The sequence below is a fragment of the Dermabacter sp. HMSC08H10 genome (assembly GCF_001807585.1).
GTDB classification, from domain to species: Bacteria; Actinomycetota; Actinomycetes; order Actinomycetales; family Dermabacteraceae; genus Dermabacter; species Dermabacter hominis.
The window spans coordinates 57,672-115,342 of sequence record NZ_KV789415.1 but is presented as its reverse complement, the minus strand read 5'-3'; the positions used below and the strand labels follow the sequence as shown (position 1 = coordinate 115,342).

General features: G+C 60.7%; 47 protein-coding genes, 2 tRNA genes and 2 pseudogenes (2 of these 51 cut by a window edge). 30 read left to right on the top strand and 21 right to left on the bottom strand.

Annotated elements, in window-relative coordinates; all coding sequences use genetic code 11:
- Both HMPREF3176_RS00975 and HMPREF3176_RS00970 read left to right on the top strand, forming a co-directional pair.
- Window positions 1-646, top strand: partial view of a MalY/PatB family protein gene (locus HMPREF3176_RS00975; protein ID WP_070457475.1) — the 3' portion only. It extends 539 nt beyond the left edge of the window; the window shows 646 of its 1,185 coding nt (coding positions 540-1,185); its start codon lies beyond the left edge, outside the window; it ends in the stop codon at window positions 644-646.
- A 9-nt stretch (window positions 647-655) separates the two neighbouring features.
- On the top strand, window positions 656-1,597 hold the full coding sequence (locus HMPREF3176_RS00970) for an aldo/keto reductase (RefSeq protein ID WP_070457473.1): 942 nt from the start codon (window positions 656-658) through the stop codon (window positions 1,595-1,597).
- A gap of 77 nt (window positions 1,598-1,674) precedes the next feature.
- Here the strand turns inward: HMPREF3176_RS00970 and HMPREF3176_RS00965 are convergent, their stop codons facing one another.
- From HMPREF3176_RS00965 to HMPREF3176_RS00955, 3 genes are read right to left on the bottom strand one after another with little or no spacing between them, the layout of a single operon-like run.
- A complete protein-coding gene (locus HMPREF3176_RS00965) occupies window positions 1,675-2,799 on the bottom strand; it encodes an SPFH domain-containing protein (protein ID WP_070457471.1) in 1,125 nt (374 codons plus the stop codon).
- A 29-nt stretch (window positions 2,800-2,828) separates the two neighbouring features.
- Window positions 2,829-3,341, bottom strand: coding sequence for a glutathione peroxidase (locus tag HMPREF3176_RS00960; protein ID WP_070457469.1), 513 nt, complete (start codon window positions 3,339-3,341; stop codon window positions 2,829-2,831).
- Between the two features lie 59 nt (window positions 3,342-3,400).
- A complete protein-coding gene (locus tag HMPREF3176_RS00955) occupies window positions 3,401-4,345 on the bottom strand; it encodes a PfkB family carbohydrate kinase (RefSeq protein WP_070435730.1) in 945 nt (314 codons plus the stop codon).
- Between HMPREF3176_RS00955 and HMPREF3176_RS00950 the strand changes: the two genes are divergently transcribed.
- Complete coding sequence (locus HMPREF3176_RS00950) at window positions 4,344-5,219, top strand: HAD family hydrolase (protein WP_070457468.1); 876 nt, start codon at window positions 4,344-4,346, stop codon at window positions 5,217-5,219. The genes HMPREF3176_RS00955 and HMPREF3176_RS00950 overlap by 2 nt on opposite strands.
- Entirely contained in the window at window positions 5,216-6,148 is a 933-nt protein-coding gene (locus HMPREF3176_RS00945) for a sulfurtransferase (RefSeq protein WP_083286153.1), read from the top strand. The genes HMPREF3176_RS00950 and HMPREF3176_RS00945 overlap by 4 nt, the downstream gene beginning before the upstream one ends.
- A gap of 23 nt (window positions 6,149-6,171) precedes the next feature.
- On the opposite strand, the gene HMPREF3176_RS00940 is transcribed toward HMPREF3176_RS00945, so the two are convergent.
- The 3 genes from HMPREF3176_RS00940 to mtnN all read right to left on the bottom strand — a co-directional run bounded on the left by HMPREF3176_RS00940 (window position 6,172) and on the right by mtnN (window position 9,400).
- Window positions 6,172-6,360 (bottom strand): hypothetical protein, encoded by a 189-nt coding sequence (locus tag HMPREF3176_RS00940; RefSeq protein ID WP_016663396.1) that lies wholly within the window; start codon window positions 6,358-6,360, stop codon window positions 6,172-6,174.
- A gap of 116 nt (window positions 6,361-6,476) precedes the next feature.
- Window positions 6,477-8,297 carry a BCCT family transporter gene (locus HMPREF3176_RS00935; RefSeq protein ID WP_070457466.1) on the bottom strand — a complete coding sequence of 607 codons (1,821 nt, stop codon included), beginning with the start codon at window positions 8,295-8,297 and terminating at the stop codon, window positions 6,477-6,479.
- Window positions 8,298-8,614: 317 nt separating this feature from the next.
- On the bottom strand, window positions 8,615-9,400 hold the full coding sequence (gene mtnN / locus HMPREF3176_RS00930; protein WP_070457464.1) for a 5'-methylthioadenosine/S-adenosylhomocysteine nucleosidase: 786 nt from the start codon (window positions 9,398-9,400) through the stop codon (window positions 8,615-8,617).
- 72 nt (window positions 9,401-9,472) lie between these two features.
- On the opposite strand from mtnN, the gene HMPREF3176_RS00925 reads away from it, so the two are divergent.
- Window positions 9,473-10,399 (top strand): alpha/beta hydrolase fold domain-containing protein, encoded by a 927-nt coding sequence (locus HMPREF3176_RS00925; protein WP_016663393.1) that lies wholly within the window; start codon window positions 9,473-9,475, stop codon window positions 10,397-10,399.
- Between the two features lie 24 nt (window positions 10,400-10,423).
- Here the strand turns inward: HMPREF3176_RS00925 and argS are convergent, their stop codons facing one another.
- The 6 genes from argS to HMPREF3176_RS00895 form a co-directional block, all read right to left on the bottom strand.
- Window positions 10,424-12,181 (bottom strand): arginine--tRNA ligase, encoded by a 1,758-nt coding sequence (gene argS / locus HMPREF3176_RS00920; RefSeq protein WP_016663392.1) that lies wholly within the window; start codon window positions 12,179-12,181, stop codon window positions 10,424-10,426.
- A 192-nt stretch (window positions 12,182-12,373) separates the two neighbouring features.
- Window positions 12,374-14,650, bottom strand: coding sequence for an exo-alpha-sialidase (locus HMPREF3176_RS00915; protein ID WP_051120600.1), 2,277 nt, complete (start codon window positions 14,648-14,650; stop codon window positions 12,374-12,376).
- A 30-nt stretch (window positions 14,651-14,680) separates the two neighbouring features.
- Complete coding sequence (locus HMPREF3176_RS00910) at window positions 14,681-15,595, bottom strand: DUF4862 family protein (protein ID WP_016663390.1); 915 nt, start codon at window positions 15,593-15,595, stop codon at window positions 14,681-14,683.
- On the bottom strand, window positions 15,592-16,287 hold the full coding sequence (locus tag HMPREF3176_RS00905; protein WP_016663389.1) for an N-acetylmannosamine-6-phosphate 2-epimerase: 696 nt from the start codon (window positions 16,285-16,287) through the stop codon (window positions 15,592-15,594). Before HMPREF3176_RS00905 ends, HMPREF3176_RS00910 begins: the two co-directional genes overlap by 4 nt.
- Before the next feature lie 3 nt (window positions 16,288-16,290).
- On the bottom strand, window positions 16,291-17,271 hold the full coding sequence (locus HMPREF3176_RS00900; RefSeq protein ID WP_070457463.1) for an ROK family protein: 981 nt from the start codon (window positions 17,269-17,271) through the stop codon (window positions 16,291-16,293).
- A gap of 6 nt (window positions 17,272-17,277) precedes the next feature.
- Window positions 17,278-18,204 (bottom strand): dihydrodipicolinate synthase family protein, encoded by a 927-nt coding sequence (locus HMPREF3176_RS00895; protein WP_070457461.1) that lies wholly within the window; start codon window positions 18,202-18,204, stop codon window positions 17,278-17,280.
- A gap of 209 nt (window positions 18,205-18,413) precedes the next feature.
- Here HMPREF3176_RS00895 and HMPREF3176_RS00890 point away from each other — a divergent pair, with 209 nt between their 5' ends.
- The gene (locus HMPREF3176_RS00890) at window positions 18,414-20,651 is read left to right on the top strand and encodes a sialidase family protein (RefSeq protein WP_070457459.1); all 2,238 of its coding nucleotides are present in this window, start codon (window positions 18,414-18,416) and stop codon (window positions 20,649-20,651) included.
- A gap of 54 nt (window positions 20,652-20,705) precedes the next feature.
- Here the strand turns inward: HMPREF3176_RS00890 and HMPREF3176_RS00885 are convergent, their stop codons facing one another.
- The 4 genes from HMPREF3176_RS00885 to HMPREF3176_RS00870 form a co-directional block, all read right to left on the bottom strand.
- Window positions 20,706-21,545 (bottom strand): ABC transporter ATP-binding protein, encoded by an 840-nt coding sequence (locus HMPREF3176_RS00885; RefSeq protein ID WP_034371056.1) that lies wholly within the window; start codon window positions 21,543-21,545, stop codon window positions 20,706-20,708.
- A complete protein-coding gene (locus HMPREF3176_RS00880; protein ID WP_070457457.1) occupies window positions 21,542-23,590 on the bottom strand; it encodes a dipeptide/oligopeptide/nickel ABC transporter permease/ATP-binding protein in 2,049 nt (682 codons plus the stop codon). Before HMPREF3176_RS00880 ends, HMPREF3176_RS00885 begins: the two co-directional genes overlap by 4 nt.
- Window positions 23,590-24,555: an ABC transporter permease gene (locus HMPREF3176_RS00875; protein ID WP_016663383.1), complete on the bottom strand. Its 966-nt coding sequence runs from the start codon at window positions 24,553-24,555 to the stop codon at window positions 23,590-23,592. Before HMPREF3176_RS00875 ends, HMPREF3176_RS00880 begins: the two co-directional genes overlap by 1 nt.
- Before the next feature lie 99 nt (window positions 24,556-24,654).
- On the bottom strand, window positions 24,655-26,274 hold the full coding sequence (locus HMPREF3176_RS00870) for an ABC transporter substrate-binding protein (protein WP_070457455.1): 1,620 nt from the start codon (window positions 26,272-26,274) through the stop codon (window positions 24,655-24,657).
- 153 nt (window positions 26,275-26,427) lie between these two features.
- On the opposite strand from HMPREF3176_RS00870, the gene HMPREF3176_RS00865 reads away from it, so the two are divergent.
- On the top strand, window positions 26,428-27,171 hold the full coding sequence (locus HMPREF3176_RS00865) for a FadR/GntR family transcriptional regulator (protein WP_070457453.1): 744 nt from the start codon (window positions 26,428-26,430) through the stop codon (window positions 27,169-27,171).
- Here HMPREF3176_RS00865 and HMPREF3176_RS00860 read toward each other — a convergent pair.
- Window positions 27,168-28,814, bottom strand: coding sequence for an ABC transporter substrate-binding protein (locus tag HMPREF3176_RS00860; RefSeq protein WP_070457451.1), 1,647 nt, complete (start codon window positions 28,812-28,814; stop codon window positions 27,168-27,170). The two genes, HMPREF3176_RS00865 and HMPREF3176_RS00860, sit on opposite strands and share 4 nt — an antisense overlap.
- Window positions 28,815-28,987: 173 nt before the next feature.
- Between HMPREF3176_RS00860 and HMPREF3176_RS00855 the strand changes: the two genes are divergently transcribed.
- The 6 genes from HMPREF3176_RS00855 (at window position 28,988) to HMPREF3176_RS00830 (ending at window position 34,770) form a co-directional block, all read left to right on the top strand.
- Window positions 28,988-29,476 carry a flavin reductase family protein gene (locus HMPREF3176_RS00855; RefSeq protein ID WP_070457449.1) on the top strand — a complete coding sequence of 163 codons (489 nt, stop codon included), beginning with the start codon at window positions 28,988-28,990 and terminating at the stop codon, window positions 29,474-29,476.
- Window positions 29,477-29,630: 154 nt separating this feature from the next.
- Window positions 29,631-31,376, top strand: a complete 1,746-nt coding sequence (locus HMPREF3176_RS00850) for a DUF7937 domain-containing protein (RefSeq protein WP_070457447.1) — start codon at window positions 29,631-29,633, stop codon at window positions 31,374-31,376.
- 33 nt (window positions 31,377-31,409) lie between these two features.
- Window positions 31,410-32,729 carry a uracil-xanthine permease family protein gene (locus tag HMPREF3176_RS00845; protein WP_070457445.1) on the top strand — a complete coding sequence of 440 codons (1,320 nt, stop codon included), beginning with the start codon at window positions 31,410-31,412 and terminating at the stop codon, window positions 32,727-32,729.
- Window positions 32,726-32,977 (top strand): hypothetical protein, encoded by a 252-nt coding sequence (locus HMPREF3176_RS00840; protein ID WP_055090240.1) that lies wholly within the window; start codon window positions 32,726-32,728, stop codon window positions 32,975-32,977. The genes HMPREF3176_RS00845 and HMPREF3176_RS00840 overlap by 4 nt, the downstream gene beginning before the upstream one ends.
- A 9-nt stretch (window positions 32,978-32,986) precedes the next feature.
- Window positions 32,987-33,811, top strand: coding sequence for a DUF5926 family protein (locus tag HMPREF3176_RS00835; protein ID WP_070457443.1), 825 nt, complete (start codon window positions 32,987-32,989; stop codon window positions 33,809-33,811).
- Complete coding sequence (locus HMPREF3176_RS00830) at window positions 33,808-34,770, top strand: glycosyltransferase (RefSeq protein WP_070457441.1); 963 nt, start codon at window positions 33,808-33,810, stop codon at window positions 34,768-34,770. Before HMPREF3176_RS00835 ends, HMPREF3176_RS00830 begins: the two co-directional genes overlap by 4 nt.
- Here HMPREF3176_RS00830 and HMPREF3176_RS00825 read toward each other — a convergent pair.
- Complete coding sequence (locus HMPREF3176_RS00825) at window positions 34,715-36,751, bottom strand: hypothetical protein (protein WP_070457439.1); 2,037 nt, start codon at window positions 36,749-36,751, stop codon at window positions 34,715-34,717. The genes HMPREF3176_RS00830 and HMPREF3176_RS00825 overlap by 56 nt on opposite strands.
- Here HMPREF3176_RS00825 and pheA point away from each other — a divergent pair.
- Together pheA and HMPREF3176_RS10655 are read left to right on the top strand one after the other, a co-directional pair.
- Window positions 36,707-37,621: pseudogene (pheA, locus tag HMPREF3176_RS00820) on the top strand (prephenate dehydratase); the annotation flags it as partial. The gene HMPREF3176_RS00825 and the pseudogene pheA overlap by 45 nt on opposite strands.
- Window positions 37,595-37,732: pseudogene (locus tag HMPREF3176_RS10655) on the top strand (prephenate dehydratase); the annotation flags it as partial. The pseudogenes pheA and HMPREF3176_RS10655, both read left to right, overlap by 27 nt.
- Here HMPREF3176_RS10655 and HMPREF3176_RS00815 read toward each other — a convergent pair.
- Entirely contained in the window at window positions 37,681-38,691 is a 1,011-nt protein-coding gene (locus HMPREF3176_RS00815) for a diacylglycerol/lipid kinase family protein (RefSeq protein WP_070435743.1), read from the bottom strand. The pseudogene HMPREF3176_RS10655 and the gene HMPREF3176_RS00815 sit on opposite strands and share 52 nt — an antisense overlap.
- 44 nt (window positions 38,692-38,735) lie before the next feature.
- Here HMPREF3176_RS00815 and serS point away from each other — a divergent pair, with 44 nt between their 5' ends.
- The 12 genes from serS (at window position 38,736) to HMPREF3176_RS09940 (ending at window position 51,946) form a co-directional block, all read left to right on the top strand.
- Window positions 38,736-39,995 carry a serine--tRNA ligase gene (serS, locus tag HMPREF3176_RS00810; RefSeq protein ID WP_070435744.1) on the top strand — a complete coding sequence of 420 codons (1,260 nt, stop codon included), beginning with the start codon at window positions 38,736-38,738 and terminating at the stop codon, window positions 39,993-39,995.
- Complete coding sequence (locus HMPREF3176_RS00805; protein ID WP_016663369.1) at window positions 39,992-40,870, top strand: HAD-IIB family hydrolase; 879 nt, start codon at window positions 39,992-39,994, stop codon at window positions 40,868-40,870. The genes serS and HMPREF3176_RS00805 overlap by 4 nt, the downstream gene beginning before the upstream one ends.
- A gap of 59 nt (window positions 40,871-40,929) precedes the next feature.
- Window positions 40,930-41,017: transfer RNA gene (locus tag HMPREF3176_RS00800), tRNA-Ser, on the top strand.
- 133 nt (window positions 41,018-41,150) lie between these two features.
- On the top strand, window positions 41,151-41,630 hold the full coding sequence (locus HMPREF3176_RS00795) for a peroxiredoxin (protein ID WP_070457438.1): 480 nt from the start codon (window positions 41,151-41,153) through the stop codon (window positions 41,628-41,630).
- Between the two features lie 158 nt (window positions 41,631-41,788).
- A complete protein-coding gene (locus tag HMPREF3176_RS00790; protein WP_016663367.1) occupies window positions 41,789-42,445 on the top strand; it encodes a hypothetical protein in 657 nt (218 codons plus the stop codon).
- 267 nt (window positions 42,446-42,712) lie between these two features.
- On the top strand, window positions 42,713-43,444 hold the full coding sequence (locus HMPREF3176_RS10170; protein ID WP_141740619.1) for a hypothetical protein: 732 nt from the start codon (window positions 42,713-42,715) through the stop codon (window positions 43,442-43,444).
- A gap of 431 nt (window positions 43,445-43,875) precedes the next feature.
- Complete coding sequence (locus HMPREF3176_RS00780; protein WP_141740620.1) at window positions 43,876-44,253, top strand: hypothetical protein; 378 nt, start codon at window positions 43,876-43,878, stop codon at window positions 44,251-44,253.
- A gap of 102 nt (window positions 44,254-44,355) precedes the next feature.
- Window positions 44,356-45,087, top strand: coding sequence for a hypothetical protein (locus HMPREF3176_RS00775; protein ID WP_034371002.1), 732 nt, complete (start codon window positions 44,356-44,358; stop codon window positions 45,085-45,087).
- A gap of 337 nt (window positions 45,088-45,424) precedes the next feature.
- On the top strand, window positions 45,425-46,759 hold the full coding sequence (locus HMPREF3176_RS09945) for a tyrosine-type recombinase/integrase (RefSeq protein ID WP_141742311.1): 1,335 nt from the start codon (window positions 45,425-45,427) through the stop codon (window positions 46,757-46,759).
- Between the two features lie 1,480 nt (window positions 46,760-48,239).
- Window positions 48,240-48,848, top strand: coding sequence for a hypothetical protein (locus HMPREF3176_RS10165; RefSeq protein ID WP_141742310.1), 609 nt, complete (start codon window positions 48,240-48,242; stop codon window positions 48,846-48,848).
- A gap of 282 nt (window positions 48,849-49,130) precedes the next feature.
- On the top strand, window positions 49,131-50,303 hold the full coding sequence (locus HMPREF3176_RS10160) for a hypothetical protein (RefSeq protein ID WP_141742309.1): 1,173 nt from the start codon (window positions 49,131-49,133) through the stop codon (window positions 50,301-50,303).
- Between the two features lie 23 nt (window positions 50,304-50,326).
- The gene (locus HMPREF3176_RS09940; protein WP_083286150.1) at window positions 50,327-51,946 is read left to right on the top strand and encodes an FtsK/SpoIIIE domain-containing protein; all 1,620 of its coding nucleotides are present in this window, start codon (window positions 50,327-50,329) and stop codon (window positions 51,944-51,946) included.
- Between the two features lie 227 nt (window positions 51,947-52,173).
- On the opposite strand, the gene HMPREF3176_RS00765 is transcribed toward HMPREF3176_RS09940, so the two are convergent.
- Window positions 52,174-52,782 (bottom strand): recombinase family protein, encoded by a 609-nt coding sequence (locus HMPREF3176_RS00765; RefSeq protein WP_070457434.1) that lies wholly within the window; start codon window positions 52,780-52,782, stop codon window positions 52,174-52,176.
- Window positions 52,783-53,724: 942 nt separating this feature from the next.
- On the opposite strand from HMPREF3176_RS00765, the gene HMPREF3176_RS00760 reads away from it, so the two are divergent.
- From HMPREF3176_RS00760 to ppc, 3 genes are all read left to right on the top strand, one after another.
- The gene (locus tag HMPREF3176_RS00760) at window positions 53,725-54,045 is read left to right on the top strand and encodes a hypothetical protein (protein ID WP_141742307.1); all 321 of its coding nucleotides are present in this window, start codon (window positions 53,725-53,727) and stop codon (window positions 54,043-54,045) included.
- An 89-nt stretch (window positions 54,046-54,134) separates the two neighbouring features.
- Window positions 54,135-54,224 (top strand) — tRNA-Ser (locus HMPREF3176_RS00755).
- Window positions 54,225-54,543: 319 nt separating this feature from the next.
- Window positions 54,544-57,345, top strand: coding sequence for a phosphoenolpyruvate carboxylase (ppc, locus tag HMPREF3176_RS00750; protein ID WP_070457582.1), 2,802 nt, complete (start codon window positions 54,544-54,546; stop codon window positions 57,343-57,345).
- 91 nt (window positions 57,346-57,436) lie between these two features.
- On the opposite strand, the gene HMPREF3176_RS00745 is transcribed toward ppc, so the two are convergent.
- Window positions 57,437-57,671 carry the final stretch of a formate/nitrite transporter family protein gene (locus tag HMPREF3176_RS00745; protein WP_070457430.1) on the bottom strand. 671 nt of this gene lie beyond the right edge of the window, so only the last 235 of its 906 coding nucleotides appear in the window; the start codon falls outside the window, past its right edge; it ends in the stop codon at window positions 57,437-57,439.

Sequence of the window (57,671 nt, the reverse complement as noted above, 5' to 3'; positions counted from 1 at the left end):
GACCGGCCGCGTGTGGACTCACACGGAGCTCGAAGAGATCGCGCATCTTGCTCGCGCCAATGACGTGACGGTCATTGCCGATGAGATTCACGCGGATATCGTGCACGAGGGGTTCGAGCACATCCCCTTCGCAGCCATGAGCGAGGATGCGACGTCGCGGACGATCACACTGTCGTCGGCGTCCAAGAGTTTCAATCTTGCCGGCGTGCAAACGAGCTGGGCGATAATCGAAAATGCCGAGCTGCGCGCCGCCTACGAGCGCGAACTCGAGGCGTGGGGCTTCCACTTTGCGAACTGCCTCGGGTATCGCGCGGTCGAGATCGCCTACACGGAGGCGAGTGCGTGGCTTGAGGGGCTGCTCGAACTGATCGCCCGCAATGACAAGGTGAGCAGGGAGTTCTTCGCTGAGCGATTTCCGGAGGTGGCGATCGCGCCGCTCGAGGGAACGTTCCTGCAGTGGATCGATTTTCGCCCGCTTGGGCTCGACGAACGTGAGCTCACGCGCCTTCACGACCGTGAAGCGCACGTGTTCTTTGAGCATGGGCGAAACTTCGGCGCGCCCGGTTTCGAGCGCCTCAACCTCGGTACGCCTACGCGAGTGCTAGAAGAGGCGCTCGTCCGTTTGGCCGAGGCGCACGGTCGCTAGGCTGGGGACATGTCCACAGCAGAACACTCACGCATTCCGTCATTCGCCTACCCTTTGCGGTCCATTGGACGCCTCACCGTGACGCCGCTTGGTCTTGGCGCCATGCCGCTCTCGTTCGAGGAGAAAGCCGACGATACCGAGAACGCGCGCGCCACGGTTGCCGCTGCTCTCGATGCGGGCATCACCCTCGTCGACACCGCTGACATCTACGCGCCCGCATGGAACAAGGTCGGCCATAACGAGCGGCAGGTGGCCGACGCCCTCGAGGCCTACGCCGAGGCGCATCCGGACTTTGACCGGGCGGGCATCACGGTTGCGACCAAGGGTGGCATCACGCGCGCCGAAGGTGAGAAGTGGGGCCGCGACAGTTCCGTCGGCCACTTCCGCACCGCGGTGGTGCGCTCGAAAAAGAATCTTCGAGTCGACGCTATCGACCTGTACTACTTGCACCGCCCCGACCGCACGCGCCTGTACTCGGAGGCGATCGAGACCCTCGCCGAGCTCAAGGACGAGGGGCACGTGAAGAATATCGGCATTTCGAACGCGAGCGTCGAGGAGATTGAGATTGCCCTCGACGTGCTCGGTGAGGGCAACCTCGCGGTCGTGCAAAACGAGTTTTCGCCGCGCTTCAACCACACGAGCTGGGACGAGCTGCAGTTGTGCGGCGAGCACGGCATTACGTTCGTGCCGTGGTCTCCGCTAGGCGGCACAGGCGGGGGAGCCTTCGAGGTGGGTGAGCGCTTCCCCGTGATCGCCGAGATCGCTCGCGCACGCGGTGTGAGCCCCCAGCAGGTCGTTCTCGCCTGGGAGATGTCACTCGGCGACCATGTGCTGCCGATTCCCGGCGCTTCGAGGCCCGCATCCGTTGCGGATTCGGCGATGGCGATGAGCCTTGCGCTCGAGTCCGGCGAGAAGGATGCCCTCAACAAGGAACTGCTGCCGAAGCGCTAAAGCGAGGTGCTGCACACGTCAAAAACGGCGGGCCCGGAATGATCCGGGTCCGCCGTTTTTAACGGATTGAGGAGCGCTTAGAAGTCCGGGCCGGCATCGCCCATGTGCTCGCGAGTGCTGCTCGCGGCTTCCTCAGCCCTGCGGCGCGCTTCTTCCCTTGCGCGGCGGGCGCGCTCCTTCGCCTCGTTGCGAAGACGCTCGATGTTCTCTTGCGAATTGCCATCGCCGTCAACGGGCACCGCGGACGCCACGGGAGTGGAATCGCCGTTGATCGTGTCGTTGGCAACCTGCGCCTGGAGGAGCGCCGAGCGGATCTCTTCGCCCATCGCCCCCACGGAGGCGGGATTCGAGGGGAGGAACAGCACGTTCGAGCGACCGTTGCGGGCGACGTCCTGCATCGTGTCGAAGTACTGGGTCATGAGCAGAAGCTGCTCGGCAGTGTTCTCGATGCCAACCTGCTTGAGCATTTCGTACTGCTCAGCGATACCCATCGCGATCGCGCGGCGCTGCGCGGCAACGCCTTCACCCTGCAGGCGCTTGGATTCGGCCTCCGCCTCAGCCTGCGTGACGCGCTTGATCTTGTCGGCTTCGGCGAGCGACTGCGCGGCGACGCGGTCGCGCTGCGCGGCGTTGATCGAGTTCATCGAGTCGCGCACGCGCTGATCCGGAGAGATGTCCTGAACGAGCGTGTTGACGATGTGGAAACCAAATTCCTGCATGCGAGTCGAAAGGGTCGCCTCGACACTGCGAGCAATGTCGTCCTTCGACTCAAACGCCGCGTCAAGATCGAGGCCCGACAGTGCTGAACGCACCGTGTCAAACACGTAGCTGCGGATCTGCGCTTCGGGGTTTGAGAGGCGGTAGTAGGCGTCCTGGACCGATTCCTCGCGGATCACGTACTGCACGGCTACGGGGACCGTCACGAAAACGTTGTCTTTCGTTTTCGACTCGATATTGACCTCGAGCTGGCGAATGCGCAGCGAGATCGGCTTCGTGAGCGTGTCCATGAAGGGAATCTTTGTGTTGAGACCAGGCTTCGCGACGCGCAGGAACTTACCGAAACGCTCCACGATGACGTTTTCCTGCGTCTTCACGGTAAAGAGGATCGAGGAACGCAGACCGCCGAACAGCAGAGCGAGCACCACGAGGATGATGACGATGACGACGATGGCGCTGACGCCAAGGCCGAGAAGGGCTTCCATGAGAGTCCTTTCTGAATGGGTGGGAGTTGTTAGGCCGCGAGGGCCTTGGTGATAGATGTGGCGATGCGCGCGGGAGGGATGGGCGGCGCAAAGCGACGGATGACGTGTCCATCCCGGCCCACGAGGAACTTCGTGAAGTTCCACGCGATGCGGCCGCCGAGCATGCCGCCGCGCTGGTCTTCGAGCCACGTGAAGAGGGGATCAGCGCCCTTGCCGTTCACCTCGACCTTCGCAAACACGGGAAAGCTTGTGCGAAAGCGCGTCTCGCAAAAGTCGATGATCTCGTCCATTGAACCGGGCTCCTGGTTGCCGAACTGGTTGCAGGGGAATGCGAGAACGCTGAATCCCTGTTCCTCGAAGCGGTCCTGAAGCTCCTGGAGACCTTCGTACTGGGGCGTGAAACCGCATTCACTCGCGGTATTCACCACGAGCGTCACCTTGCCGGCGAACTCGGCGAGGTCGCGCGGTTCGCCGTTTGCGCCTTCGACCGTGAAGTCGAACAAGGTCGCGGGAGCGGACTGCTCGGTGCGGGCAGAGTTCACGGAAGGTCCTTAAACGGGGGCGTGATTGTGACGTGCGATACCAGGATAGCGTGAAGCCCTCAGCGTGCCTCAAGGGACGTCGCGGGATTCGTTGCGAGAAACGCGTCAATCTCCTCGCGCGTGGGGGCCGTGATCGGTCCCTTGCGCGTCACCTTGAGGGCGGCTCCGGCATTGGCGCGGCGCGCGGCATCGAGCCAGGACAGGCCAAGCGCCCGCTCGCCGAGCACAATCCCCGTGTGGGTGTCGCCGGCGCCATTCGTATCGACCGCTTTTTGCGGGTACCCGGGCACGTAGTCGAGGTGGCCGCGCTCGAAAAGATAGCAACCGTCGGACCCATCCCTCACGATCACGACCGCGCCCGTGCCGAGGAGCCGGCCGAGGGCGGGCAGGGTCCCCGCGACGTCGTCGATCCCTGTGATCTCGCGAGCCTCATCCGCATTCGATGTCCACACGTCAGTGCGCGCGAGCACACGGTCGCGAAGGTCGCGCGGGAACGAGGCAAACGGCGCGCCAGGGTCGAGAACGAGGAGGGCACCCGGTGTGAGGGCGTCGAGGAACGCGAGAAGCGGGTCGCGCGTGGGCTCAAACAAGCTGTACCCGCTCACGCACACGAGGTCGCCCTTGGACGGCTCAAGCAGAGCGAGCGACTCGGCGGTGATGTCACGTTCAGCGCCGTAGCACGTCACGAACGTGCGTTCAGCGGACGGCTCCACGAACACGTAGCAGCTGCCCGTATCTTTGCCCTCGACCACGGGGCTCGACAGGCCAATCCCGTTCTCGCGCAGCACCACGCGAATGAGATCGCCGTTCGGCCCCTCACCGTGGGCTCCACCGTGCACGGCCGTCGCGCCCACGCGGGCCGCAGCGAGAGAAATGGTCACGGCGCCGCCTGCATAGGATCTCGGGACGCCAACCGCATTCACGTTGGAGCCCGTGCTCGGAAGCGCGGGCACCTCGATCATGACGTCAACGAGAGCCTGGGCGGTATGAAGAACTCGGGGCATGTCTCGAGTGTACGGGCACTACGATGAGGCAATGCTCCCTCTTGCGCCGCCCGCCCCCGCCCTCATCGCCGCCGACATCGACGGCACATTCGTGGACGACGGAGGAAACATCCCCGCCCGCAACCTCACGGCGATCGCGCGCGCTCACGCCTCAGGGCTCGACTTTTGCCTCGTCACGGCCCGGCCGCCGCGGTGGCTTGCGCGGTTTCGCGGCCTCAGCGCCGGCGCAATCTACGCCGCCAATGGCGCCTACATTCTTGACGCCGCGACGGGGGAGATCCTCGAGGACCGCGGTTTTTCAACAGACGAGGTCCGTTTTCTCGCCCGCAGGCTCGCCCCGATCCCCGGCCTCGCCCTCTCTGCCGAAACGGCGACCGGGTTCGTGCGCGAACGGGAGTTTCCCTCAGCGCCGGCAGCGGGGGAGAGGGACCGCGATTCCGACGCCAGCTTCACCCCGCTGCACGAAATCTCCTGCGGCGCAGGCAAGATCCTCGCGGTATCGAGCGCCCTTTCGGCGGAGGACTTCTATCGGGAGGTGCGCGCCCGCATCGAGGGACTCGCGGAACTGCACATCTCCACATCCGATGGCCTTGCCGAGCTCAGCCCCCTCGGCATCTCGAAAGCCGCAGCTCTCGACCACGCCTGCCGCACGCGCGACATCGCTCATGCACAGATCTGGGCCGTGGGCGACATGCCAAACGACCTGCCGATGCTGAGCGCGGCGGGCGTCGGAATTGCCGTGCGCAACGCCCACCCCGACGTGCTCGCCCACGCCGACGCAATCGCCCCCGCCAACACGGACGCCGCAGTCGCCCACGTGATCGACACCGCCCTGAAAGCCCGCGCCCTCGCCCGCACTACGCTGGGAGCATGAGCGACATTGACTGGCACGACCTTCCCCCATTCGTGAGCGCAGCCGCCCTCCTCGAGCGCACGGGAGGCCGCGCACCCCGAAGGGGAAGCGACGGCATTGGGAGCCTCGAACCCGGCACCGGCGACCTGGTGATCGCCGACGTTCGATGGAGCGTCGCCCAAGGCTCGCTGCGCGAGCACTACCTCCAGGCTCACATCCCCGGTGCCATCTTCGTGGATCTCGAACTCGACCTCACCGGTGCCGGCGCACCGGAACGCGGGCGGCACCCCTTCCCCGACGACGACGAACTCTCCGAAAAGCTCGGCGCCCTCGGCATCAACTTCGAGGACACGGTCATCTGCTACGGGGCGGACGACCCCATGGGCGCCGCACGCCTCGCGCTCATGCTGCGCTTCGTGGGTGTGAACGCCGCAGTCCTCGACGGAGGCCTCGAGGCCTACGTGCGGGCAGCCGGCGAGGATGCGCTCGAAAGCGGAGACGTACAGCGTGAGCCGAGCGACTTTCCGTGGCAGCCATACGTGCGGCTCGTGAGCGACGACGAAGTCCAACACGCGATCCCCACGAAAGGCGCGCTCCTGATCGATGCACGCCCACCCGAACGCTATCGCGGCGAATCCGAAATCCTCGACCCGCGGCCCGGGCATATCCCGACCGCGAAAAACGTGCCGTTTACCTCGCTACTGGAATCTGACGGCACCCTGCGTTCACGCGCCGATGTTCGCGCCGCATTTGAAGCAGTGGGAGCCACGACCGAACGAATCACCTTCAACTACTGCGGCTCGGGAGTGAGCGCGGCGTTCAACACGCTCGCGATGGACTACGCCGGATTCGCCCACGTCTACCTCTACGCAGGCTCATACTCTGAGTGGTCTCGCAATCCCGAACGTGCGGTGGAAACGGGAGAAGGGGACGTGTCCGACGCTAGCTGAGCAGCCGTCGGAACCAGGCACCTTTAAGCTGCAGCCGCGCTCTCGTCTGTGGGGGCTGTGCGCTCCTTCAATGCGGCGCGCAGGAGTTCCTCGACGAACTCCGAGAGGGTCATCGATTCGTCGATGGACGCGTGCTTAATCTGCGTGATGAGTTCGATCGGCAGCTGCACGTTGAATTGGCGTTTGGAATACGCCGCGCTTGAGGTAGTCATGACTTAAACCTAACTACCTAGGAGAGCGAAAAGAGGGCCTAAGGGCCCAAGGGAGAGCGAAAGGGGCGGAGCGCGAAGCCGCAATGGGCTCAGCGCCACGCCCCTTCTGTGACGGATCAGTCCTTGTGGCGTTGTGTGAACTGATCGAGGAAACCGCGCTTGCGGGCGCCCTCGGTGGGGGCTGCCTCACTCGCGTCGATTGCCGGGAGTTCAAGCTGGCCCGTTTCCGTGGCCACGCGCTCGTAAACCCTGTCGGCGACCTCATCCGTGACGTGCTCGGTCACGTGTTCCGTGACGTGCTCGACGAGCTCGCGCCGGCGAATCTGCAGCTCGAGACGCTCGATCATGCGGACCTCGTGGCGCAAGGCGCGGAACATCGAGACGACCATCGCGATCATGACGACCGACCACGGAAGCGCAGCGATCAGCGCAAGCGCCTGAAGGCCGCTCATGCCGGATGCGTCGCCCGAGCCCGTGTAGGCCGCAATGCCGATGAGTGCCGCGGGGATCGCACCGCTCGTGACAGCCCAGAAAATACGGGTGCCTCGGGGCGGTTCCGGATCGCCGCGGTGCGCGATCATGTCGACCACGAACGCGCCGGAGTCCGCCGAGGTGACGAAGAAGATCGTCACGAGAAGAATCGCGAGACCCGAAAGGAGGCTGCTCGCGGGCATCGTCTCGAAGACCTGGAAGAGTGCGAGGTCCTTGTCGATACCGCCTTCGGCGTTGAGGAAGTCGACGCCTTCGAACACGCTCTTGTAGATGGCCGTGCCCCCCATGACCGTGAACCACAGAATCGTCACGAGGGTCGGAACGAGCATGACACCCATGATGAACTCTCGAACGGTGCGGCCACGCGAAATACGCGCGATGAACACGCCCACGAACGGCGACCAGGAGATCCACCAACCCCAGTAGAACGTCGTCCAGCCATTGAGCCAGGACGCACCCTCATCGCCATAGAACGGCAGAGTCTGAAGGCTCAACGAGATGAAGTTTTGAAGGTAATTGCCAATTCCCGACACGAAGTCACGAAGCAGGAACAGGGTTGGCCCCAGGATCAGCATGATGACGAGGAGCACGCCCGCGAGAATCAGGTTCGTGTTCGAGAGGAACTTGATGCCCTTCTCGAGGCCCGAGGCGACCGAGAGGGTCGCGAGACCCGTGATGACGATGACCATGACGAAGCGCAGCCACGGGTTATCGGGCAGCAAACCGAGGTGCACGAGCCCCGCGGAAATCTGGTTCACGCCGAAGCCGAGCGAGGTTGCGACTCCGAAGAGGGTGCCGATAACGGCGATCGTGTCAATGACGTTGCCGATCCACGTATCGGTGTGGCGGCCAAGGATAGGCTCGAGCGCCCAGCGCACGGAGAGCGGGCGGCCGCGACGGTGCGTTGCGTACGCAACGGCGAGGCCTACGACGACGTAGATGCCCCACGCGTGCAGGCCCCAGTGAAGGAACACCTGCGCCATAGCCTTAGGCGCGCGGGCCGCATCGGGAAGCTCCGCGATGTTCGGCGGCGGGTTTGATGCGAAGAAGGTGAGAGGCTCAGCGGCCCCCCAGAATACGAGGCCGATGCCCATGCCGGCCGCGAACAACATCGCGAACCACGACATGAGGCTGTACTGCGGTTCTTCGTCGTCTTTGCCGAGCTTGATCGAGCCGAGCCGAGAGAACGCGAGTACAGCTGCCGCGGCGACGAAGAACGTGGCCGCGAGAATGTAGTACCACCCGACGCTCGCGACGATCGTCGAGTTGATGGTGCTCACGACGGTGTTGAACTGATCGGGCAGAAGCACGGAGAAGAGCACCGCGACGATGATGATCGCGGCCGAGGGGTAAAAGACACCCTTCGCCATGCCGTAGTGCCGCGGCCCTTTCTCGCCGGGCGGGGTTTCGGGGCGCGTGGGTTTTGTGGCCGTTGCGCTCGTCAAGGCCAACCTCCTTCAATGTGGGTAAAAGGCAATAAAAAACAGCCCCTAGGGCTGTCCTTGCCTCCCTACCGTACATGAAAAGCGGTTTTGGAAGCGCCCTTCGGTGAACGTCCTCACCACGAAGCCTGGTCGGCCGGGCTCCTCACGTTCGGCCGATCTCGCGAGTGGGGAAAGTGGTGAAACACGGCGTTAGGAGTCGGTTTTTGCGCGTGAGGTGGCGGTTTTTCACCACTTTCAGATAGGGGGAAGGGGAAAGGAGACAGGGGGAGGGGAAGCAGGGGGAGAGAAAGGGAAGGGGAAGGGGAGGGAGGGGTGGCCTACCGCAGGGCAGGCAGCGCCTGCGCGAGGGCCTGGGCCGACGCCTGCGCAGCCACCTCGAGGCCAATATGAAACTCCTCGTTCGCCCGCGGTGAGCACAGATCGCTGACCGCGCGTAGCGCGAGGAACGGCACCTGCATCAGGTGCGCGACATGCGCAAACGCACACGATTCCATGTCGGCGGTGATGGCGCCCGGGAACTTCGCGCGCATGCCGTCAGCGATGTCTGCCGTGACAAAGGCATCGCCTGAAAGCATGAGGCCCGCACGAGCAGGAAGGCCCGCCGCCTCGACAGCCTCGAGGGCGCGGCGTGCACGCGTCTCGCACTCCTCCCTGCCGAACTGTGCGGGAGCACCCGGCACCTGGCCAGTCTCGTAACCGAAAGCCGTGGCCTCCGCGATCGAATACGCATAGGAAGAGCCAATCGCGACCGTGCCCACGGTGATGTCCTCAGCGAGGCCACCGCAACTGCCCACATTTACGATGAGGCGCGGCGAAAACTCGCCCACGGCCCACGCGAGCACGGCGCTCGCGGCTGCCGTGCCGACGCCCGTCGTCACAAGCGCGATAGGAGCCTGGCAACCGTCGGACCCCTGCGCTCCGGAGCCCGCACACTCGAGTGTGCCCACCGATGCGCTTACCTCGCCGGACGCGCCCGCACCGCGTCCCTTCCCGCCGCCCGCAAATGGGTGAGCGACCGCGCGAAGGTTTGTGCAGAGGGACGAAACGGCGGCAGCCTCGTCAGCCATCGCCGCGACAACGAGAACATCAACGTGAGAAGTCATGGAGCCAGTATCTCGTAAGGTCGAAACACTAGCCTTAAGGTGATTCGCGCATCGAGCCAGGAGGATCCCACCATGGGTCGCATCAAGCACTACGCCGCCATCGCGGGCCGCACACTCACGCGCACCCCGCTTCCCAACTTCGTGTACGAAATTGGGTTCGGCAAGGTGCGAATTGCCAAGCCACCCGCACCCGTGCAGAAACGGCACGCGATCGACATCGAACTGATCAACCGCACGCGAACCGTGTGGCTCGACAAGCACAAGGCCGATCGCGGCATCATCGTGTACCTCCACGGCGGCAGCTACATGGCGGGACCGTTCGTCGGCGACTGGGAGTGGCTCAGCAAGCAGGTCGACGAGCGCGAGTGCGCGGGGCTCCTCATCGACTACCGCTATGGCCCCGACTACATGCACCCCACGGCCCTCGAGGACACCTTCGAAGTTATCAAGGCACTCGCCGCCGAGGGCCTCATCACCCAGGGCAACTGGGCGGTCGCCGGTCACCAGAGTGGTGCGGGGCTCGCACTGTCGCTTGCCTCGCTCGTGAACACGAGGGTCGACGGTGGCCTCGCAAACGCGAAGGCTAAGCCCGCCGGCATCGTGCTCATGAACCCCCTGCTCGATCTCGAATTCACCAATCTCGAACTGAGCGAAACGAACCAGCACGACCCCGTGCACGAGCGCCGCATCATGCAGCTCGCTGCAAAGAAGTATGCGGGGCGCACCCCGCTCGATGATCCGGCGCTCTCGCCGCTCAATGGGGACCTCCAAGGACTGCCGCCCGTGCACTTGAGCGTTGGCACGAAGGACCTTTTCCTCACCGATTCGCGGATCGTCACGCACCAGTTCGAGCGCGAAGAAGTCGAACTCACCTACCGTGAGATCCCCGGGAAAATCAGCGTCAACCCCCGGCTGCGCCGCGGCGCCGACATGGCCCGACTCCTCGAGGAGCAGCGAGAGTTCCTCGAGGCAAACCTCGCCGAGACGCCCGGGAAGTAGATCCCCGAGCGGCCTCGGCCACGATCACATCTGCGCGGGAGCCTGCACGCCGAGCAGGTCGAGGCCGGCGACGAGCGTGCGCTCGGTGAGCTTCGCAAGGGCGAGGCGGCCAAGCCGCACGTCGTCGCTCGCGTCCTTGAGGATTGGCGACTTCTCGTAGAAGCTCATGAACGCCTGCGCGAGATCGAAGAGGTACGCCGCGAGTTTGTGCGGGACGTACTGGCTGCCCACCTCGGCAACCGTCGGCGCGAACTGCAGGAGCTGAAGCGCGAGGGCCCGCTCGGGATCATCGACCACGCGCGGGGCCGCCGCCTCCACCTGCTCGGCGGAAATGCCCTGCTCGGAAGCCTTGCGCTGGATCGAGCGGATGCGCGCCACGGCGTACTGGAGGTACGGCGCCGTGTTGCCCTGGAGGGCGAGCATACGGTCGAGATCGAACACGTAATCCGAATCGTGCGCGGTCGAAAGATCCGCGTACTTGATGCTGCCGATGCCAATCTGGCGTGCGATTGTCGCCCGCTCATCCTCGGGCAGGTCCGGGCGAAGCTCGTCGATCACGGAGCGAGCCTTCACGACGCCCTCCTCGAGGAGCGCCATGAGGCGCAGCGAGGAACCAGAGCGTGTGCGGAGGATCTTGCCATCCTCGCCGAGAACCGAACCGATCTTCACGTGCTCCGCATCGACGGTTTCGGGGAGCCAACCGGCCTCGCGCGCAGTCGTGAACACCATCTGGAAGTGAAGCTCCTGCGAGGAGCCCACGACGTACGCGATCCGGTCTGCTCCGAGGTCATTCACGCGGTGGCGAATAGCCGCAAAATCGGTCGTCGCGTAACCGTAGCCGCCGTCGGACTTACGAATGATGAGCGGAAGGGGCTGCTCGTCGCGGCCCGTGAATCCAGCCGGGAATACGCACAGAGCGCCATCCGAGACACGCGCGATCCCTGCCTTCTCGAGGTCATCGCACACGCCCGCGAGCGCGTAGTTGTAGGTCGATTCGCCCGCGAGGTCCTCATCGGTGAGGGTCACGTCGAGCATGTCGTAGATGCGGTGGAAGTACTGCTTCGAGAGACCAACGAGCTTCGTCCACATCGTAAGCGTCGCCTCGTCGCCCGACTGCAGGGTCGCGACTCGTGCACGCGCGCGCTTCGCGAAATCGGTCTGCTCCGTATCTGCATCGAATTTCGCGCGTGCCGCCTGGTAGAACGCGTTCGGGTCGGTCTCGAGAAGTTTCGCCTCTTCCGAATCCTCGCCCACTTCAAGCAGGTGTTCAATGAGCATGCCGAACGGCGTGCCCCAGTCGCCGATGTGGTTCTGGCGCACAACCTTGTGGCCTTCGAACTCGAGCACGCGCGCGAGAGCATCGCCCACGACGGTTGTGCGCAGGTGCCCCACGTGCATTTCCTTCGCCACGTTCGGCGCCGAGTAGTCGATCACGATCGTCTCGGCCTTATCAGGGCGGCCCACGCCGAGACGGTCATCGCCGTGCAGGTCGCCAGCTTGTGCCGCGACCCATTCGGTCTTGAGCGTGATGTTGAGGAAGCCGGGGCCGGCAATCTCGGGCGTCTCGGCAATATCGTCGAGCTGCACCTTCTCAAGGATCTGCTGGGCGAGGTCGCGTGGCTTCGCGCCAAGTTTCTTCGCGAGTCCCATCGCCGCGTTGCACTGGAAGTCCGAGAACTTCCCCGGCCTGATGATCGGGTCGGCGGTGCGGTACTCCTCGCCGAAAGCCTCGGCGAAGGCATCCTGAAAACGGGTCGTGAGGGCAAGTTCGGGTGCAGTCATACCCCAAGCCTACGGCGTCAAGCGGAGCCAGGTCATGCCGGAAGGGGTCTCGGAAGGGACGGTTTCGTCACGCAGGCGGCGCGTGGGCCCTTGAGAAGGCTCCGACGGTTGCTCACACAACTGAGGCGGCTCCGCCTTGTCGGCGGAGCCGCCCGTTTCTTTTGCGTGGCAATGTGGATCGAGATGGCGAGATTAGTGCTTTCCGCGCTCGCGTGCTCCGAACGTCAGCGCAATTCCTGCGGCGAGGACTGCCGTCGCGGTGCTGGCGATGAGCAGTGCTGACGTACCCGTGCGCGGAAGGGTGCGGGAGGGCATTGAGCTCTGCCCCGTGTTTGCGCCTACCGCCCGCGGTGTTCTTGCTGCCTGGTCGTGTGCCTGCTGGGGCTCGAAGCTCTCCGAACTCGCACGACCCGGGTCATTCTCGGAGATTGCGGGGGCATCCTCGCTCGGCACTCTCGGTTCGTTTGGTTCAGTCGGGTCACCTTGCTCAACCGGGTCAGGTTGTTCGCCGGTCGGGGTGTCCGACGGTTCCTCGCCCGCATTGTCGCCCGACTCTTCGGCTGGCGGTTCTGCGGGCTTTTCGTCGGGAGCTACGAGCCAGACTTTCTCGCCGGTGACGGTGATCGTGACGGGATCGAGACCCCTGCGCGTGAGTTCCCACGTGCTTTCGGGAATGAAATAGCCACGTTCGAGATCCTGCTCAGTGACCGTGTAGCGGGGTGTGGAACACGTGTACCCATCACCGGGTTTGAGATCGCGCCAGCGACAGTTGCCGGGGCCCTCCGGCACGAGCGGAGAGAGGTTGCTGGAGACTGGCGTCACGGTTTCGGTGACGTTTGCCGTCGAATCGACGCGGAATGTGTAGGGGACCTCGTCACCCACTTTGTAGGGATTTTTCACGAGGTCGCGTTCAGGCTCGCCAGGCGTTCCCACGATCGTGGCGCCGAGAGTATCGGGTGCAGTGTTGATGACGTTGAGATCGAGATCCCCGCGAACGGTGATGTCGGCGGCCGCGACGCGTACGTCGCCGTGCACTTCGCCCTTCGGAGCCCATGCGGGAGCCGAAACCTTGAGAGTGACCGTCGTGCTCTCACCCGGCTTGAGCGCCGGGGTTTCCACGGTAGGTGCGCTCCAGCCCTTTGGAAGGTCGACAGTCGCCGTGCCAGAGGCAAGATCTCGAGTGTCGTCATTGCGCAGAGTGAATGTGACCTCGCTCGTGTTTCCCGCACCGATATCGGCAGCTGCCTCGCCAAAGGCCGCGCAGAAGGGGTTCAGGAACTCCCTCGTGAACGCACCGTAGCGCTGCTCGTTCTTCGCGGACTCGTAGAACACACCGAAAGAACCATCTTCGAGCGCGACGAGATCCGAGTACGACGTGTCCCCAGCATTGAACGTGGTGACCGTCGGCCAAGTCTTGCCCGAGTCGCACGAGTAGCGGATGCTGCCGTTCGTGCGGCCGCTCGAGGAGTTGGCGTTCGAGAAGAGCAGTTCCTGTGCCGCGCGTGACTCAGGAGCGGCCGCGGGGTTCATGCGGATGATCGACGCGTTGTTGCGCGGATCAGTGAGAGTGTGGTCGAGCGACGGTTCGCTCCACGTCTCGCCGCCGTCCTTCGAATAGGCGACCCAGCGCGCGGTATACGTGTCATGAGCACGCGAGTTCATCATGAGCGTGCCATCAGCGAGCTCCACAACCTTGTTTTCGTCCATCTTCGTTCCCACGGGCGTGCCCATGTGCCACGTGGCGCCATGATCATCGGAGTACACCGAGTAGGCGCGCACGGTTCCATCGGTGAAGGCGCCTGCGTATTGCTGCACGAGACGGCCCTTGTGAGTACCGTTCTTGATTTGAATACCGTGGCCGCTTGTCGCAAACGTCGCGCGCACGCCCTCAGGCTTGACCGTTTCGGTGAGGGAGCGAAGCTCCCACGTCTCGCCATTGTCCTTCGACACGGCCACCGAAGCACTCATGACCTTGCGATCAGCATCATCATTGCCCTCGTGGCTATTCCAAAAACCCGTGTCCTTCGAGTGCACGAAGAACGTGAAAAGATTTCCCGTTTCCTCGTCGTACACGAAGCTAGGGTCCGAGTAGCCGTGGATCGGCTTCTCAACCTTGCCTGCGGCGATCACGGTTTGGGGCCCGAAAGTTTTTCCACCATCGGTCGAACGCCTCATGAGGATCGAATTTGGTCCGGGTGCATCGGTGCCCGTCGGTCGGCCGTCGTAAGCAGCAAGGACATCGCCGTTCTTGAGCTGGATGACGGCAGGGATGCGGTAGTTGCCGAACCCACCTTCACCGCCCATAGCGATGCGTTGCGATGTGAAACTCGATTCGGACGCGGGAGCGTCGGCCGCTCCTGGCGAGTCAGAAGGCGCCGCGAGCGCCGACATTGGTACGCCGAGCGCAAGTGCCACCGTTGCGCCAAAGGCGAGCCCTCTCGCTCGAAGGGAAAGGGGGGAATTCATCATTGGACTCCTTTTCGTGAGGCGTCGTGCGGGCTATCCCGCGCGGCTGAAGGCGGAACGCATCGGCTCCGCGACGCGTGCAAGCACGCGAGACCTCTCGTGAGCCGTGAGCCCTCGAGGGGTCTGGATCTTGACGCCTGCATAAAGCAGGTTGCCTACGGCAGCGGACATGCACGAGGTGAGTGCGTCGTCCGTCAACAGTGACGAAGGCTCATGGTCGACGTGGGGCAGGTGAGTGTCGGCCCACTGAGCGCCGTACATCGGGGTGCCGGCGCCCGCGCCCGAGGCCATGAACGCCCGCAAAACCCCCGCTCGCGAGGCATAGCGCACGTGTTCGAGTGGTGTTTGAGGATCGCGGGTTTCGAGCGCCGAACGACCCCAGTTGAGCGCGATGCCCACCCCAGTCTCCTTCGCGACGCGCACTTCCTCCTCGAGAGGAAGGAAGCGCTTTTCGCCCGGGAACGGCGAGCCAGCGGCATCGCAGTGCTCGATCACGAACTCGGGGTCGCCCTCGATCCGCTCTCTCATGAGCGTCTCAAGTGAGTGAGCAAAGGCGCTCGAATCTGCGTGATCAGTGGGAGCGGAGTGAATCTCGATCGCCATGACAGCGACCTCGAGTTCGCGTGAGGCCCGCACAATCTCCCTTACAAAGTCGAGCGCCGCCTCCCGACCGTCGGTATCTCGAGAGGCGAGGCCGAAGGAAGGGGCTTTCGCGAGGCGCTGCATCGTCCCAGGAATTGCCGTGATGACGTGCTGCGTGAACGGTGCACCCTTGACGAGCGCGAGATTGGGCAGCGAAGAGCGGTAGGGGAGCTCGAGACCATCAAATCCCTTGGGCTGTGCGAGCGCCGAGTAAAGCTCACGCGTATCCTGTTCGGCTCGCTCACCCGTGAGTGCAGGCTCAAGCGCGGCGTAAGCCCCCGCGATCCACACCGGCGCGGCATTCATGCTCGCTCACCGGCTCCGCGCACGGCGGCATCGAACCACGTCGTGATCGACGTCGGGTGCGTAATTGCGGTCCCCACCACGACTGCGAATGCTCCCGCCTCGCGACATGCCGCCGCATGGGCTTGACTGTGTACGCGCCCTTCGGCAACGACGGCGCGCCCGGGCAACTTCTCCACGAGGCTCGCGAGCAACTCGAGATCGGGACCGTCGGTCTTCTCGCGCGCTCCCGTATATCCCGCGAGGGTCGTGCCGATGATGTCGACGCCCGCCTCGGCTGCTGCAAGAGCGGACTCCTCGCTATCGCAATCAGCCATGATCGGTGCCTTGCTTCGTTCACGAATCCGCGCGACAGTTTCGGCAAAAGTGAGCCCATCGGGACGCTCACGAAGCGTCCCATCGAGCGCGAGAATGTCCGCACCCGCATCGAGAACTGCCTCGCAATGCTTGAGTGTTGGCGTGATAAACACGCCCTCGTTTCCGTCCTTCCAAATGCCGATCACGGGAACGTTGTTCACGGCAGCCTTCACCTGCCGAATATCGTCGAGACCCTGCGCACGAACGGCGCTTGCTCCGCCCTGTTCAACGGCCGCGGCAATCTGCGCCATCGTGCGCGGATCGCGCATGGGCTCGCCCGGGTAGGCCTGACACGAGACGATAAGGGAGCCCTCGAGGGCTTTGACGATGGGGTGCATGGTTCAGCCTTCCGTGGCGGTTTCAGTCAGTGCGAAATGTGCGGCACCAAGGAGCGCCGCGTGGTTGCCCGCGCTTGCGGGCACGATGGGAGTATTTCCGACGGCATCCATGGCACTCTCGCGCACACCTTTGCGAAGCGCAGCCCACCACCCGTCACCGGCGGCGCCGCTCGCGGAAGCGACGCCTCCCGTGATTGCGACGACGTGGGGGTCGACGACATTGAGTTGGTCGCCTATTGCGCGGCCGGTGAGACGGCCCGCGTCGATGAGTGTTTCGAGAGCGATTGTCGAACCGTCGTTCGCGAGATCCGCGACTTCGCGTGTGGAAGCTGCGGGGATTCCGCGCCTCGTGAGCTCGGCCGCGATGCCGGGACCAGACGCAAACCCTTCGAGGTGTCCGCGCCTCCCACATGTGCACACGAGTTTTTCGACACCGGGAATCCCCGCGGTACGCACGTGCCCGATGTGGCCAGCGGCGCCACGCGCACCCGTAAGGACTTCCCCGTGGGTGACGAAGGCGCCACCGATGCCCGTGCCAACGGCCACGAGAAGTAGCGAATCGCGGTCCTTGCCTGCGCCGAACATGGCTTCTCCGAGGCCGTGCGCGTGAACGTCGTTGAGGACGCTGGCCTGAACGCCAAATTCGGCTTGGAATGCGCTGGCGAGGTTCGTTCCCGGCCACCCCGGGAGCGCGTCGGTCGCGGCGGTCACGACGCCTCGGGCGCTGTCGATTACGCCTGCAGAGGCGATACCGACCGCTGCGAGCGGGTGCTGCCCTTTGTCGATTGTGGAGCTGAGGGCCTCGCGGGCGACAGTGACGGCTGCGGCTACTACTGCCTTGGCTCCCTCTCGGGCCGGAGTTGGCGCCGTGGCGACGGGCCCGAGGTGAGGTGCGCTTGCGCCTTCCTCAAAGGTGATGACGGCAGCGTTGATCTTCGTCCCGCCGAGATCGACGGTGAGAACGCGCGTGAGCTCGGCGGGCATGGTGTCCTACTTGAGAAGGCCGGTTGAGGCGAGGATCCCGCGAATCTTCTCGACCGAGTCGCCTTCAATTGACGTCATCGGTTCACTCATGACATTCGTCGAGAACACGCCGAGTTCGCGAAGCGCAGTCTTGAACGCGCCCACGCCGGCCGCGGGGCCTGTCTTGCCGACAGGCTGGAACACGATCTCGAAGAGTGCGGCGAGGCGGTCTTGCTCTGCGCGGACCTTTTCCCAGTCGCCCGCGAGGAATGCCTTGTGCATGCGCGCGTAGCCGGCCGGGTCGACGTTTCCGAGACCTGGAACGGAGCCGTCGGCTCCCGAAAGATAGGCGCCGTCGACAACAACCTCGTGCCCCGTGAGGACGCTCAACGGATTGCCAGCGGCGCGATTCATGGCAGTCAAGCGTCGGAATGACACATCATCACCCGAGGAGTCCTTGACTCCCGCGAGGAGCCCTTCGGTCCCGAGGGTCACGAGCATATGGGGATTCAGCTTGACGTGTACGCACACCGGGAGGTCATACGCCCACACGGGCACTTCAGAATGCTCGCCGAGCACGCGAAAGTGGCGTTCGATTTCGGCTGGACCCGTGATCGCGTAGAAAGGCGCCGTTGCCACGACACCTGCGACGCCGTGCTTCTGGGCGACCCTAATGTGCTCGAGAACGCGGTTCGTTTCGGTATCGATTACACCCGCGAGAACGGGGACGCGGCCGGCGACGAGACCCGTGACAGTTTCGAGGATCTGCTCGCGCATGCGATCGGTGTGGAACACGACTTCACTCGAAGATCCGAGAGCGAAAATCCCGTCGACGCCGCCCTCGATCAGGTGGTTGACGAGGCGCTCGAGAGATTCGACATCGAGTTCGCGGGAGTTTGTGAGTGGAATGACGAGGGGCGGGATAACGCCCGCGAGGCGTCCCTGGGGGGCCATAGCAAAAAATCCTTCTGTTCGAGGTTCCGCCGCTTCGTTGCCGACGGTCCAGCTCATGTAACCAGACGTCAGATGTCTGATGTCTGACAACAGACTAGAGTGAGTGGGGAGTTACGTCAAGGCGTTCAGTGTTCGGGAGCTGTGCGCGACGTCACTCCGATGAGTTTCGTGATGATTAGCGGGCGACTAGTGAAAAATGGAGAAAAGACATGGAAACGGTGCCTCGTTCGCACGTGAAAGAGGTAATGCTCCAGGATGCATCAAGCCTCCACTTCGCATTTGTTTCACAAGGGAGTGGAACGCTTCTAGTGCGCGAATCGAAAAATTCTCGACTGGAAATATCAATCCGCAACTCTCGCCTCGTGGTAGACATTTCCCGCGACGGTGCAAGACGAACCCTCGATGCCGAGGACGCCGACCACGTTGACGACGGCGAGATGCATACCTTGTCGCTCACTCGAAGCGCGAATGGAACGAATCTCTACCTCGACGGATACCAAGTCTTTTGCTCCACCTCGACGCTTGCGTGGCCCGAGGCTAGCGAGGGCGAAACTCTGATCAATCAGCTCGGTGATCCGCGTATAGAAGGTCTGCTCGATCTCCCTCGAGAACTTGAAGCCCGCGAAATTCTCGCGAAAGCGATAGCTGTTCAACCATTCGTGGAGTTCGCTGCCTCTCGCCTTTCTAACCGGGATGCTAAACGGGTAGGAAAACTTTCTAAAGGCTCAATTCGCGTACGATTTCGTGTTCGTGGTAGGCATCAAGCTGGCACAATTCTCGAAGCCAGAGGAAGTAATGGAAAAGTCGCCCTTTCGATCGAACGCGGAAACATTGTGTACCGCGTGATCGAGGCGGAAGAGACTCTGTGCGAACTCGAGGCGTACGGTCAATGGGACGATGGCAACTGGCACGAACTCGTCGTCACAACCGGCTACGGTGCAAGCACCCTCTACGTCGATGGCTACGAGGTCGCGCGAATCGCGGGCGTGTGCTTCTTCAGTGACGTTGATGGAGTCGATCGCATCTCCGTGGGACAGGACCTCGACGGTGCGCGGCTCTTCGGTGAGGCGCAAACCGCGATGATCTACGCACGCATACTTTCCGATAATCACATCAAGCATCTTTGCGGTATTGAGCCACTGCACACGAAAGCGCTTTTCGATCTCGGATATGAGGATGCTCAAAGTTACCGAATCCCCGCCCTGCTCACTACGCATCGAGGAACCCTTATCGCGGGAGCTGACCAGCGCACGAGCATCCCGAACGACAGCCCGAATCACATAAACTTCGTCATTCGGCGCAGCACTGATGGTGGCCGCACCTGGGGACCGCTGCGCACGATCGTGCGCTCCATTGGAGCGGGTCTAAAGGGAGCCTCTACAACCGACCCCGTCCTCGTCCAACACCGCGAGAGTGGGCGCATCATCGCGCTCTTTGATCATTTCCCGGGGGCGATTGGTCAGCTGAATGCGATTGCTGGTACCGGCTACACCCCCGAGGGAAAGCGAATTTTGCTCGACTCTGAGGGGGAGCAGTACGTCGCTGGCAGCGATGGCGCGGTTCGTTCGGCTTCGGGATCTCCCACGGATTTCATGCTCGATTCCGATGGTTGCCTGCGTGATGGCGCGGCCCAGCTCGGGCATGTCGAAACCGCTCGAGATGAACTCACCGCTCCGCCCCTCACGGTCATGCCCACGAGTTACCTGTGGATGGTGGTAAGCGACGACGACGGAGAGACATGGAGTGAACCCATCGATCTGAATCCTCAGGTCAAGGAGCCGTGGATGCCGTTCCTTGGGGCTTCACCCGGGACGGGTGTATGCGTGGAAAACGGACCTTATTCCGGGCGGCTCGTGATGCCCGTGTACTACAGCGATACATCCGGGTCCTCCTTTGCGTGTGCGGCCCTTCTGAGTGATGATGCGGGCCATACCTGGCGCCTCGGTGGCTCTCCGAATGACACTCGCGAGTGGCGTGGGTGTGATGAGGCATCGCTCTATGAATCGAGCATCGTGGAAGTGGAAGGAGGCGAGCTTGTCGTGTTTGCACGCAATCAACACCCCTCCGGGAACGTTGCGGTGTCACGTAGCACTGACGGTGGCGAGACCTGGTCGAGTGTCTCGTATGATCCGCAGCTTACGGAGATCTTTAGCCAACCGAACGCTGTGCGAATAGACATGAACGGTCGAGAGGCAGTGGTGTTCGCCAATGCCAGTGCTCTTTTGCCCTTCCGCGGCTGCGGCACTCTCAGGCTCAGCATGGACGGCGCGCACACATGGCCCCACAATCGTGTCTTTAATCCCCGCCACTATGTCTATCAATCGATGGCCCAGCTGCCGAACGGCAATATTGGGCTGCTGTGGGAGCGCGAGTGGCACGGTCTTTTCTTCACGGAGATTCCGCTGGTGTGGCTTACTGGCTCACGAAGCACCCGCGTAGAGGCGTAGGGCATACGTGTGGGCGGGAGGGGGGTCTCCCACCCACACGTGGGGTGCCGAGCGCTATAGGAGTGCGGGCGCCGCTGCGAGAAGAGTCTGAGTGTATGGATCCGTGGCATTGCGGAACACTTCTTCGCTCGGACCCGACTCAACGATCTTGCCGCGATTCATCACGATGAGCGTGTCGGAAACGAACCGCACCGTATTGATGTCGTGGGAAATGAACACGAGTCCAAGCCCGAGTTCTTTCTTAAGGTCGGTTAGGAGGTTGAGCACCTGCGCGCGCACCGACACGTCGAGGGCCGAAGTCGGCTCATCCGCGATTACGATATCCGGCTCGAGCGCGAGAGCGCGCGCGATAGCAACGCGCTGTCGCTGACCACCCGAGATTTGCCGCGGCAAAACCGACAGTGCAGATTGCGGAAGGCCCACGAGCCGCATGAGTTCCTTGACCATCGCCAGGCGCTGCCGATCCGTGCCGATACCATGCACGCGAAGTGGATCCATCAGGGTGTCCTGAACGATCATGCGTGGGTTGAGCGCTGTAGACGGATCCTGGAAGACGACCGAGATCGCTCGACCACGCTCACGCCGCGCCGAGCGACTGCGCCGCAGATCGTTCCCCTTGAACAACACCTTTCCACTCGTAGGCTGTTGGAGCCCCAACATGACGTTCGCAAGAGTCGATTTGCCAGAGCCGGATTCGCCGACAATGCCGATGACTTCGCCGCGCCGCACCTGGACGCTGATTCCGTCGACCGCGCGGATCGTGTCGGGTTTAAGGATTGATCCCGTGCGCAGCGTGTGCACGACGTGGATGTCCTGGAGGTCGAGGACGGGCGGGTCGTTTGGGTCGTGTACGAAACTATCGCGACCCGAGTGTGATGTGATGCTGTGACTCATTCCTGATCACCCCTGTGTGCGCTCGTTGCCGCATCCCGCTCAGGGCGGGCGGCGACGATAGATTCGGGAAGCCCCACGGTGGAAGCGACGCGATGTGTGGTACCGGGAATGTCCCACAGTCGTGGTTTCTCGGCGAGACCGATTTCCGGGGTCGAGGACCGCGGTGCGAAACGGTCACCCGCGACGAACTCGCGCGGGGAGGGAACAGTGCCCTGGACCTGGTGGAGTCGTTCGGCGCCAGCCTCGATCGAGAGTACTGAACCGAGGAGGCCCTGCGTGTACTCGTGCCGAGGATCCGTCAGCACCTCGGTCGTGGTGCCTTGCTCGACAACCTGGCCTGCATACATCACCGTGATCTTGTGCGCGAGCTGGGCGACGAGCGCGAGATCGTGGCTCACGAATAGCATGGCGAAACCGAGCTCCTCGCGCAGATGGTTGAGGAGCTCAACGACCTGCTTTTGGACGGTCACATCGAGTGCCGTCGTAGGTTCATCTGCGATCACGAGTTTGGGGTCGCGCGTAAGGGCCATCGCGATGAGCACGCGCTGGCGTTGGCCACCCGAAAGCTCGTGTGGGTAGCTCTTGAGCATGCGCTTTGGGTCCAGCCCGACGAGCTCAAGGAGCTCCTCCGCACTGCGCGTACCTCCACGCTTCGTGAGCTGCGCCATCTGACTCTTGATGAGCATAGGCGGATTGAGTGAGCTGAGCGCGTCTTGATAGATCATCGCCATCTCACGTCCACGCATCTCGTTGAGCTGGCGCGTGTTCATTTCGAGTAGGTTCTTCCCCTCGAGCGTTGCTGTGCCTCGCACGTTGGCAGTCTTGGGCAGAAGACCCATGATCGCCATCGAGGTGACGGACTTGCCAGAGCCCGATTCGCCAACGAGCCCCATGGTTTCACCGGGACGGATTGTGAAATTCACTCCGTCAACGATGTCAACGTCGCCGTGAGCGTTCGGGAATGAGACTCGAAGATCCTGGACTTCGAGGAGTGGTGCCGCTTCTGGGTCGCCTTCGTAAACGAGACGATCATTGCGCGCGCTCTCTTTGATATGGAGCTTGTTAAGCGACTCCAGCAGTCTCGTGCGCGCTTTCGCAGGATCGATGAGGCCGAGCGTGTTGAGGCCTGCCTCGGGTGCTGCCTGTGCCTTCTTCTCGTCAGCATCGACGTCGACGCCCGTCTTTACGCGCGGTGAGGCGAATGCGTCGGTCATCCCTTCCGAAAGAATGTTGAGGCTCAGGACCGTAATAAGAATCATGAGGCCTGGGAAGAAGGTGGGCCACCAGTACCCCGACAACAGGAGCTGCTTTCCTTGCGCGAGGATATTGCCCCACGACGGGTTCGGTGGTTGCACGCCCGCATTGATGAAGCTCAGCGAGGCCTCAAGCACAATCGCGTCGGCCACCAGAACTGTCGCGAAAACGAGGATCGGGGCAAGGCAATTGCGGGCCACGTGCTTGACAAGAATCCAAGGGATTCCGGCACCCATAACCTTCGAAGCGTTCACGTAGTCCTCGCCAAACTGCGAAAGTACGTTGGCGCGCACGACTCGCGAGAGCTGCGGGACGTAGAGGAAGCCAATCGCCATGATGAGCACTGGCAAGGAGTTGCCAAACGCGGCAACGAAAACTGCGGCAAGCGCGATACCCGGAATAGACATGACTACGTCGAGGCAGCGCATGAGGATTTCGGAGGCCCATTTGTGGGCTGTTGCCGCAAATGATCCGAGCACAGCCGCGATGAGGAGGGCGAGCGCTGTCGCGCTCAAACCGATAATAAGGGAGGAACGAGCGCCATACACGACCCTCGCGAACACATCTCGCCCGATCTGGTCGGTTCCGAAGAAGTGCTCGCCGCTTGGCGGCTGGACGGGCATGCCAGTGGCGAGCGGGTCGTGCGTCGTGATCACCGGGGCGAGGATCGCCGCGAGGATCAGGATCGCGAGAAAGACCGCCGCGATGACGTTCATGGGGTTGAGTCCCCTGAGCGCTTTGAGAGTGCCGCCCGAGGAGCGCTGGAGTTTTGCGTCAAGATTTGGTCGCATTAGATGCTCCTAATCCGCGGGTTGATGAGCACGTACAGGATGTCGACGAGCAAATTGATGACGATGAATGCAATGGCCACGGTGAGCGTGACTCCCTGTACGAGATACACGTCGTTGCGCTGGATACCGTCGAGAATGAGTTTGCCCATTGCCTGAATGTTGAAGATGATCTCGATGATGACCGCACCACCCATGAGGTAGCCGACGCGAAGTCCGAGCACTGTCACGGGTGTGATGAGCGCGTTGCGAAGCACGTTTCGAGAGATCACGATCGGGTAGGGGATACCAGCACCGATCGCAGTACGCACGTAGTCGCGGTCGAGTTCTTCCACCATCGAGGTACGCACGACACGAGTGAGCGATCCCGCAACGGGAATAGCCCCCGCGATCGCGGGGAGCGTCATATTCAGGAGATATTGCTGTGGGTCGTCAGCGAAGGATGTCCAGCCCGAGACAAGCGCAGGGAAGAAGCCCCAGCCGCCAGGAATGTCGCCGAGCCATTGAATAAGGAGAATCGCGAGCCAGAAACTCGGGGTAGCAAGCGAGGCAATCGAAAGCACACGGATGATCTGGTCAACGAAGGTGTCGCGATAGAGCGCAGCGAGGACGCCCAGCGTGAACGAAAGAATCACCGCGATGATGAGGCTGAGGAAGGTCAGTTCTAGGGTTCGTGGGAAGGCCTGCGCAACCATTTCGGTTACGGGAACACCGCCCGAAGAGGTCCCGAGATCTCCGGTGAAAAGCCCGCCGAGGAATGAGAAGAACCGCACGAGAAGCGGGTCGTTGAGGCCGTGTAGCTCGCGGTAGTTATTGAGGGCTTCGGCAGAGGCCGCTTCGCCGAGTGCGAGTCGTGCCGGGTCTACGTTGGAAAAGCTCATCACGATGAAAACGAGCAGAGCGACTCCAACGACCATGAAGGGCAGGGAGATGAGCCTCCGGCCAATGAGTCTTGCGAATTGAGCCATGCGACTTTGTCCTTAGAAATGAGCGCCATTGCTGGCGCATGGGCCGGGAGACGAGACGGAGTGGTTCACCTCGCCTCCCGGCGAGAGTTGGGACCTCGGTCAGAGAGTCGTGCCGACGTTGACGAAGCTCAGGCCCGTAAGTGAAATCGGCTTGAAGTCGATGAGGGTCTCAGCGTTGTACGCGGTCGGGGTCTTGCGGTGGAACAGTGGGTAGAGCGGAACCTCGTTCGAGATGAGATCGAAAGCGGCGTGCCACGCTTCGAGCTGAGCAGTCTCTTCAGTTGCCTGGATGCCTTTATCGAGCAGCTCCTGGAGTTGGTTGTAGGCCTCGCTGCCCTTCCAGTGCATGCGAGAATCCGTCCACGTGTCGCCCGCGTACCACCAGCGCATAAGCAAGTCAGCATCCGAGCCGAAAACTGACGGGTCGCCGGGGGCGATCACAACGTCGTAGGCTTCGGGTTTGCCGTCGATCGTCGTGTATACCTCGGCCGACTGCTTTTGCTCGAAGTGCACGGTGACGCCGGCTCCCTTGAGAGATTCCTGGATGATGGGTGTCACCTGCTGGACCCAGTCGTGGTCGGTGCACAGCATGCGGAACTCTGTGAGACCGGTTTCCCCAAAGAGCTTCTTTGCCATGTCGGCATCGTGCGCGTAGACGGTCGCGGCCTCCTTGTAGGCCGGGTTCTCCTTGTCCACGAAGCACGTGGCAGCGGTTGCCTGCCCAGCGAGGGCCGTCTCGATGACCTTGTCCATGTCGATCGCGTAGAGGAACGCCTGGCGGTTCTTGACATTGGCGAAGGGGTTGCCTTCGGCGTTGTTGAACATCGCGAAAAGGAGGCCGAACCCCTGGACGGAGTCGACGGTTGCGACAGATTTGAGGGCATCGATAGAGAGGTAGGGAACCGAGTCGATCGCCTGGACATCACCTGACTGGAGCGAGTTAGTGCGAGTCGCGGCGTCGGGGATGACCTGCCATTCCATCATCTTGGCACGCGCCGGCTTCTGTCCGGTGTAGTCATCGTTGCGCTCGAACTTCACGATCTTTGAAGCAGCACCGTTATCGGTCATCTTCCACGCGCCCGTGCCAATGGGGTTTGCATCAAATGCAGCGGCGTCCTTTTCAACGGCGGCCTTCGGGACGATCTTGACGACAGCGAGGCGCTCGGCAAGTGGGCCAACGGGATGCTTGAGTGCGATGCTTACCCCGCTGTCGCCATTCTCCTTGACCGAGTCAATGAAGGAAATGAACTGCGAGTAGAGCGAATTGTTGGCGGGGTCGAGGACGCGTTCGAAGGAGAATACGACGTCCGCGGGGGTTACGGGGGAGCCGTCGTGGAACTTGGCGTCCTTGCGGAGCTCAATATCAACGGTCGTATTGTCGCCCTTCGGGAGCTCAGATGCGAGTGCTGGATAAACCTCGCCTGTTGCCGGGTCGAGTTCCGTGAGGCCTTCGAGGGTGTGCCAATTGACCGCGATTGTGAGTGCTGAGGTCGTGGTCATGGGGTCATAGCCGTTGGTTCCGAGCTCGTAGGAGATCGAGGCCTTGATCGTGCCGTCCTCGTTAGCCTTGCCGGCACTGGCGCCTGACCCTCCGGAGCCGCCGGACTTTTTGTCCGAGGGGGCGCACGCAGAGATGGCGGCGACCAGACCCGCGGCGCTTGCCGTGAGGGCGCCGGTCTTAAGAACTGAGCGGCGAGAGACAGTGCGTGAGTTGCTCACTTTTGCTCCTTTGCAAAGGGGGTGAGGGGATACTTCCCCGTACGGAGACATCAGACGTCTGATGACTGCTGTTAGCATATGGGGAGTCCCGAGACTTTGTCAACGTCGCTGAGATAGCGATACTGGAGGCTCGGAGCGCGAGAAAGGTAGATCGTGGTCGAAGTACCCAAGGCACGCGAACTCGATGGTGGCGCACAGCCAAGCAAGCGCCGCACCGCAGGTAATGCAACGGTGGATGCGATCAAGGATTACATTCTTGAACACCGCCTGCATCCGGGAGATCCGCTCCCCACGGAGGCAGCGCTACAAGAGATTCTTGGCGTCTCCCGTTCGAGCGTGCGCGAGGCTCTCCGCACTCTCCAATCTCTCGATATCGTCTCGATTCAGCACGGACGCGGCATGAGCGTGGGAGGTCTGTCTTTCTCCCCCATGATCGAGGCTGTGCTTTTTCGCGCGCGTCTCAATGCCAAAGATGATCTGAGCACGCTGCGTGAAGTGGTCGAGGTGCGCATGGCACTCGACCTCTCACTCACAGATGAGCTGATCTCGGCCTACCGCGGTTCTTCGCAGCCGAAGCTCCGTCAACACGTCGAGAACATGCGTGAATGCGTCGCGGCGGGGGAGGGCTTCGCCCCATGCGACGAAGCGTTCCACTCCGACCTGCTTGCGGTGACAAGCAACCACATGATGCAACAGCTCGGTATGGCATTTTGGCGGATCCACACCGCCGCCGTCCCCGCGGCGGGCCTCCCGCAAGCGCGAGACATTAGCGACACCGTGAATGCCCACGACGCCATCATTGACGCGCTTGTCGCGGGTGATCCCGCGGCTTATCGCGAGGCTGTCGTCGAACACTATCGCCCGCTTAGGCGTCTCCTCGAAGTCGCCGCCGACTAGCGCTTCTTCTCCATTTGCGAGGGCGGCGTCGCCGTCGAAGCGATGAAGCCCAGGGCGTTTGTGTCGGGAAGGTCGGCAACCTTGGAGGTGTCGATTGCGCTCAGCGCGCGCAGCCACACGAGCGGATACAGGGGAAGTTCTGTGGCAATTCGATCCATCAATTTTTGCCATGCACGCTGGAGGTCCTCACCCATCAAGTCGAGCCGCGCGCTGCGGTCGAGCACGTCGCGGATCTCGGCGAGAAGTTCGCTCTCGCCGAGGTGCAATCGAGAATCAGCCCAGAAAGGTGAAGCGTAGAGGGAGCGAAGAAGCGTGTCGGGATGAAAGCCCGTGAATGCTGGATCCAGGCACACGAGGGCGGCGTCCCAGCCGTCGGAATCTTCCTCCATGCGCTTCACGGCATCCCACCAGGGAAGTATCTCGAGCTCGGCCTCGAGCCCGACCTCCTTGAGATTGCCCTTGAGGAACTCGGCGACGGCGCGGGTCCAGGGCTCGTTGCTCGCGAGCAAGCGAATCGTGCTGATCTCCGCGCGCGCAAAGAGGTCGCGCGCTTCCTCCGGGGCATAGGTGTAGACGCTCCTGGAAGCGTTGAAGCCGGGGGTTCCGGGGTACATGGGGCTCTTGACCGGATCGACGTATGTGGCGAAGACCTGCTTCGCGCATCCTTGATAGTCGAAGGCCTTCATGAAGCCGCGTCGAGCTTCGAGTGTGGAAAACGCCCGGCCCTCATCATGGTTGAACATCGCGTACACCGCGGCTTTGCTCTTCTGGGAGCCGAGGTGGAGCGTGCTGTTCTTGGCCCGGGAGCTTTTCGCTAGTTCGCGGTATTTCGCTGGGGGCACGGGAAGTGCCACCTGCATGCTGCCGTCCATGACCGCGTCAACGATCGCGGATTCGCTGTGCTCGACGTGCCAGGTCATGGTTTCGTAGAGCGCCGGGAACACTCCCGAGTACTGGTCGAATGCTTCAAAAGCTAGTGTTTGGCTCGCGGCGTCGCGCTCCTTGATGCGCCATGGCCCGGTGCCATTGGGATGGTCGAGGAGCGAGGCGGGGTCGGTGCCCTCGGGGATAATTTTGACGAGGGAGAGGCGCTCGTTGATCTCGGGAGTGGAGTACTTGAGGCGGAGCTGGACGATATTGTCGGCCACCTGGACGGCGCGGTCGAAGAAGTCGAGAAGCTCGCGGTTGGGGAATTTGTTTTTTTCGTCGAGTGCGGCCTCGAAAGAGTAGATGACGTCGGCGGGGGTTACGGGCATGCCGTCGTGAAAGATCGCGCCGTCGCGAAGGAACACATCGATGACGACGTCGGCGGGATTGAAGAGCTTTTGCGAGAGGCCCGGCTGCGTTGTGCCGGTCGTCGGATCCATGATGGACAAGCCCTCGTACACGTGCCACAGCGCAGCGGTGTTCTGAAGGGAGCGCGTCGTGAACGGGCTGAGGCCGTCACTTTCGAGCGGCGCGCTGAGAATAACGTCGAGGTGCCCTGTGGGGACGGGGAGGTTGAACTGCTCCGCGACCGAGAGGTGGTCCGCGTCCGGTGAGCTTTGGCAGCCCGCGGCGGTAGTTGCGAGGGCGAGAGCGCTGAGAGAGGCGCCTGCCGTAAGAAAGGCGCGCCGGCTGGTGGTGCGTGCGGGTCCGGTCATGGTCTCCAGAGTAATAGGTGCGCAGAGTCGGTTGTGGAGGTGCGGGTGTGGTGTGTGACGTGGCGAGGGGAGTCACGGGTGTTTGGGGAGCGCGGGCGATACGCTCGCACGTAGATGCGGGGTCCGACGCTTGCCCGCACACCATCGCGACCGAGGGATCTGAGGAGGCGGCCATGAGCGCAGGCGAAGTGGATGTCGAGAGCTATCGGCGACTGAGCGAGGATATTGCATCGGCGATCGCGCTCCTGAGCGCGCGCGTGGGGCGCTGGGATCTCGTCACCCCGATCGACTCGTTCCTTGATGTGTCGTATGACCCTCCCACGATGGTGGTGAGTCTCTATTCCCTCTCGCGGGCGGCGGAGGCTCTTGAACAGACGGGTACGTGTGCGCTGAGCGTCCTTGGCGATCAACAGCAGGGTCTCGCCGAGCGGTTTAGCGAGCCCGGCCTTCCGCTGCAGGGGATGCTCGAGTCGGTTGCGCACACGCGTGACGGGGTGGGCGACGCCCTCATCGAGGGATCGCTCGCGACCTTTAGTCTCGAGGTCGAGTCGTCGCACGAAGCTGCGACCCACACGCTCTTTGTGTGCCGCGTGCGTGAGGTGCACCAGGGGCCTGCGCGTTCGCCGCTTGTGAGATTTTCGAAGCGATATGCGAGTCTGTAGGGCGTCAAAGAGATTCGCGACACGCTCGGCGTAGGCGGCGCGCAGATCCACCCCTTCACCTCTACAATGTTCGCGATACGCGCGCGTTTGTGCCGTGCCGCCTTCTCGGCGCTTCCCTGCACCGGCGTGCCGCGCGACACTAATGAGGGAGCCCATGGCGAAGGATCAGGTGCCGGAAAACAGCGACGATCGAGTCCAGGCGGGAACCGACCCCGCTGAGGGCTGGATTTTTGTTCCCGAACCGGGCACGCTCCCCACCGAAAAGCTCCCCGATAGCGAGGATTTCGAGCGCTTCAGGATGCAGCGCGCGAACCTCGAGGGGGAGGCCGAGCACTATTTCGCGCCAGGCCTCGCGCCGCACGAGCCCGCGACCGAGACCGCGGAGATCGCGACTCCACCCGCGCCGGCCCCTCACGCGTACGCGCGCTCGGGCGCAACCCCCTCGGCCGCGCCGAAACCCCGCTCCATGCAGCTTCCGCCGCAATTCAGCGACTTGAGCGGTTGGGATGCACTGCGCGACATCATCGCAGTTCTCGCATTCGGCTCGAGCTTCACGACGACGTATACGCACGCCCCCGATGCGCTGCCCGGGTGGATCCCTGCCCTCGCCGGGGGCATTGGTATTGCGGTAATCCTCGCGGTGTATCTCTTGCGGTGGGTGCCCGCTTTCATGAAGGATCCGAAGCCCCGGGGGCCGGAGCACTTTTCCTACCTCGGCGTCGTGCGGAAGGTCGGCATGCTTCCCGCGTTCGCGGCGTCGATTGGGGTGCTCGGCTACGACCTTGTCGCGTCCATCCCCGACCTCCTTACACCGCTTCCCGAAGGGCCGCGCGTGGGCGTCGGCGTCTCCGTTGCGCTGCTTCTCTTTGGAGCAGTGATGGGCTCCGAGCGGCGCGGCTTCGAGGGGTATGTTCCCGGCGCGGCAGCGAAAGCGCGCGCAGGTCGATGGATACTCGTGCTTCGCGTGCTTCTGCTCGTGAGCTTTGCTCTGTCTCTCGTCATGGTTGTCGGTAAAGCCGTCAACGGTGATCCGGCGTTCGCACTCGTGACTCTTTCGAACTCCCTCGGCTCGCTCGCGCTTGGGCTTTTCATCGCTAATCCGAAGCTCAACGAGCAGCCCTCGTGGTACGTGTTCCTCGTGGGGGCTACTGCGGCCATGGTCGTCGGCGCAGCGGCCGACAACTCGCTGCGGCTCGAGTATGCCGCACCGGGAAGCTTCTCGACCTCGTACGTGTGGCTTCCGTTCGCGTTCGCGGCATTCGGCCTGCTTCTCTCGCGCTCCTACGTGCGCTCGAGCACGCACAACTTCAAACGCGTCGATTGGCTCATGTACGCGGCGCGCACTTTCGAGTTTTCGCGCACCATGCACGGTGTGGCTTTCGCGGCAGTGCTCGTCTACTTCGCGGCGATTCTCGTGGGCTACGACGCGCGAGGTGGTTCGGGCCTCGTGATCCTCCAACTTCTCCTCGTTGCTCTTCTCGCGCTCCTGTCTCACTTCGGCCGCAAGGCCCTCGTGCGAAAGGACGCGGTCAAGGCGCGCGGTCACGCCGTATCGATCGGCGCGGCTCTCACGCTCCTCGGCTTCCTCGGTGTCATCGTGTTCTCGGTCGTCACAGGCGCCGCTGCCGGCCTTACGAACGGCGGACTCGGCCTCGTCGCGGGCATCACCGCTGCCTTGATGATCACCGTCCCCGCGCCCGTGCGTGACGAACATGGCGTTCCGGATCTCGAACGCACGTTCGCCGAGTTCCGTGCGCGCATCAACGGCGCAGCTGGCGCGACAGCCTTCCTCCCCGATGTGTCCGAAGCCCGACGTCGGACACATGCCTTCCCCGCGAGCCTCGCACTCGAGGAAAACGCACCCGCGGGCCCTGATCTCGACCCCTTCGAGGAGTCGTAACCCCACCCACCCCTCTCCTTACGAAAGGCCGCCATGCCACTGTGGAAAATTCATGGAAATGGGCTCACTGTCGAGCCAGGTAAAGTCGTTCTTCCTTCCGAGCGGCTCGCATGGCCGGTCACGATCGGGATTGGCGCGCAGCATGTCATCGCGATGTTCGGTGCGACCTTCCTCGTCCCGCTCCTCACGGACTTTCCGCCATCCACAACGCTTCTTTTCTCAGGCCTCGGCACACTCCTCTTCCTTGTCATCACTGGCAATAAGGTCCCGAGCTATCTGGGCAGTTCGTTCGCCTTCATCGCCCCGATTGTCGCGGCTACGAAGGCTCACGACATGGGCACTGCGCTCGGCGCTGTTCTCCTCACGGGCCTCGCCCTCGCCCTCGTGGGCGTCATCGTGCAGTTCGTGGGGACGCGATGGATCTCCGCGCTCATGCCGCCCGTTGTCATGGGCTCGATCGTGGCACTCATCGGCTTCAACCTCGCCCCCACGGCCTACGAAAAATTCCAGCAGTCGGCGCTCACCGCAACCGTGACGCTCTTTGCGGTCGTCCTCAGCACGGCGCTCTTCAAGGGCATCCTCGGGCGAATCTCGGTTCTCCTCGGCGTGCTCGTGGGCTACTTCTTCGCCCTTGCACGAGGCGAAGTTGACCTCACGCCATTCCACGAGGCCCCGTGGATCGGCCTTCCCGAATTCCACCACCCCCACTTCGACCTCTCGGTTCTGCCGATGTTCCTCCCCGTGATCCTCGTACTCATCGCCGAAAACGTGGGGCACGTGACCTCGCTCAGCGCGATGACGGGGAAGAACCTCGAACACATGGTGGGTCGCACCCTCTTTTCCGACGGCATCGCGACCGCGCTTTCGGCAACTTTCGGTGGCTCGCCCACGACCACGTACGGCGAAAACATCGGCGTCATGAGCGCGACTCGCGTGTACTCGACCGCCGCGTATTGGGTTGCGGGCATCGCCGCGATCGCCCTTTCGATGTCGCCCAAGATCGGCAAGCTGATCTTCTCGATCCCACCGGGCGTTCTCGGCGGCGTGACGTTCGTGCTCTACGGGCTCATCGGCATCGTGGGCGTTCGCATGTGGGTCGATTCGAAGGTCGATTTCTCGCGGCCTCGCAACCAGATGACCGCGGGCGTTGCCCTCGTCGTGGGCATCGCGAACGTCACCTGGACCCTCGGCCCGGCGGACGCGGGCATCACGTTCAACGGCATCGCTCTCGGCACGCTCGCGGCGCTCGTGATCTACCACCTCATGACGGTGATCGGGAAGGTCACGGGCACAGAGGTGCCGGAGGGGTCCGACGCTCGCCCGGCCGCAACGGAACCACATCCCGAACGATGAGCGCCGAGCAACCGTCGGAACGGCCGCGTACGGGCTGGGCGCCGATCCTCACCCCGGGGACTCGCGTGACCGCCCGCTACGCGCTCGACCCGCGCACGCACGAGGGGCGTGAAAAGGTCGCGGATGCGCTCGGGTACGTCGTCGAAACTGACGAAGAGACGGTCACTATCCACACGAAACGTGGGTACGCACGGATCCCTCGCGTGTTGATCGTCGCCGTTCGGGAGGTTCCCCCTCCGCCTCGCTAGACTTGGGCCATGACTTCTAGCACTAATCTCGTACGCCGCCCGTTTGAAGGCCTCATCGCCGAGCACGATCTCGTCGCGATGCGCCAGCTCATTCCGTCGGCGACTCTCGATGCGAAGATCGCCCCCGAGTTCGGAGGTGGCGATGCCGTGATCGCCACGATCCTCCCCATGAACTGGGCTGCGATCAAGCGTGACAACGGTACCGTCATGCTCGGCATGCAGGCGAGCGTTCCCGGTAACGACACCTCGCGCGGTCTTGGCGCGGCCCTCAAGCAGGCGCTCGATTCGGAGCCCGGAACGGCAGTGACGACGGTGAAGGTCGCGGATGATTCCCCGCGTCTCCAGGATCTCCTCGTGATTGAGGAGGGCTACACGGTCGACGTGCACGACTCGTTCGAGTACTGGCTCGGAGCGGGGGCGGAGCGTACCGAGCAGATCGAGCAGGGGCTCGAGAAGGCGAACGAAGCGATTATGCCGACGGCCGCCGTCGGCGGGCTGCCGCACGCGTACTGGGTTGATGCCGGCCCGAAGGAGCACTTGCGCTGGGTTCTCGACGAAAGCGAAGACCGCGTGATCGACGCGGTTGCGCGCCTGCACGCGAAGCGTCAGTCTGGCATCGGCGAAGGTACGCGCTACGTGGGCTCGTTCCGCGCCGATGGCCTCACGATCCCCGTGTGGGATCTGCCGAAGGGCTTCGGAGTCGAGGGTGTGGAGAACGAGGTTCCCGAGTTCTTGAAGCGCTTCGAAGAGGCGCTGTCGAGCGAGGAGCCGCTCACGGCACTTGAGCGACGCGCTCGCGGCGGTATCGTCGCGCGCGAGGTGACTCTGCGATGACCGGCGTCGACGCCGCGCAGATGGGAGGTGCGCGACCCACGCGGGTCGCGGTTGTCATCCCCGCGAAAGATGAGGCTGAACGCATCGAACGGACCGTTGCCGCCTCGTTCACGATCCGCGGCGTCGACCTCGTTGTCGTTGTCGATGATGGCTCATCCGATGCCACGGCGGCTCTTGCGAAGGGTGCCGGTGCGGTAGTGGTGCGTCACCGCACCAATCGCGGCAAGGCGGCAGCGATGGCGACCGGTGCGCGGGTCGTGCACATGCGCGAGGAGACCGAACACGCCGAACGGCTCAACGACGCCGCTATCCCCAGCCAGGCGGTCGAGCCGCCACGCGCGCTTCTCTTTATCGATGCCGACATGCAGGATTCGGCCTCAGGTGCGCAGCCGCTCGTCGAGGCGGTCCTTGAGGACGGCGTGGATATGGCGATCGCGACGCTCCCCGCGCAGGAGGGCACAGCTGGCATGGGCTTGGTGGTGAAAACGGCCCGCAACGGAATCCGCAAGGCCACCGGGTTCGAGACCGTGCAGCCTCTCAGCGGAACGCGCTGTATCACGCGCGAAACCTGGGATGCCGTGCAGCCTCTCGCCGCTGGGTGGGGCGTGGAAACCGGCCTGACGATTGACGCGCTTCACAAGGGGTTTTGGGTCAAGGAGATCCCTGCCGACCTCACGCATCGCGCCACCGGTAAGGACCTGCGCTCTCAGCTTCATCGCGCAAACCAGCTGAAGGACGTCATGCGCGCGCTCTCGAAGCGGCGGTCTCTTTCGCCGAATGATCCGCTTGGCGAGGACGGCGAGGTGCGCACGCTCACGGGCGATCGCACCGAGGCGCCCGAGTTCGTGGAGAACCCTCCCGTGAAGCACTTCGCGGTGCCGTCCCTCGAGAAGAACGCGCAGGTTAAAGCTCCTTCGGAGGAGACGGTGGACGAGCCTCGCGAGGAGCCCGAGCAGTAAGTGCCGCGCGAGCCGCAAGGCTGAGTGCGAGGCCCACGACATAGGCGAGGCCCACGAGAACGAGACCGGTGTCGTTCGTGAGCGCCCCGATCCACGCGCCAGCTATGGCCGCGAGGCGTATGGCATAGAGGTGGGGGAGTTCGTGCGCGATTCGCCCCCGCCGCACAGCGCCGTAGGTGATTGCGATGGCCGCGAGCACCGGTGGTGCCATGAGAAGTGGCGAATAGAGCGTGAGCGGCTCGAGCATGCGCATCGTGCGATCCGAAAACACGGCCCAGAACTGTGAAGCGGCGCCCGCGAGCGATCCTGCGTCCACGAGCGTCGCGACGAACTCGCCGAGATGCGTGCGCGAGGAGGCGGGGCGCATGTAGTCGAGAGCGCCCGCGAGGGCAAACACCCCTGTTCCCGCCGCGAGTGCGGCGAGAATGTGCCACGGTCGCAGCCGGATCCCACTCAGGGCGAGGCAGGCCACGAGGGTCACCGGGGCGTAGATGAGGGCGCTTCCGGCGTCGGCCCCCATGCCCGGCGCGATCGAACAAAGCCCCACGATCAGGCCCGTCGCTGCCACGAGAGTGACGCGTGCCAATCCCGCTCGCCGGCCGGCTGTGAAGGTGGGAAGTGCGTGTATGAGCATGCCCACCCCGAGCGCCCATGCCGCGAGTGTGATTCCCGTGATGTGGTTGCTCAACCCGTAGAACCGTCCGCCGTAAATCGGTTGATTTCCGAGTAGCGAGGTGAAGCTCGCGTGCGAGCCGAGCGCGGCGTCGAGGAGGATCGCGCCGGCCGTCATGAGAGCCGCGAGTGCGGGGGTAAGGAGCCGGCGACTGTGTTCGGGGAGCGCCGAGGTGAGGAGGCGTACGCCGAAAGTGAGGCCTGCGCCGAGCGCAGCTGTGCCGATGATCGTCCACGCCGCGATCGCGAGAAGAGGATGAATGCCGAGGTTAACGAGGGTGCTGAGCGGCAGGATGCTCGAGGTATACCCCACGGGGATCGCGAGGATACTGACGTTCGCGACATTCCGCGCCGCCGGGACATGCCGCGCGAGGACACCCGCGATCAGCAGGACCGCGACGATCGCGCCGAGAAGAGGGGCGAGGGAATCCTCGGTGGTGCGGGACGCGAACGTGACCTCGCGGGCGTGCGCGAACTGAGTGCCTTTGGTGGTGGGGGATCCGACAGCGGCTCGGCCGATACCGAGCTGCTCCGTGCCGGTGAAGCTCGCCGCGAGGTCAAGATTCATGATGACGCCGACCTGGCGCGTCGACGGGCTCGTGAGAAACGCCGGACCCCAGCGCGAATCGATGTACACCTGAAGGTTGAGCGGTGCGGGAAGCGCGTCGTAGCCGCGCGTATGCTCCACCTCGTACGTGTCCGCGGGGGAGGGGTTGAGGGAGCCGACGCTCGCGAGTGCCACTCCGCGCTCGCCACAATCGCCCGCGTACTTCGCGAACGCTGCATCGATGTCGCGAACACTTCGTTCGTGCTCGAGCCTACTCACTCCTCGACCGGTTGCGACGTCGCCGAGATCGACGAGAGAGATGCCGACTTCGGCGAGGGCGGAGGTGGCGTCGGACCGCTCGACTTCTCCCGGTGTGCCGCTCGCCCCGTTGGTGCTCGCGTGCGGCAGTGCCGGTGTGCGCGTGCCCGTGGCGAGAGTGGCGAGTCCCTGACGTTTCGTGGGCATGACCGATTCGCTCGAGAGGGCGAGCCCTGCCGTGCCGGAGTTCTCGGCAAAACACCACAGGGCCGGGGTGTCCTCTTTCGTGATGTCATTCCACGTGAGGCCGCTTGTCACGAACACCGTGTGGACCGCACCCTCGGGGGGTGCCGCGTCCTTGCGAAGACTTCCCCAGTGGAGGGAAGGGGCAAGGATGAGTGCAGCGAGGAGCGCGAGGCACGCGGCCACAATGGCCGCGCCCGCGAGGCGCTCACGCGCATGAGAGGTGTCGTGCATGGACTCAAGCGTAGCGATCGCGCACATGCCCGTACTCTTAGTGACATGCGATATGGATTCCTCGGCCCCGAGACAACCTTCACCCATCAGGCACTCCTCCAAGCGCTCATGGGTCCGCTGCCGGTGCGACCCGACGATGGGGAGCACACGCTTGTGCCCTACCGAAGCGTCGCCGAAGCGATCGGCGATCTCGTTGCCGGCGACGTCGACGCAATGATGGCCCCGATCGAGAACTCAGTCGAGGGAGGGGTCTCAGGCACTCTCGATGTGCTCGCCGCAACCGGTGGCATCACGATCGTGGCCGAGCAGATAGTTCCCATCACCTTTGTGCTTGCGACGCGCGTGCCGTCGAGCCTCGACGCTCTTGAGGCCGTCTACTCTCACCCGCATGCGCAGGCCCAGTGCCAGGGGTTCGTGCGTGACAACATTCCCGGTGCATCGCCGCAGCCCGCGCTTTCGACCGCCGCTGCGGCCCGTGAGATCGCGGAGCTTGATCATGCAGATCCGCGTGCCCGCACCGCCGCGGCGATCTGCTCGCCGCTCGCCGCCGAACATTTTGGGCTGCACGTCGTCTCCGAGGGGATCGAGGATACGAAAGGCGCCGAAACCCGCTTTGTGCTCGTGGAGCGCGACGGTCTCATCCCCGCGCGCACGGGCGCGGACAAAACAACGATCGTCGCCCACCTCGCTCACGACCGCTCCGGCTCCCTCCTCGAGATGCTCGAGGTGCTCAGCTCCAACGGCGTGAACCTCTCCCGCATCGAATCAAGACCCATCGGTGACGCGCTCGGCCGCTACTCCTTCTCCCTCGACCTCGAGGGCCACATCGAGGACCGCCGAGTCGCCTCGGCACTGCGCGGCCTGCACCGCATCTGCTCGCGCATCGTGTTCCTCGGCTCCTACAGCCGGGCCGACGGTTCAGTGCCCTACGTCGTCGACCACAACACCGACACGGCCTACGAGGAAGCCCGCAGCTTCGTTGCGGGTCTCGAGGCGCTCATCGCGCGAGACTGACGCCGCCTAGCGGGCCGGGCACAGCGAATGAGGAGCGCGCCCGCATCGACACGCGTCACGAGGTGCGTGGCGTTGCCGACGTAGTCGCCGTCGACCTGCACTGGGAGAGCCTTCGACGTGCTCACGACAGCCTCGCGGGCCTGGAACGTGCGGTGATTCGAGATTTTCGCGAGAGTTTTCGGTCCTCCCGGAAGCACGAGCTGGCCGAGAATCTGCGAGAAGCCCGCCGCGCCCTTCCAGTCGAGGGCGAGAATCTCGAGGGAGCCGTTTGAGCGATCAGCTCCGGGCATGAGCGTAATACCGCCCGGAAGGCGCCCCACGTTGCCGATCATGACCGTGCGGGCCTTGAGCGTCTTCGGTGACCGACCATCGAGTTCAAGGTCGACGCTTTGCCCGCGGCCCACGATCTTCTTCGCTCCCGCCACCACGTAGGCGAGCCAGCCCACGGCCTTCTTGAGCTTCGAGTTGGTGTTCTCCATGATGACCGCATCGAAACCGAAACCCGCGATCACGAGGAACGGTTCTTCCTTCGCTTTGTTCGCACCCTCGAGGCTCTCACCATGCTGGAGGTAACCGAGGTCCGCCGTGAGGGCCTCACCCGTGAGGGCAACCCTGACCGCGCCGCGCAGATTATCGATCGGAATGTCGAGGTTGCGCGCGAAAAGATTTCCGGTGCCCATCGGGACAATCCCGAGTGCGACGTCGGTATGCGCAAGCCCCGCCGCAACAAGGCGCACCGTGCCATCGCCGCCGGCCGCAAGGACAACCGAGCAGCCGTCGGACACCGCCTGCCGAGCCTGACCGAAGCCCGCATCCTCCACGGTCGTCTCGTAGAACGACACCTGTGCATCCGGGTCCACACTGAAGACGTGGCTCACGACCCGGCCGCGAAATTCGGCGACATCCTTGAGCTTTGACGGGTTGACGACGACCCCAACGTGTAGTTTTTCCACCGCTCCAGCATACGTGGACGGCGCGGCACTGTACCCTGGAAAACATGATCGATCTGCGATTGCTCCGTGAGAACCCCGAACGCGTGCGCGAGGCCCAGAAAGCGCGACGCCGCGACCCCAAAACCGTCGATGCCGTGCTCGAAGCCGACCAGGCCTGGCGCGAGGCCACGCAGTCTTTCGAGTCGCTGCGTGCCGAACAGAAAACCTTCGGCAAGAAGGTCGCTCAGGCCAAGGGCGAGGAGAAGCAGGCCCTCGTCGCGGAAGCGAAGGAGCTGAGCCAGAAGGTTAAGGACCTCGAGCAGCGCGCGAGTGAAGCGGAAGAGGCGCGTGAAAAGGCGCTGCGCGCGATCCCCAATATCGCGGAAGGTGCCCCAGAAGGGCTCGAAGAGGACTTTGAGGTCCGCGAAACCCACGGGGAGATCCCGACCTTCGACTTCGACGTGCGCGACCACCTCGACATCGCCGAAAAACTCAGGGCGATCGACATGCAGCGCGGCGCGAAGGTTTCCGGCTCGCGTTTCTACTTCCTCACCGGGGTGGGCGCGCAGCTTGAGCTCGCGATTCTCAACGCCGCACTCGACAAGGCAACTCGCGCGGGCTTCACGCCCGTCATCACGCCCACCCTCGTTCTTCCTGAAACGATGGATGGCACCGGCTTCCTCGGCGAACACGCCGACGAGGTCTACCACCTCGACAAGGACGACGACCTCTACCTCGTTGGCACGAGCGAGGTCGCACTCGCGGGCTATCACCGCGACGAAGTTCTCGACCTCGACAATGGGCCCCTGCGCTACGCCGGGTGGAGCGCGTGCTACCGCCGCGAAGCTGGGAGCTATGGCAAGGACACGCGCGGCATCATCCGCGTCCACCAGTTCCACAAGGTCGAGATGTTCTCGTACTGCAAGCTCGAGGACTCCTACGAGGAACACGAGAGGCTCCTCGACATGGAGCGCGAGATGATGGACCTCATCGACGTGCCCTACCGCGTGATCGACACCGCCGCGGGCGATCTCGGTACATCCGCCGCCCGCAAGTTTGACTGCGAGGCGTGGGTGCCGAGCCAGAACACGTACCGCGAGCTCACGTCCACGTCGAACTGCACGCAGTTCCAGGCGCGCCGCCTCAACATCCGCGAGCGAGTGGACGGGGCGCTGCGCCCGGTCGCAACCCTCAACGGCACTCTTGGCACGACCCGCTTCATCGTCGCGCTGCTCGAGAATCACCAGCAGGCCAACGGCAGCGTCGTGGTTCCCGAGGGGCTGCGTCCCTACCTTGGTGGCCGCGAAATCTTCGAGGTTCGATGAGTCCCGCGCGTAGCACCAAGGGCTTTGACGAGGCGCACCTTCGCGCTCTGCTCGAGCCTCTCGCGGGGCACCGAGCCCTGATTGGCCTCGACGTGGACGGCACCCTCGTTGACCACGCCGGCATCATGGACCCGCGGGTGAAGAAGGCGCTTCACGCGGTGCGCGAGGCCGGCCACCACATCGTGATCGCGACGGGCCGCTCGCTCAACACGACCCTCCCGATCGTGCGTGTGGCGGGCGTGTCAGACGGTTGGTCGGTGAGCGCGAACGGTGCCGTGACCACGAAAATTACCGGGGCCGGCGACGACGACTACGAGATTGTCGAGACCGTTACTTTTGACCCCGAGCCCGCGCTACGCGCTATGTATCAGGCCGTCCCCACGGCGCGATTCGCGATTGAGAGGGCGAGCGGTGGCTTCATAGGGACCGAAAGCTTCGACGATCTCGACTTCGGCATCCAAGCGGAACCGGCGAGTATCGAGGAGCTTTTCGGGGCGAAAGAGGTCGTGCGCGTCGTCGTGACAGCACCCGATATTCCCCTCGATGAGTTCGCGCGGATCGTCGAGCGCGCCGGCGTGAGCGGCTGTGAATACGCCGTGGGCTGGTCGAGCTGGCTCGACATGTCAGCGCCCGGCACGACGAAGGCCAGTGCGCTTGAAGCGTTGCGCGAGCGCCTTGGCGTGGATCCCGAGCACACCGTGACAGTTGGGGATGGCTCGAACGATGTGGAAATGCTCGACTGGGCAGCCGTCGGCGTGGCAATGGGCCAGGCGAGCGAGCGCGTGAAGTCGTACGCCGACGCCGAGACCCTCAGCATTGACGACCACGGCGCAGAACTAGTGCTGCGCCACCTTCTCTCTGCTGACCCCCGCTAGTTTTCTCCAGCCCGATAGCGCGTCGGGTAGGATGTACGGGCGCCTCGCAAGCGGCGCAAGGAGAGTTGACAGAGCGGCCGAATGTGGCGGTCTTGAAAACCGCTGTGCAGCAACCCTGCACCAAGGGTTCAAATCCCTTACTCTCCGCACTAGAGCACAAGGGCTTGCCGTGTGCTGTTCCCCGTCTTCGACGTGCTGGGCACGCCGGAGGCGGGGTTTTGTATTCTCTGCCGCGTATATACGTACGATCGAGAGAGTCGAGCCCACTAAGGAGACAATCATGAACGTCAAACTCGCTCCGGGCGATAAGGCCCCCGACTTCGACCTCCCGCTCGCCGGCGGTGGTCGAATCACACTCGCTGACCTTGCCGGCGAGAGTGCTCTCATCTGGTTTTACCCTGCCGCCGGAACCTCGCTGTGCACGCGTCAGGCGCGCGACCTTCGAGATCATGCCGAAGAACTCACTGCGAATGGTGCGCGTATTCTCGGCATTTCCCCCGACCCGATTGAGAAGGTGGAGGAATTCGTGGAAAAAGAAAATCTTTCTTTTGCGATGGCCGCAGATGAGGACCATGCCGTCATGGAGGCGTACGGCGCTTGGGGCGAAAAGAATATGTACGGCGTGAAAAAGATGGGCGTGATCCGCTCGAGCTTCGTCATCGATGCTCATGGCGTGCTCACCGCAGTGAAGTATCGCGTTGGCACCCCGAAACACGTGGAGTTTGTGCGCAATGCTCTGAACCTCGATGCGCAAATGTGACGGCTCTCCATAAAGCTGAGAATGCACGGAAATAGGGGATGCTAGGTTTGTCCGCGTTCCTTTGTGGATCTCGAGAGCGTCACGAATGTGGACCTCAAGGGCTCTGCGAGGGGCGAGACTCATGGGCCGCTGGCCCTGACCAACACGAAAGGTTGACGATGTCTACTTTCATGCGTAAGAACCGTTCGATCTCCATCATCGCCGCTGCCGGCGTGCTCGCTTTCGGCCTCGCGGGCTGTGGCGCCTCCAACGACGCGAAGAAGGATGATTCCGCTTCGAAGGAGACCACGACCGCTTCAGAGACCAAGGAAGACTCGACGTCGAGCGAGAGCTCAGCCTCGGCCTCGGATTCGGGCGAGAGCACGGATTCCGGCAGCGGCGTTGTCACGGGAGACGACGTCGCTTCGAGCGTTCACGGGACGCCCGTAGAGCTTGACGAAACCCCCTTCACGGAAGAAGACAAGAAGAAGGGCGCACAGGTCGTGGCCGACTTCTTCACCAGTTCGCTCGATAAGAAGTTCGAAGATGCGTGCACGAACATGGTGGCGAGGAACGGGGGCGCCTACGAGCGCATGGATACCCCTGAGATCCGCGAACAGTGCGCTGCTCAGAACGAGCGAGTCCTCTCCAGCCAGGGCATCACCGAGGATCAGGCTGAGCAGATTAAGCAGGTGATGAAGCCCGAAAACCTTGAGATCCAGCCGAACGAGGACGGTACTGCCAAGGTTTTGTTCCAGGGCCAGGATCTCGGCATCTCGCTCCTCAAGGTGAAGGGCGCGGGTCCGCTCGTCGACATGAGGAATCTGTCTTCCTGATTCTCTCCATGGTTCGGGTCGGTCACCCGTGCTGAGGTGAGAGAAGAGTCAAGCCTGGGTGGCTCGGTAGTGTCGTCTACCGAGCCACCTTCGCTTTTTAACGGCGACAGTTCGAAATGTGGGAGTGGTCGTTGTCTTCTCGCAAGAGGTTGCGCAGGCTGAAAATACTGTGTGTGTCTCTCGAGGAAGATGCAGAAACGGGCGTTACCTTGGTCGCATCATAGGTGTGGGAAGCGCACTCACAGACGCACCGGAAGAAAGGCGATCATGTCCGCAACACTACGCACCGCTCGTGCACTCTACGCCGCCGCAGCCGCGGGATTGCTTATTTTGGGTGCCGCCGGTTGCGGTGCCGTCAATGAAACAAAGAAAGAATCCGCGTCTGCATCGCCGTCCGCAGAAACCTCGTCGCCAGCGCCTACGACATCGGCTAGTGAATTCCCCGAGCCAACTGAAAAACCGGCGACCCAGGGTGGTACGGAAAACCCGACGACCCAGGGTGGCACGGACTCGAAACCCGCACCTCCCAGTGACGGCGGTGGAGTCGCTCCGGGCTCAGGCACCGGCGGGATTGGGAGTGGTGGCCTTGCAGGTCTAGGCGAGCCTGTCGAGATTGATCCCACGCCCCTCACCGATCAGGAAAAGGAGCAGGGGAAACAGATGATGGCCGACCTTCTCGTGGCAATCACCACGGGTGGGGATTTCAGTTCGCTCTGCGACACCACCGTATTCAAGGAGCCTGACGGATCGATGCGTCGCATGGATACTACTCCCGAGTTGCGCGAGAAGTGTGTTCAAGCCATGGACAGTTTTTCGGGTCAGAACCAAGGTGGTAGCGGCGTGACCGAGGAACAAGCCAGATCGATGTTTGATCCTGCCACTTATGAGCTAAAAGATAACGGTGATGGCACCTTTGCCCTGACAATGGCTGGCCAACCCCTCGGTTTCAACATTCTGAAGATTAAGGATGGCGGCGTTCGCCTCGCAGTTGCCCAGTAGTAGTTTTGCGCGGTGAGCTCGACGAAATAGTAGCGAAGGAGAACCAGATGAGAGTTGCGAATCGTATTTCTCGAACCATCGCAGTAGCAGTCGCGACTAGCGCACTGGCCGCAAGCGTCGCGTCGTGCGGAGCTCTGAATGAAGAGGGGAGAGAAGAAAAGGGGGCGAGCGAGCCCTCAGCCTCGTCGAGCGCCCCTGGGCATGATGAAAGTCCGTCAGCGACACCAGCCAGCCCCTCGGTGTCCAACGGGGGTGAGAATCCGGGTGCGAATGACCCCGGAGCCGCTACTCCCGATGCTCAGCAGCCGCCTGTGGATCCGGGAGGGAACCAAACGCCGGCGGCACCCGGAGGGAACCAATCTCAACCGAGCCCCGGGGGTACCGGAGGTATCGACTCGTTCGAGGACATCCCCGAGAGTGCTAAGGCGAAATTGGATCCCACACCACTCACGCAAGAAGAGATGCAGCGTGGCCTGCAGCTTCCGCAGGAGATGATGACCAAAATGGTAGCGGGGGATGCTGCCGGAGTCTGCGACATGATGGTGCTGAGTAAGGATGGCACTCTTGTGCGATTCGATGTGCCGGAGCTCCGGGAGCAATGTGCCGCTCAGCTTCAAACCGGCATAGATTCCTCCTCTATGAAGAGCATGACGCCGGAACAGGTGAAAGAAGCTTCTGACCCGAAGCACTTCGAGCTTCACGATAATGGGGACGGCACAGCTACCTTCGCACGCGACGGCAAGCCGAGCCCAACGAAGCTTGCCCGGCTTGACGACGGCAGCCTTCGCCTTTTGGTCGATAATTTCTAGCTCGTTCCTCTCTGTTTCGGGAGCTGCTGGCTCTCGAAACAGACTCCTTTTAGAGCGGGAAATGGCAAAACCAAGCGACTTAATCCATATGAAAGGTTGACGATGTTTGCTCTTCCTTGCAAGATCCGTTCGCTGTGCACGATTGCCGCCGCTGGCGCGCTTATTCTTGGTCTTGCAGGCTGTGGCGATACCAAGGAGCCGGGAGCGAGCGATCCAACCTCGGAAGCAATAACGTCTCCGGCCGAAACCACCGCAGAGACGACGCCCACGCATAATGATGCCGCCTCCGACGGGGGTGGCGCGGGTCCCACCACACTCGAGCGGAGCGACTCAACAACCGAGCCTGACGAGGACGAGTCGCCTGGCGGCGGTGAGGTACATCCGGACGATGAACAGCCAACGGCGGATGAAGTTGGACCCCTCGAGAACCTTCCCGCGAGCGCCAAGGCCATGGTTGATCCCACGCCCCTCACCGAGGATGAGTTAAAACGCGGTCGCGACCTTCCCGCCGAGCTCGTGCGTCGTGTCCTCGACGGCAAGTATGAAGAGGCTTGCGGGTTGCTCGTTGCGGAGGAGGGAGGCAAGATGTTGCGCCTTGATGCTCCAGAACTACAGAAGGCTTGCATACTGCCTCTCAGGGAGAGCGTGGAAGGGCCTCAGGGTGACAGGGAAAGTGCAGAGGAAGCGCTTGGGGAAGCCAGCCCAGAGCGTATGACTCTCCGCGACGGGCACGACGGGACAGCCGAATTTCTTGTGGATGGAAGTCCCATAGGTATGACGCTTGTGAGGCTCGATGACGGCAGTCTGCGCTTGGTTGCCAGGGGCCTGCTGTAACTCGCGTCGACTTTGCGCAATTCACGTGACCGGCCAATTGGCGGTGATGTTGAAGATTCGAAGTCCTCAAACCCCACACCGCCACGGAGGCGCATTCATGAATCTCATCCGCACACGACGCCCCCTTGCCGTTTTTTTCGCGGCGACTCTCACGGCAGCCAGCCTCGCCGGGTGCGGGGCCCTCACTTCCTCCAAAGAAGTTGCCTGAACTCCATTTTCCCAGGCCAGGACACGTTTTGCCACAACTCGCACCAACTTAGACTTACAGTGTGTAAGACTATGACGGGGTAGGAAGACTTCGCCCCCAACACAGCCCCAACACACAGGACAAACACAAGTGGCACAACGCAGACGCAAAGGAACAGGCAGTCTCTACGAAATAACAGACTGGACAGGAAACAGAAAGTGGAGAGCTGAAGAAGGAATAACAGACGCACAAGGCAAAAAAGTCCGAGTCACAGGAACAGGACAAAGCCCCGAAGAAGCCTGGCAAAGACTCGCACTCAACAAAGCCAAACGAATGAGCGGACTTCACACACTCCACATACAACACGAACAACAAAAACGCACATACACGCCAAAAGACAGAAAACGCCACGAAACGCCCCGCAAATACTGGCACTTCGCAGAATACGCACGCCACTGGAACTTAACACGCGAAATAACAGCACGCACAAGAAGAAACGACGCAGACATACTCGAAAAATACATACTCCCCGCAATAGGCCCCACTCCACTCGAAAAACTCACACGCAACAAAGTCTTCGAGAGCTGGGCAAAAATAGAAGAGGCAACACGAGACACACACGCCAACAGACAACGCGCTTACTCCATATGGCGCGCAGCAATGAACAAAGCCGAAAAACAAGGCCTCATACAACGAAACTTCCTCACAGACATAGACGCGCCACGAGCAAAGGCCGGAATTCCCGTCGAAACAATGGGGCTAATGATTAAAAAGACACTGGCGCTCAACGGCTACTTAACACGCACAGACAAAACAACAGGAAAAGCCCGAAAAGACACAATGAAAATGTACTGGGCAAGACTAATGCTCGCACAACAAGGACTAAGGCCAACAGAAGCCCTAGGACTCACGTGGGACAAAGTACAACTCACAAAAGGAACACGCAACAGCCCCCCACACATAGTCGTTTCCCAAATACTCGAATACAGCGCCGAAACACAACAATGGGAAATACGGCCAGGCACAAAAACACGCAACACACGAATAGTCGCACTCAACAACGACACACTAGAAGCACTCAAAGCCTGGAAAAAAGAACAAGACAAACTACGCAAAAAAAACACGTGGAAAACAGGACAAGACGACGGCGCAACACGCTCAAACTTAGTCCTCACACACGACGACGGAAGTCCAATTTCCTACTGGACAGACAACGACAAATTCAAAGCACTACTGAGAGAACAACAAGAAAACGTCAAAGACAACGCCAAAAAATACGTATTCTCAATAGGAAAACTCCGAGCAGTAAGCGCCACAATAGTTCTCGACGCAGGAGCAAGCCCCCTACTCGTCGCAAAAACGTGGGGACACAGCCTAGAAGTACAGCAGCAGTACTACTACTCAGGACAACTCCAAGCACAAGTCCCCGAACTCGCAAAAGCACACGGACAATTCGGCATACAACACGTGAAAGAGACAGAGTGAAAAAGAAGGGAAAAAAGCTGAGGAAGCAGGCTGAGAAAGAGGGCTGAGAAGGAAAGTTTTGGAAGGAGCGTCGAGGAAGCGGGCAGCACAAAGCCCCGGAACAAGAAACTAAAAATTCTTCCGGGACAAGATTTCTATAGGTGCTTTTATGGGGAGATGTTTGTTTGTCATAGTTACATTCTAGGAAAACACTCCTCAGACAAAAAACAGGAACAAGAACTTTTTACTAGGCGAGTGTTCAAAGCCCGCGCTAGGAGTTGCTACGTTCGGCACACACACAAGAACACAGGGGAACACGAACAGGAACGAGGAACGTTAGGCAGAGAAGTAACGTTCGACGGCAAAGAGCTTCGTTTATTGTTTCGTTCGCTTCGCTCATTAGCTTTCTTTGCTTCCAGAGTTTTTTGACGTGAAATTTCCGCTTGATGTTTTCTCATTCGTTGTACCGTGCTTCGAGTTAGTGATGAAATCATAAGTTCCACACCACTAGCAGAGCGGGTACAACGAAACTTCTCCCACGCCTCTTGCTTCGACAGGACATTGTGCCTAATGAGTTCGTTCGTTACTCTCACGCGCTCAGTCACAAAACGGGCAGCAACACTACGCGAACACTTCTCGCCCTCACGCTGAACTTTCTTCGTTTCCTCAGTACTCCAAACATTCTTTGACGTAGAAAGAAAAACTCTCCCCCCATTAAGTTCTACGTGAGAAGAACGCGAATTTTTAAAACGCTTAATGAGATACGCAGGGTTAATGTATTCGTGGGAGTTTTGTGCTTTCGTATTTCGTGTTTGAGCGTGAGAGTAGGGGAAGTTTTCTTTGAGAGCTGAGAGAAAACGTGAGGACAGTTTCGTAGTGTGCGACAGGAGCAAATGAACGTGGAGCGTCTTTTGCTTAGCAGTTTCCTTAGAGTTGTGTGTTTTGTGCGGCTCAACTGTAGCGACGTAAGCAAAAGTCTTTGAATTCACGTGTTTTCTTAGGAGCTTCACAACGTCCTGGACAACTTCACGCGCTTCATTAGTTGAGTCAGCAGCGTGAGAAACAGTGACAAGAGTAGAAAAACGCCTGGAAAAAACAAAATTCTCAAGCGCACGACAAGCTTCCAAATACAAAGAGCGACGGCAATACACGTTCTCACAGGAAACTTTTCGGCAACGAACAATGTAGTTTTCAACAAGAACTTCGCCGTTCTCGTCAAACGTAGTGCCAACTAAGTGGCCGTCTCTTCGTGTTGTGTTGAATAAAAAAGTTGTTGTCATAAGGTGCTCTCTATGTTGTAATTTTTGTGGGCAGCCCAAAATATCGGAATAAAAAAGGCCCCCCGGAGAACACCAAAATTCGGGGGGCCTTAATTGAGCCTTACGACTCGCCCAAAAAACTACAGAAACATAATATCAAGTTTTTCAGTTTTTTGCTTCCGCAGACAAAAATGGGCAAAAAAAAATTCCCCCCGACAATGAACTAGAAACGGGGGGAATTCTTGAGCCTTACGACTCTAGCTAAATTCAAAGCCATAATATCAAGTTTTTGGAAATTTTACGCACATACGAGAAACAGCCAAGAAAAAGCCCCTCTCACGAACACAACAACACAAGAGGGGCCAACAACACGGAGAAAACTTCACGCAGGCAGAAATATCGAAAGACTCCGGGAAAACTCAGGGATAAAACTCCGGGAAAAATCAGGGTATATCGCTCAAAAGATCCGGGAAAAATCCGGGTATTTTCCAAAACAGACGATACAAACAGTCACAACAACAAACACCCACACACAAACTACAGCCACACATAAGCACGCTGACAACACGCGAAGCGAAGACGAAACGACGTGCCAGCGAAGACGCGGAGGCGCAGCGAAGACGACGAACGCCACGAGGCTACGAGGCTACGAGGCAGACACTAAGTTCCCGCGAAGTTGCTTCCAAAATTTTCATAGGGCAGCCCTCCACTCACTTCATTCCAACACATTCCCATTCCTCAATTTTGCCTCCGAACAATTTTCGCCCTATGAAAAGGCGGCCAGTAAATTCCAGGGCGCTTCCAAAAGAAAAAAGGTTAAGACGTTTCTACTTTTTTTAAGGGAAAAGTAGAAACTAACAGAACTAAGCCTTCCCTATGCCAACGCCTATGCGAAACTATGCGAAACTACGGCACTCGCCTATGCGCACAAAAACAAACTCCACACACGAACACACACGCAGACTGAGCAACAGACACACAGGCAGCGACAAAAACATAAGCGCAGGCAGAGGCAACACGCACGCCAAAACTTCCGATATTAGAAACATAGACGTTCGCGTAGCACAACGACTGCGAACACTAACAGCGCAAAAAACATAGGCGCAAACATACAACAACGTAGAGGAGAAAAAATGGCTAACAAAATTCACGCAGGACACGCACTTATGACGGCGTTCCTCGCAAAATTCCCAGGAGCAGACGCAGAAGCACTAAGTTACTTGCTCGTTACAGAAGCAAACAACTTTGGAGTACAAGAAGGGCAACTCATTTCCAACAGAACAGCAGAACGCAAACTTCAAAGCCTAAGACAACTCGGCGCTATACAAGCCTACAAACACAGAATTACAGCACGTCAACAGTTCGGCGCAACAGACTTCGGCCACGAACTCGCAACAATGTATGACTACGACATTCAAAACTGGCGAAAACTCAACGGAATTTCCATTTCCAGACTTGAACACTACAGAGCTATTGCCCTCACAGCAGCACGGCTCATTTCCCCAGTACAGAACGAACTACGCGAAAAACTAGGACTTGCGCAGCCACTTCCACTAGAGCGCGTCATTAGCGAGTACGAAATTAGCTCAGCATACACAGCAAAAGACAAGCTGGCAAAGCGGCTAAAAATGGAAGGCAAAGACGGCGCTACATTCCCCGAGTACAGAGCAAAACGTTACGTCAAACTGGACAGAGAATGCCGAGACGGAAAACGCGAAAGACACACGCTCAGCAGGGACTTTCCCGAACTTTGGACAATTGCTTTCCCAGACGCTAAAGCACGCGACGTGAAGTTTGTACAAGTTCCAGACTTAGCAATTCGACGCGACGACGCACAACTACGAAACGAAACATCTCCCAAAGGAAAAAACATTGCCATTGAGGTAGAACTTTCCCCAAAGAGACACGAGGAATACGTCAAAATTCTCAAGACATACGCAGAAGAATTTCAGTACGGAACAGCCTACGAAAGAGTGCTGTACGTAGTTGGCAACAAGCAAGTCGAACGCGCACTAAAAACAGCAGACGAAAAAATTGGACTAGAAGCAAGTGGCAGGCTCATTCTTCACAGGCTACTAGACAAACAAGGGAACACAGTCAATACGCACAAGAAAGTTGTTGTGAAAGCAGCTAAAGAAGCAGCCCCCACAGTACAAGAAGTGAGCGAACAACAGCACAGCAAGGAAACGCGACGTTCAACAACTACACGCAAAGCCACACAATACGACGAAGAAGGCGCAGACTACTTCGACATTATTGACAGACAAATGGCAGAAACAAACAGAGCACGAAACACACGCAACTAACAAACAAAACGGAGAAAAGAATTATGACACAATTACTTGGCGCAGCGCTAAACAAGGCGCTCGAAATACTCGGAACACTATTCACGGCAATTACAGGACAGGCAGAAATTGGCACAGGAACAGTTGTCATTGTTTGTACCGTACTCGTCGCCCTATTACTGTACGCACTGGTCGGTTTCAGGCTGACACGGGTAGCACTCAATTGCGCATTCAGAAAAATGCCGCTCACGCTACACGACGAACTCACAGCACTACTCAGCCACGGGCAGCTAGTCGAAATGTACGCGCCACAACGGCAATATGTACGACAACTAGAGGAAGACGAACGCCAAAAATACAAACTCGCGTTCCTTTCCCCCTACAAAAGAGCTGTAAAAGCGGCCTACAAACGCAAAGGAAAAATTGGACGCTCAGAAGACTTCGACGCAGCGAGACAAGTGCGAGACGCAGCGCAATACGTTCATATACGAGAGCTTACGAAAGGAGAAAAACTAGCGTTCGGAATTCAAGAACGCCCACACACGCAAACACGCAAACAACGACTTTTGAGTGTGTTGAAAAGGCAAAGTCCCAACGACGCATTCGCAGTGGAACTAGACTTCGCAGGACACTCAGAAGAAGACATTGAAAAACTCGAAGGAGCGCTCAAAACGCAACTTCGACTAAGAGAATTTATTAAGAAAGCAACAGACTCACTTACAACAGTGACATATATAGGAGCTAGATTAAAAATGACAGATTCATTAGTAGATAAAAAGCCAGGCAAGGAATTCTTCGAGGCAAACGAAGCAACAACTCCCGCGAAACTTCCCCTCGCAACAGACGTGGAAGACAACGTTTGGAGTTTGCCCACACAGCACACGTTCATTTACGGACAAACAGGCTCAGGCAAAAGCGGCCCCCTATACGGCGTCATTCGGCAACTCGCAAAATTCCAAGACGAAGGAAGAGTCAAAATGTGGGGAATTGACACAAAAGCCGCAGACATTGAATTCTTCTCAGGCACAACACTCTTCGAGAACATTGCCACAGACGCAGAAGGCGCAGTTTGGACGATTAACAAAGTACGCGCCGAAATGGAAAAACGCGCACAGTCAATGAAAGTCAATTACGACAACAAAGAGACTGGCACAAACTGTAAGCCAACACGGAAAACGCCCTGGAACTTCCTCATTATTGACGAGCTATTCTCAGCAAAGAAAGACTTGCTCGAACTAGGAAAGCCAGGAAAGTCCGCTTGGAACAACTTACTTCAAATTGCCGCGAAGGGCAGGGCACTCGGCTTCTACATTGTCGCAGCCTCACAATTCGCAGACAAAAACAACATTGACGACTTACGCGCAAACATTGTCAATTGGATTATTCTCAGACAAGACAACGCCTACTTCAACGACTTATTCCTAGGCGAAGGCGCACGAGAAAACGGCTATGACTCAACACTCATTCCACGCTCAACGCCTTCCAACGGCTACAAGTACTCGGGAATTGGCTTCGTTCGAGAAGAAACAGGAACGCCAAAGAAAATTCGTTTCGCATACTTAAGCGAAGACGACTTATTCGAGTTCGCCAAACAGTACAGGAAAGAAAACGACGCATACTCAGAACTCGCAAGTGACTACGACTTAGACGACTGGGAAGAATAAACACATTCTGCCACTGAGCAAAAGTCACAATGGCAAAGTCAAAGTTCAAACAACACAACACAAAGCCCGTGACGTGAGAAACACACAAAAATCTCACGAAACGGGCTAAATTTACGCCTAGACAACAACAAAAAACGTTGTACCCACTTTAAAAACGAAAAAATCTAAGTGGATACAACGTCTTACAACTTCACAAGGCTAAATTTGGCAGCTTCACGAGGCAAAAATTACACACGTTCAGACTTCCAATTCTCATAGCCACGCAGCTTCACTTTATGCTTCTTCAACACATTGTAAATAGGAGTCCGAGACTTAAACGGCGAGTCCTTCACAATACGAGAAACAGTCACGCCGTCATTATAGCGCCGCACAATTTCCAATTCCTCAGCCTCAGAAATAACAGGGGACTTCCTATACTTTCCAGACGCAACAGCAGCCGCACGAGCTTCCGCTTGACGCTCCAACATAATAGAACGCTCAAACTCCGCAATAATAGCAAACACTTGGAGCATAAGTTTGTCTGTAGCGCTCATTTCTTCGTCCGGCGCAATTCTCAAACGCTCCTTCTCCAAATACAACGTTGCCTTCTTCTCGCGAATAACGTCACAGATTTTCAGCAAATGCCCCACGTCACGAGAAAGTCTGTCAATGCTCAAACAATACACTTCGTCTCCAGCGCGCAATTTGTCCAACATACGCGCTAGTTCAGTACGTTTCTCAATAGGCGCACGAGCAGAAACTTTCTCTTCAAACACTTCCTCACACTTCTCAGCAATAACACGCTGCCTGTCTAATTCTTGACGCGCAGTAGAAACACGCAAATACGCAAACTTCATTTTTCCTTCACTCCCAAAAACTCGTCAAACACAGACACTTTCTAGTTGTCTTCACGAGCAAATATCACTGAAACGACAAAAATGTACAAGACAAAGACGAAAACACAAGAAAACAAGGAACGAAAAAGATGTTCAAACAAAGCAAGGCAAAAACAAGTGAAAACACACAGGAAAATTCAAGGCGCGCGAGAGAGGAAGGAAGCACAACGAACAGAGAACGCGCAGAACGGACAGGAAGGCCACAGAGACGTTCAAAGACATTCAAGCGAGTGAGAGGACACAGAACGAACGAAAACGCGGGAGAAGGCCACACAGGACGTTCCAGACACACAAGAGGAAGAGAGAGAACGCGCAAAACGGACAGAAAGGCCACAGAGACGTTCAAAGACATTCAAGCGAGTGAGAGGACACAGAACGAACGAAAACGCGGGAGAAGGCCACACAGGACGTTCCAGACACACAAGAGGAGGAGAGAGAACACGCAGAACACTCCAGACACACACGAGAGGAGACATCGAGCACGCGCAACATAGCCTTACAATAGACTTACAGCGCAAAACACGCCCCAGCAACGCCACGACCAGGCAAAACGTAGAAAAACAGCTTCCTCCAAAGATGAGGGCAACCCGTCGAATTCCGCAACTGCGTCAAGCGCGCAACCGTCGGACTCCGCGAGCCCCGCACCCACAACCGCACCGTTGCCCGGTCCAACAACTTCGGCACCGGCGCCCGCGAACCCCGGCACGAGCGGTGGCCCGGCACCCCAGCCGGGGACTCCCACCACCGCTCCGCCTGCCCCGGAGCCGACCACAGCCCCTCCGAATCCGGCGCCCGCGCCCGGACCGGCGCCTGCTCCGGGGCCGCAGGATCCGAGCGGCGGTGGGGGAGCGACCCTCAAGCCAAGCCGAACCCCCCTTCACTGAGGAGGAAAAGCTTGAGGCGATGGAGGTCACCGCCAAGTACATTCAGGCTCGTCTGGACTCGAACTGGCTTGCCGCATGTGAACTCGCGGCCGCCGAGTCCAACGGCGCCTACTTTGTGCTCGAAAACCAGGTGGAGAAGGATGCGTGCGTGAGGGCGGCGAGCCAGCAGGCTGCTCCGGTGGACCCCAATAGGGCGAACGCTGTGCGCGAGGCGCTCAACGGTGCCGCCTTCACAGTCGAGGAACGTGGCGACGGTACAGCCGCCGTCAAGAGCGAAGAACTCGGTATGGGCTTCAACGTCGTCAAGCTTGAAGGCAAGGGTATTTACATCAAACCTTGAGGATGACGCCGGCGCAATGTGGGACGCGCCGCGAAAGATTTGAGCAGCACGAGGAAGTTCGGTAGGCTGACTCAGCGCCATGCGCGCAAGGAGACGTGGCAGAGTGGCCGAATGCGCTCCCCTGCTAAGGGAGTAGGCGGTGTAGAGCCGCCTCGGAGGTTCAAATCCTCTCGTCTCCGCAGATAGGATGTTCCCCCGCCCGCTTTAACGCGGGTGGGGGAATCTCTTTTAACCTTTGCCGCGTTAATTTTCCATGTGGCGTCGCACAGGTAACGAACGCGTTGGAGTGCCTCGTACCACTCGCTGCAATGCGTGGCGGATGCGGTTCAACCCCTGGATGCAGGTGGGACGCGTGTGGGAGTAGACTGGCCCCGGCTCATTCGGCGCTGATGGGGGACCGCGAGCGCCACGCCGGTGTTTTCGGTTCGCCACGGGTGCCACCCGCTTCCAAACGAGAGGTTTCAGGTGCGCGAACAGCACGACGATAGCCTTCACAACGTGCCCACGTTGACGGCCGAATTCCCGGTGGTGGGCGATGACCCGCTTATCGACGCCCCCTTGCGCGCGACCGTGCGTCGGCTTTCCACGCTCCTCGGTGAAACGCTCGCCGACCAGCACGGGCAAGAACTGCTCGACCTGGTTGAGGAGGTGCGTCAGCTTGCGAAGCAATCGAAGCAGTCGAAATCGGCCGAGGATACGATGCGCGTGCAGCGCCGCCTCGCGGAACTGCCGATCGAGCAGGCGACAGAGCTCACGCGTGCGTTCACCCAGTACTTCCTGCTTGCGAACGCCGCTGAGCAAACGTATCGCGTGCGCGCGCTCCAGGTGCAGGACGAAAACGACTCATGGATCCCCCGCACGGTGAAGTCCATCGCGGAAGAGGCCGGGGTGGAGGAGCTTCAGCGCACGGTTGACGAACTCGATGTGCGCCTCGTGTTCACGGCCCATCCCACGGAGGCCTCGCGCCGCGCGGTTCTCACGAAGCTGCGCCGCGTCTCGACTCTCCTCGAGACGGATACCGAGGAAGGTTCGCGCGCCCGTAAGAAACAAGATCGCGACCTTGCGGAAACAATCGAAGCGCTCTGGCAGACCGACGAGCTGCGCCGCACGCAACCAACCCCGCAGGATGAAGCGCGCAACGCAATCTTCTACTTGCGCTCGCTCTACCTCCACACGCTCCCCGAGGTTCTCGACGCGTTGCGCCACGAGCTTCGCGACTACGGCGCTGATCTTCCCGTGCGGAAGGTTCCGCTTCGCTTTGGTTCGTGGATCGGCGGTGACCGCGACGGCAACCCATACGTGACGGCAGACGTGACCCGCGAGGTGCTCAAACTTCAGGCCGATGCCGCGATCGATATCGCAGAGGCGTTCCTCGACACGCTCACTCTCGAGCTGTCGATGAGCTCGACTCTGATCGGTGAGGATGAGCAGTTCAACGAGAGCCTAAAGAAGGATCAAGAAGCTCTCACGTTCGTGCCCGAAAAGCAGTTTGAGCTGTTCGCCCACGAGCCGTATCGCCTCAAACTCTTTTCCATGCGTGCAAAGCTCGCGGCGACACGCACACGCATCCACAGCGGTGAAGCGCACAAGCCCGGCGTCGACTATCTCACCGGCGCTGAACTCCAGGACGATTTCGAAGAACTGCGCGATTCGCTCCGCAAGCACCGCGGTGATCTCATGGCTGACGGTTCGGTTGCCCTCGTGCAGTCTGTTCTCGCTGGCAGCGGCCTTAACCTCGCGATTATGGACGTACGCGAACACGCCGAGAAGCACCACGACCTGCTCGCGGAAATGTTTGACCGGGTAGGCGAGCTCGATAAGGCGTACGGGGAGCTCACGCGTGAAGAGCGCACGACGGTGCTCTCCTCCGAGCTTGCATCGAAGCGACCACTCGCGAGCGCGCAGCTACTCGGCGAGGAATCCCCCCTCGATCCCTCGGTGCAGAACACGTTTAGCGTCTTCCGCGAAATCCGCACCGCGCACCGCACGTACGGGCCGGATGTCATCCAGACCTATATCGTTTCGATGACCCGCGGCGCCGACGACATCCTTGCCGTGGCACTGCTCGCGCGCGAGGCAGGCCTCGTGGACCTTGCGGGTGACGAACCCCGCGCAGACATCGGCTTTAGCCCGCTGCTCGAAACCGTCGAAGAGCTTCGCCACGCGGGCGAGATCCTCGATGAACTCCTCAGTGACCCGAGTTATCGCGAAATCGTGCGCCTTCGCGGCGATCGCCACGAGATCATGCTCGGCTACTCCGATTCGAACAAGGAATCGGGCGTCATTACGAGCCAGTGGGAGATTCACCAGGCTCAGCGACGCCTGCGCGACGTTGCCGCCAAACACAACGTGACGCTGCGTCTGTTCCACGGTCGCGGAGGTAGCGTCGGCCGCGGCGGCGGTCCCACCTACGATGCGATTCTCGCGCAGCCCTACGGCGTTCTCGAGGGCGAAATCAAGTTCACCGAACAGGGCGAGGTCATCTCCGATAAGTACATGCTGCCCGTGCTCGCACGCGAAAACCTCGATCTTTCGCTTGCAGCCGTCATGCAGGGCTCGGCCCTGCACCGAAAGCCCCGCACGAGCCCGGAAGATCTGGAGCGCTTCGGCACCGTCATGGAAAACCTTTCCGACGCCTCCTTCGCGCGCTATCGCACCCTCATTGACGATCCTGACCTGCCCGAATACTTTGTGGCGTCCACGCCCGTGGAGCAGCTCGGTGACCTGAAGATCGGCTCGCGCCCCTCGAAGCGAACGACGAGTGAGAAGGGCCTCGATGGTCTGCGCGCAATCCCGTGGGTTTTCGGCTGGACGCAGTCGCGGCAGATCGTCCCCGGCTGGTTCGGTGCGGGCTCGGGCCTCAAGGCCGCTCGTGAGGCGGGCTACGAGGACGACCTCAAGGAAATGTACGAGAACTGGCATTTCTTCCGGACCGTGATCTCGAACGTGGAGATGACGCTCGCGAAGACTGACATGGGCATCGCTTCGCACTACGTGCACTCGCTCGTGCCGACGCGACTGTGGCACCTGTTCGAGACGATCCGTGAAGAGTATGAACTGACGGTCGCCGAGATCGAACGCTTGACGGGGGTGCTCGACCTTCTCGATAACTCGCCGGTGCTCAAGAGGACTCTCGAGGTGCGCGACCGCTACCTCGATCCAATCAGCTACATGCAGGTGGCGATGCTCCAGCGCGTGCGCGACGCTCACACGCGCGGGATTGAGATCAGCGAAGCTGAAAAGCGTGCGCTGCTGACGACCATCAACGGCGTCGCCGCAGGCATGAAGAACACCGGCTGATCTCGGTTTCTCGGTAGCAAAGACGAAGGCCCGGCTCCTCGATGTGAGGGAACCGGGCCTTCACCTTTAGCGTGCGAGGAACGCGCCGTTGTTACTTCGCGGCGACAGCGGCCTCGCGCTCAGCCTTGATGGCATCCTTGCGGTAGGCCACCCAGAAGTAGCAGCCGACGCACAGGGCGCCACCGATGATGTTGCCGAGGGTCACGGGGAGAAGGTTGCCGAAGATGATCTTGCCCCAGTTGATCATGTCGAAATCGGCGGCAGTCACGCCGGCGTTAGTGATGGCTTCACCGGCCCAGAAAGAATCCGCGCCGAAGGTCTTGATG

Bases quoted from the DNA above. Each gene is read 5' to 3' on its own strand.
- HMPREF3176_RS00860 (WP_070457451.1), bottom strand. From the start codon at position 28,814: ATGACCGGACCCGCACGCACCACCAGCCGGCGCGCCTTTCTTACGGCA.
- mtnN (WP_070457464.1), bottom strand. From the start codon at position 9,400: ATGACTTCTCACGTTGATGTTCTCGTTGTCGCGGCGATGGCTGACGAG.
- HMPREF3176_RS00950 (WP_070457468.1), top strand. From the start codon at position 4,344: ATGTCTCGAGTGTACGGGCACTACGATGAGGCAATGCTCCCTCTTGCG.
- HMPREF3176_RS00880 (WP_070457457.1), bottom strand. From the start codon at position 23,590: ATGCGACCAAATCTTGACGCAAAACTCCAGCGCTCCTCGGGCGGCACT.
- HMPREF3176_RS10160 (WP_141742309.1), top strand. From the start codon at position 49,131: ATGGCTAACAAAATTCACGCAGGACACGCACTTATGACGGCGTTCCTC.
- serS (WP_070435744.1), top strand. From the start codon at position 38,736: ATGATCGATCTGCGATTGCTCCGTGAGAACCCCGAACGCGTGCGCGAG.
- HMPREF3176_RS00970 (WP_070457473.1), top strand. From the start codon at position 656: ATGTCCACAGCAGAACACTCACGCATTCCGTCATTCGCCTACCCTTTG.
- HMPREF3176_RS00825 (WP_070457439.1), bottom strand. From the start codon at position 36,751: ATGTGCGCGATCGCTACGCTTGAGTCCATGCACGACACCTCTCATGCG.
- HMPREF3176_RS00915 (WP_051120600.1), bottom strand. From the start codon at position 14,650: ATGATGAATTCCCCCCTTTCCCTTCGAGCGAGAGGGCTCGCCTTTGGC.
- HMPREF3176_RS00900 (WP_070457463.1), bottom strand. From the start codon at position 17,271: ATGCCCGCCGAGCTCACGCGCGTTCTCACCGTCGATCTCGGCGGGACG.
- HMPREF3176_RS00945 (WP_083286153.1), top strand. From the start codon at position 5,216: ATGAGCGACATTGACTGGCACGACCTTCCCCCATTCGTGAGCGCAGCC.
- argS (WP_016663392.1), bottom strand. From the start codon at position 12,181: ATGACTGCACCCGAACTTGCCCTCACGACCCGTTTTCAGGATGCCTTC.
- HMPREF3176_RS00895 (WP_070457461.1), bottom strand. From the start codon at position 18,204: ATGGCCCCCCAGGGACGCCTCGCGGGCGTTATCCCGCCCCTCGTCATT.
- HMPREF3176_RS00845 (WP_070457445.1), top strand. From the start codon at position 31,410: ATGCCACTGTGGAAAATTCATGGAAATGGGCTCACTGTCGAGCCAGGT.
- HMPREF3176_RS00855 (WP_070457449.1), top strand. From the start codon at position 28,988: ATGAGCGCAGGCGAAGTGGATGTCGAGAGCTATCGGCGACTGAGCGAG.
- HMPREF3176_RS09940 (WP_083286150.1), top strand. From the start codon at position 50,327: ATGACACAATTACTTGGCGCAGCGCTAAACAAGGCGCTCGAAATACTC.
- HMPREF3176_RS00795 (WP_070457438.1), top strand. From the start codon at position 41,151: ATGAACGTCAAACTCGCTCCGGGCGATAAGGCCCCCGACTTCGACCTC.
- HMPREF3176_RS00875 (WP_016663383.1), bottom strand. From the start codon at position 24,555: ATGGCTCAATTCGCAAGACTCATTGGCCGGAGGCTCATCTCCCTGCCC.
- HMPREF3176_RS00885 (WP_034371056.1), bottom strand. From the start codon at position 21,545: ATGAGTCACAGCATCACATCACACTCGGGTCGCGATAGTTTCGTACAC.
- HMPREF3176_RS00925 (WP_016663393.1), top strand. From the start codon at position 9,473: ATGGGTCGCATCAAGCACTACGCCGCCATCGCGGGCCGCACACTCACG.
- HMPREF3176_RS00905 (WP_016663389.1), bottom strand. From the start codon at position 16,287: ATGCACCCCATCGTCAAAGCCCTCGAGGGCTCCCTTATCGTCTCGTGT.
- HMPREF3176_RS00835 (WP_070457443.1), top strand. From the start codon at position 32,987: ATGACTTCTAGCACTAATCTCGTACGCCGCCCGTTTGAAGGCCTCATC.
- HMPREF3176_RS00840 (WP_055090240.1), top strand. From the start codon at position 32,726: ATGAGCGCCGAGCAACCGTCGGAACGGCCGCGTACGGGCTGGGCGCCG.
- HMPREF3176_RS00910 (WP_016663390.1), bottom strand. From the start codon at position 15,595: ATGAATGCCGCGCCGGTGTGGATCGCGGGGGCTTACGCCGCGCTTGAG.
- HMPREF3176_RS00775 (WP_034371002.1), top strand. From the start codon at position 44,356: ATGTTTGCTCTTCCTTGCAAGATCCGTTCGCTGTGCACGATTGCCGCC.
- HMPREF3176_RS00790 (WP_016663367.1), top strand. From the start codon at position 41,789: ATGTCTACTTTCATGCGTAAGAACCGTTCGATCTCCATCATCGCCGCT.
- HMPREF3176_RS00965 (WP_070457471.1), bottom strand. From the start codon at position 2,799: ATGGAAGCCCTTCTCGGCCTTGGCGTCAGCGCCATCGTCGTCATCGTC.
- HMPREF3176_RS00940 (WP_016663396.1), bottom strand. From the start codon at position 6,360: ATGACTACCTCAAGCGCGGCGTATTCCAAACGCCAATTCAACGTGCAG.
- HMPREF3176_RS00830 (WP_070457441.1), top strand. From the start codon at position 33,808: ATGACCGGCGTCGACGCCGCGCAGATGGGAGGTGCGCGACCCACGCGG.
- HMPREF3176_RS00850 (WP_070457447.1), top strand. From the start codon at position 29,631: ATGGCGAAGGATCAGGTGCCGGAAAACAGCGACGATCGAGTCCAGGCG.
- HMPREF3176_RS00805 (WP_016663369.1), top strand. From the start codon at position 39,992: ATGAGTCCCGCGCGTAGCACCAAGGGCTTTGACGAGGCGCACCTTCGC.
- HMPREF3176_RS00765 (WP_070457434.1), bottom strand. From the start codon at position 52,782: ATGAAGTTTGCGTATTTGCGTGTTTCTACTGCGCGTCAAGAATTAGAC.
- HMPREF3176_RS00890 (WP_070457459.1), top strand. From the start codon at position 18,414: ATGGAAACGGTGCCTCGTTCGCACGTGAAAGAGGTAATGCTCCAGGAT.
- HMPREF3176_RS00955 (WP_070435730.1), bottom strand. From the start codon at position 4,345: ATGCCCCGAGTTCTTCATACCGCCCAGGCTCTCGTTGACGTCATGATC.
- HMPREF3176_RS00760 (WP_141742307.1), top strand. From the start codon at position 53,725: ATGGAGGTCACCGCCAAGTACATTCAGGCTCGTCTGGACTCGAACTGG.
- HMPREF3176_RS10170 (WP_141740619.1), top strand. From the start codon at position 42,713: ATGTCCGCAACACTACGCACCGCTCGTGCACTCTACGCCGCCGCAGCC.